The organism is Ferrovibrio sp. MS7 (genome assembly GCF_038404985.1).
Taxonomy (GTDB): domain Bacteria; phylum Pseudomonadota; class Alphaproteobacteria; order Ferrovibrionales; family Ferrovibrionaceae; genus Ferrovibrio; species Ferrovibrio plantarum.
Window position 1 is genome coordinate 1352442 of the sequence record NZ_JBBKBA010000001.1, and the last position, 54982, is coordinate 1407423.

A 54982-nucleotide genomic window follows, 5' to 3' on the forward strand; every position below is an offset into this window, starting at 1 on the left:
CCAATGACCCGGCGCTGAATTTCCATATGCGGCTGCGGCCCGGCGATGTGCAACTGGTGCATAACCACACCCTGCTTCATGACCGCACAGCCTTCGAGGATTGGGCTGAGCCTGAGAAGCGCCGGCATCTGCTGCGGCTGTGGCTGGCCCCGGCCAATGCCCGCCCGCTGCCGGCTTTCTTCGCCCAACGCTATGGCAGCGTCGAGCCTGGGGCGCGCGGCGGCATCATCGTGCCGGGCACGCAGCTCACCGTGCCCTATGAGGCGGTCTAGGGATTAATCGCCACTAGGTATTGATAGGCAGCGCCGTGGTGTATTTCACCTGCTTCAGCGCGAAGCTGGATTTGATGCTGGCGACGCCGGGGATGCGGGTGAGGTGGTCGAGCAGGAAACGCTCATAGGCCCCGAGGTCGCTCACCACCACGCGCAGCAGATAATCGAAATCGCCGGTCATCAGGTAGCATTCCATCACCTCCGGCCGCTTGCGCACGGCTTTCTGGAAAGCTTCCAGCGCCGGCTCGATCTGCTTGTCCAGGGTCACATTGGTGAAGATGCTGATCGACAGGCCGAGTGCCTCCGGGTTCAGCAGCGTGACATAGCGCGCGATCACGCCGGCTTCCTCCATGGCCCGTACCCGCCGCCAGCAGGGTGAGGCGGAAATGCCGACCTCTGCCGCCAGCTCGCTGCTGGAGAGGCGGGCATTGTCCTGCAGCTGCTTCAAGATGCGCCGGTCGATCTGATCCAGGGAAAATTGGGGTAAATTCATGCTAAATTCCATAATATTTTAGAAGGATCATGCATAAAGATAAGCTCCGGTGCAGCTCTTTGCAAAGCAATGCTGCATTCGCGGCACTAAATTGGTTGGATCATTCTTCCGCCCGAGGTCCGTGCCATGCCGATATCGCCCCAGGATCCTGCCCTGATTGCCATGCTGGCGCAGCTTGAGCGCAAGGTGCTGTGGCTGGCCACCTGGATGGTACACAACGCCAATCATCTGCGCGAAAAGGCAGACGGCCTCAAGGTCGGCGGCCATCAGGCTTCCAGCGCCTCGCTCGCCACCATCATGACGGCGCTGTATTTCCATGTGCTGCGGCCACAGGACCGGGTGGCGGTGAAGCCCCATGCCAGCCCGATCTTCCATGCCATCCAGTATCTGTTCGGCCGCCAGAACCTGGAGCGGTTGCAGAATTTCCGAGGCTACAAGGGAGCGCAATCCTACCCCTCGCGCACCAAGGATATTCCCGAGGTCGATTTTTCCACCGGATCAGTGGGCATGGGTGTGGCGCAGACGCTGTTTTCCAGCCTGGCGCAGGATTACGTGAAGGCGCATGGCTGGGCGCAGGATTGGCCGGAAGGCCGCATGATCGCCCTGCTCGGCGACGCCGAAATGGATGAAGGCAATATCCACGAGGCTTTGCTTGAGGGCTGGAAACATGGCCTGCGCAACACCTGGTGGATCATCGACTATAACCGCCAGAGCCTGGATGCGGTGATCCGCGAAGGCCTCTATGCCCGTTTCGAGGCGTTATTCGGCGCCTTCGGTTGGGATGTGGTAGTGCTGAAATACGGTTCGCTGCTGGAAGCGGCTTTCAAGGAGCCGGGCGGCGAAAGCCTGCGCGCCTGGATCGACCAATGCCCGAACCAGCTTTATTCCGCGCTCACCTTCCAGGGCGGTGCCGCCTGGCGCAAGCGGCTGCTGGATGATATCGGCGACCAGGGAGCGGTGACCGTGTTGATCGAGCGTCGCAGCGACGCCGAACTGGCGCGGCTGATGACCAATCTTGCCGGCCACGATCTGCCCAGTCTGCTGGATGCCTTCGGGCGTATCGACCATGACCGGCCAGTGGTGTTCATCGCCTACACGATCAAAGGCTTCGGGCTGCCTTTGGCGGGGCATAAGGATAACCATGCCGGCCTGTTGACGCCGCCTCAGGTGGAGGGCTTCCGCGAGGCGATGCAGGTGCCTCCCGGTGAGGAATGGAGCAAATATGCCGGCATGGATGCGGCGCCTGCCGATATTGAAGCATTTCTACAGGCGGTGCCCTTCCGCCAGGGCATAGAGCAGCGCCGCCGTCAGGCCGCGCGGATACCGGTGCCGGCGGTGTTGCCCCTGCCGCGCCAGCCTGAGATGTCGACGCAGCAGGCCTTCGGCCTGATCCTCAATGAACTGGGGCGCAGCGATGCGGCCTTGGCCGAGCGTATCGTCACCACGTCGCCCGATGTCACGGTCTCGACCAATCTCGGCGCCTGGGTCAATCGCCGCGGCTTATTCGCCAAGCAAGCCATGGCCGATCTGTTCAAGAAGGAGCGCATCCCTTCCACCTTCACTTGGGATTTCTCGCCGCGCGGCCAGCATATGGAACTGGGCATCGCCGAGATGAATCTGTTCACCATGCTCTCAGCTTTGGGTTTGTCGCATTCCACTTTCGGCGAGCGCCTGCTGCCGATCGGCACACTCTATGATCCGTTCATCTGCCGCGGCCTGGATGCGCTGAATTATGCCTGCTACCAGGATGCGCGCTTCATCGTCGTGGCCACGCCGTCGGGTCTGGCGCTGGCGCCGGAAGGCGGCGCGCATCAGTCCATCGCCACGCCGCTGATTGGCATGGCGCAGGATGGCCTTGCCACTTTCGAGCCGGCTTATGCCGATGAACTGGCGGTGATCCTGCGCTTTGCCTTCGACTATCTGCAACGCGATGGTGATGGCGAACCGGATGAGCAGAGCTGGTTGCGCGATGAGACCGGCGGCTCGGTCTATCTGCGGCTCAGCACCCGTAGCATCGAGCAGCCATCGCGCGCCATGGATGAAGAGCTGGCACGCAGCATCATCGATGGCGCCTATTGGCTGCGCCCGCCAGGCCCGAATACCGAGATCGTGGTGGCCTATAGCGGCGTGATGGCGCCGGAGGCCATCGAGGCCGTCGGCATGATGGCGGAAGACCGCCGCGATGTTGCCTTGCTCGCCGTCACCTCGGCGGACCGGCTCAATGCCGGCTGGAGCGCGGCACAGCGGGCACGCGAACGCGGCCTGCTGCATGCCCGCTCGCATATCGAGCGCCTGTTCGCCACATTGCCGCATCATTGCGGTATCGTTTCGGTGCAGGACGGTCATCCGGCCGGCCTCGGCTGGCTTGGCGCCGTCGCCGGGCATCGCCAGCGCGCCCTCGGAGTCGAGCATTTCGGCCAGACCGGTACCATCCAGGACCTGTTCCGGCATTATGGCCTCGATGCCCAGGCGATCATTGCCGCCGCTGCGGCGCTCAATCCCGGGCGGCCCATGCGCTATCTGAAGGCGGTGGTTTGAAGGCACCGCCGGAAGCGTCTAGACTCCGGGCCGATGACCCAACGCGTCGGCCTGATCGGCTTTGGCGGTATCGGCCAAAGCATCCTGCAAGCCTGGGCGGCAGAGCCGCCGCTGGGCTATAGCCTCGCGGCCTTGCTGGTGCGGCCACAGCAGCGCGAAGCGGCGCGCTGGGCTGCCGGGCCGCATGTCCTGATCGCCGACACGGTGGAGGCCTTCCTCGGTGGCCAGCTCGATATCGTCATCGAGGCGGCGGGGCAGGGGGCGGTGCGGGACTATGCCGAAGCGGTTCTGCGTGCCGGCGCCGAATTGCATGTCATTTCCACCGGTGCTCTGGCTGATGCCGGCTGCCGCGAGCGGATTTTCGACTTGGCGCAGCAGGGCAATGGCCGCCTGGTAATCCCGGTGGGAGCGACTGCCGGCCTGGACGGCTTGCTGGCGATGCGGCAGGACGGCTTGCTGCGCGTCACCTATACCTCGATCAAGCCGCCGCAGGCCTGGAAGGGTACGCCGGCGGAAGCCGATTTCGATCTCGACAATCTGCTGGAGCGCCGCGTGATCTTTTCCGGCCCGGCGGATCAGGCGGCTTTGCTCTATCCGAAGAACGCCAATCTCGCCGCCACGGTGGCGTTGGCCGGCCTTGGCTTCGCCGAGACCCGGGTGGAACTGGTGGCCGATCCGGCAGCCAGCGGCAATACCGGACGCATCGATGCCGAAAGCCGGCACTCACAGCTCACAGTGATCGTTTCCGGCCGTGCTTCGCAGGCCAACCCGAAAACTTCGGCCATCACCGGCATGAGCGTGCTGTCGGCACTGAAGAACCGTGCCGGCTGGCTCAGTTTCGGCTAGAAATCTCCAGGATCAGCTTGCGCCGCACGGCATCGCCAAAGGAAGCATAGTCGCGCGCCGGAATCATGAAGCTGCCGGGACCGCCGATCACATTCTTTTCGTAATACTCGTCGATATCGGCTTCCATATGCAGGATCGGCAGGCCGTTGATGGTTACGCCCTTGGCCACTGCCGCGTCGCGCGCCATGGCTGGCGGCCGGCCGCGGTTGCTGCGGCCATCGCCGGAAATATCGATCACGCGGCGCAAGACCTTTGCCGGCATGCGCTCGAACAGCGCGGCGCCGAAATCGATGGCTTCTGCCGGCGCGGTGCCGCCGCCGAAAATGGTGCGCGGGGCATCGCCGAGCAACTGGGCGAAAGCCAGGATATCGGCGCGGCTGCGCAGCATGGTCCAGGGAATGGTGTGGTTATGGTAGGCGGGGCCGGACCATTGGAAATAGGTGCAGGCAATGCCGCCATGCAGCCCGCCCAGGATGGCATCGATCACCCGGCGGTGGCGGAAGGCATCGGCATAGCCGCGCTGCTGCAATTCGTAATGCTCGGCCTGCACGCTGCCGGAACAATCCACCGCCAGCACCAGTCCCAGATCCACCTGTGTTTCCTGGGCCAAGACCTGCGCCTGAGCCGGCCATGCAGCGAAAGCGGCGAGGGTGGTGAACAGGTGGCGGCGGTTCAATGTCATGCCGGGCCCGGTTGCTGGCTTAAGGTAGCGCCATCCTGCCGCGACAAGCGGGGCCCGCGCCAGCAATTTCCGAGGCAGGACAGGTCTCGGACCGGGCGCTGGCTTTATTGTATCCATTCTAATAATATATTGGGTGCATCGATCTGGGTTAAGCATGCCATCCGACGACCTCCGTGGGGTTTCAGAAGCCCCGATCCGACAGCGTATCCTGCAGGCTATTTTCGAGCGTCGGCTCCAGCCGGGCGAGAAACTGACCGAGGAACGGCTGGCCGAATTGTTCGGCGTCAGCCGCACTGTGGTGCGTCAGGCTTTGGCGCGTCTGGCGCAAGATGGCATCGTGGTGCAGCGGCCAAACAAGGGTGCCTCGGTAGCGGCACCAAGCCGGCTGGAAGCGCGCCAGGTGCTGGCGGTGCGTCAGATGGTGGAACCGGAGATTGCCGCCGAGGCCGCGCGTCTGGCCGATACCGCCGGTCTGCGCCGGCTGCGCAAGCATCTTGAAGCCGAGAATGCTGCCAGGCGCTCCAACGACCGCGCTACCCTGGTGCGCCTGACCGGCGAATTCCACATGGTTTTGGCGGACGTGGCCGGCAATCCGATCCTGGTGCGGCTGCTCACCGAATTGCAGGCGCTTACCTGCCTGGCCATCCTGCTCTATGCACGTGGCGATGATTCCGCCTGCCATCCCGATGAGCATGAGCAGATTGTCGCCGCCATCATCGCCAAGGATGGGGCGACCGCTGCCGCGATCATGCGCCGGCATCTCGAGCATGTCGAACATGACATGGACTTGAACGAGCCGGCGCAGCGCGGCAATGACCTTGCCAGCGCGCTTGGCATGCCAGCCAAGAAGCGGTCTAGAGGCTAAATAGTTTTCCGAAGCGGCGCCATGGCGTCTTGTCGGCGCCAAGCCGCTCCAGTGCGCCCCACAGCGTCACGGCAATCGAATCGAGCACCGGAATGCCAAGCCGCCGCTCCAGTGCCGCTGCCGTGAATGCCGCATCCATATTGGTGCAGACCACGGCGATGGCATCAGGTTGCCGCGCTGCTACCTGCTCGATCATTGCCGCGATGCGCTCGGGTGGCAGCGTGGCGAATGAGAAGTTGTCGCTTAAGCCCGCATGCGCCTCGGCCAGGCAGGCCCAGCCGGCGGCGGTATAATTGGCGATGATCTTTTGCTGCACGTCATCGGTATAAGGCGTCACCAGGCCGAAGCTCTTGGCGCTGAGGCGGCGATAGAGTTCGTTCAGCGCCAGGATGGCGGTGGTGGCTGGAATGCCGGTGCGCGCGGTGATCGCCTCGCAGAGCGCCTGGTCGCGCTCGAAGCCGAGCCAGCTTGCCGAGGTGCCGTTCCAGGCAATCACATCCACCTTGGCATGGGCCAGCAATTCCGCCGCGGCCAGGATGGGCGCGGCATCGAACTGCCCCAGTGCCTTGTCGCCCAGACCTATTTCCGTCACTGGGAAACGGGCGAAATGGGCGGTCACGTTCGGCGTTTCCGCCAGCAGCCTGTAGGTCGCCGGCTCCAGCGCGGTGTTGGAGGAAGGCGTGAGCATGCCGAGGCGCAGGCGCCGCATCAGAAATCTCCCATATAGAAGGCCGGGCAGCGGAAGCCGAAAGCAGGTCGCTGTTCCAGGCCGGCGGCGAAATCCAGCAGCGCATGATCCGCGCCTGGGGCGGCAACGATCTGCAGGCCGAAGGGCACGGCGCGGCCTTCCGGCCAATAGGGCAGCGACAGGGCCGGGCAGCCGCTCAGCGAGATGATGAAGGTGATGGCAAGATAGTCGATCACGCTGGGCAGGGGCATTCCATCAATTTCCAGCACTTCGCCGGCATCATGGTGGAAGGGTTCGATACTGGCCGCCGGCAGCAGCAGGAAATCATAGCGATCGAAGAAATCCAGGAAGCGGCGATGCAATGCGCCGCGCTGGCGCTCGGCGACAAGATATTCGGCGGCAGTAAGGTGGTCACCACGTGCGATGTTCCAGCGCACGGTTTCGGTAAGCTGATCGCCAAAGCGGTCGCGCAACGATGAGAGCGATTGATGGATATGGGCGGCACGCAGAATCTTGAAGGCATTAACGGCGCCACTGCAATCGGGATGGGCTGTTGCCACGCCGCCAAGGGTTGATGCTGCCGCGCGCAATGCCGCGCGTTCAGTCTCTGCCACTGGCGCCACACCGAGATCCTCGCTCGCGGCAATGCGAGGCGCGGTGATGTTGCCAGGCTGTGGCCAGGCGCGCAGCGAAAGCGGGTCGCGCATATCGGGCGCGGACAGCACATCCAGCAGCAGCCTTGCATCGCGCGTGCTGCGGGTCAGGAAGCCGGCAGTCGGCAGGGCATCCCAGGCCAGCGGACGTTCTGGTGCCGCCAGCCGGCCTGGCGTCGGGCGAAAGCCGACCACGCCGCAGAAGCCGGCAGGCGTGCGCACCGAGCCGCCGAAATCGGTGCCGATGGCAGCCGGCAGCAGGCCGGCGGCCACCGCTGCCGCCGAGCCGCCGCTGGAGCCGCCAGAAGAGCGCGTCAGGTCATGCGGGTTGCCTGTCGGACCGGCCAGACGATTGGTGCAATGGGCGCCGAAGCCGAATTCCGGCGTGTTGGTCTTGGCCAGAATCACCGCGCCAGCAGCACGCACCCGCGCGATCAGCGGATCGTCGCGCTCCGGCACCATATCCTTGAACAGGCTTGAGCCTTGCGTGGTGCGAAGGCCCTTGGTGGCCAGCAGGTCCTTCACGCCAAGCGGCAGGCCATGCAGCGGGCCGCCGGCTTTGGTGGCCTCCAAGGGCGCTGTATCATCGACCGCAAGGCAGCTTTTCAACGCAGTATCGCCGCGCGCGATGCGGTCCAGGCAATCGGTGGCGAGACTGGCGGCATCGCGCTTACCGTTTTTCAGGGCCGCAACGAGAGCGGTGGCATCAGTCATGCCGCTGCCTCGATTCCGCGCCGCTGACCACGTTTGCTGCTCAAAAATTCGCCACCGACATGGGCGGTGTTTTGCCGCCCATGCCACACCTTTGGCCTAACCCCTTGTAACAGCATGACTCGTCCTTTCGGCGTGCGAGTTGGTATGCCTCTTGCTAACTGGATTGTGAACAGAATAAACTGAAATTGGATACAAAGCGGACCGCCCACATGCACGCTACAGCGCCGGGGTCTCAGGTTCAAGGTCAACGCGAAGCGGGGCATGCGCTCACGCTGGACGCGATCACCCATCGTTTTGGCGCCGCCAAGGCGGTCGATGATGTCACCCTGGAAATCGGCGGCAGCGAGCTGGTGGCTTTGCTCGGGCCGTCCGGCTGCGGCAAGACCACGCTGCTGCGCATCATCGCCGGCTTCATCAATCAGAGCCAGGGCCGCGTCATCATTGGCGGCAGCGCCATCGATCACCTGCCGCCGAGCCGGCGCGAAGTCGGCATCGTGTTCCAGAATTACGCATTGTTTCCGCATCTCACCGTGGCGGAGAATATTGCCTATGGTCTGGCGGCACGTGGCGTGCCCAAGCCGGAGCAGGAGGCGCGCGTCGCCGAGATGCTGGCGCTGGTGCAGATGGGCCATCTCGCCGCGCGCTATCCGAAACAGATGTCCGGTGGCCAGCAGCAGCGCGTTGCCCTGGCCCGTGCTCTGGCGGTGCGGCCCCGCATCCTGCTGCTGGATGAGCCGTTCTCGGCACTGGACAAGAATCTGCGCCTCGACATGCAGATCGAGATCAAGCGCATCCAGCAGCGCGCTGGCATCACCGCCATCCTGGTTACCCATGATCAGGAAGAGGCCCTGAGCATGGCCGACCGCATCGCCGTGCTGGCGCAGGGCCGGCTGGAGCAGTTCGGCAGCCCCAGCGCCATCTACGACACGCCGCAAAGCCTGTTCGTGAACACTTTCGTCGGTACTGCCAACAAACTTGCGGGCAAGCTGGTTGGTTTGCAGGGCAATGAGGCCAAGGTGGCGCTGGCCGCCGGCGGCGAACTGATCCTGGCCGCGCCCAGCACCGAAATTGCGCCGGGCGCCGATGTGGTGGTGTGCATCCGGCCAGAGAATCTGCGTTTCGTCGAGGGGAGCGCACCGCTCGTGGGCAATGTCGAACTCGGCCTGCCGCTTGGCGCCACCATCGTGCATGAAATCCGCCTTGCCGATGGCAGTGGCCTGAAGATTTCCGAGCCGCGTTCCAGTGGCGCCGAGCCACGCCCCTCGGGTCAGCCGGTGGCGCTGGCGCCGATCAATACCGCAACCGTCACCCTGTTTCCCGCCATTTGACCCTCAAGGAGAGCCGACATCATGCTTAGCCGCCGCGAAACCCTGGCCACTGCCCTGTCAGTGGCCGCCATGTCGCTTTTCCCCGGCATGTCCCAGGCCCAGGCACGCCGCCTGGTATTCGCCACCTTCACCGGCAGCTGGGAGGAAGCGCATCGCGACGTGCTGGTGCCGCATTTCCGCAAGGCCAATGGCAATGCGGACATGGCGCTCGATCCGATGCTCTCGGTGGATCAGATTGCCAAAGTGACCGCCGCGCGCAGCAATCCGCCGATCGACGTGATGCTGCATGATCCGGGCCCGGCCCTGGTTGCCATTGCGCAGGATCTGGTCGAGCCCTTCCCGGTGGCCGGCAGCAAAAATTACGCCGACCTGATGCCCGATGCGCAGGATCCGCTTGGGCCGGCGATCTTCTTCCAGGCGGTGGGCATCACTTACAATCCCGAGAAGGTGAAGACGCCGCCGAAGAGCTGGTCGGATCTGTGGAAGCCGGAATTCAAGGGCCGCGTCGGCATCACCAATCTGAATTCCACGCTCGGCACCGGCTTCATGGTGGAAATCGCCAAGCTGCGCGGCGGCGGCGAAAGCAATATCGATCCGGCCTTTGCGGCGATGAAGGAATTGCAGCCCAACCTCGCCGCCGTGGCAGCGAATCCGGGTGCGCTGGCGACATTGTACCAGCAGGGCCAGATCGATATCGGTCCTGGCAACTTCAATGCCATCCAGTTGCTGCGCGCGCGCGGTGTGCCGGTAGAGTTCGTCAAGCCTGATACCGGCGCCATTGCCTTCAAGACCTCGATCCACATCGTCAAGAACTCGCCGAACGCCAAGCTGGCGGCCGCGTTGATCGAATCGGCGATGAGCCCCGAGGTGCAGACCACGCTGATGAAGAGCCCCTACCTGATCGTGCCGACCAACAAGAAGGTGAAGATGGAGGGTGAGATTTCCAAGGCGCTGGCCAAGGATCCGGATGATCTGCAGAAGAGCTTCGTGTTCCAGGACTGGAAGAAGATCAACGAGCAGCGCTCGGCCTGGATTGAACGCTTCAACCGCGAGATCAAGGTCTGATGTCTGCCGCGGCCCCTGTCTTGACGACTGGCCGCGCAACGCCGCGGGAGGGCCTGCTTGCCCTCCCGCTCGGCGGTTTCTATCTGCTGTTCTTCCTGGCGCCCTTGCTGGTGCTGTTCGCGGTCAGTCTGCATAACGACCAGGCGATGACCGAGTGGGGCTTCGCCAATTACCGCAAATTCCTCACCGATGGCTTCGCGCTTGGCGTGCTGTTCGAGACGCTGCGGCTTGGCCTCGAGACCACGGCGCTCTGCCTGCTGCTGGGTTTCCCGCTCGCCTGGTTGCACCGCCAGGTCGGTCCGCGCCTGCAATCGCTGATCATCCTGATCAGCATTCTGCCGCTGCTGACCAGCGTGATCGTGCGCACCTTTGCCTGGATCGTCATCCTGGGTCGCCAGGGCATCGTCAATTCCGCGTTGATCGAACTTGGCTTCGCCGAAACACCGCTGAAACTGCTCTATACCCATGGCGGCCTCGTGGTGGCGCTGGCCCAGGTGCAGTTGCCGCTGATGGTGCTGCCGCTGATCGATACCTTGCAGAAGCTGGACCCCAACCTGGAATCCGCGTCTTCCGCGCTTGGCGCCGGCAAGTGGCGCACCTTCTTTCGCGTCGTGCTACCGCTCTGCCTGCCCGGCATCATCGCCGGCAGCGTGCTTACCTTCTCGGCTGCTGTCACCGCCTTTATCACCCAGAGCCTGGTGGGCGGCGGCCAGCTTCTCTACATGCCGATGTATATCTACCAGCAGTCACTCACCCTGCAGAACTGGCCGTTCGCGGCGGTAATCTCGATTCTGTTCATGATCTCGGTGCTGCTCTGCATCGTCGCCTTCAACACGCTGGGCCGCTATTCGCGGCGGCATTTGCAGGGATAGAATCATGAAAGCCGGGCGTCGTCATGATTTCGATACCATCAGCTTCTATGCCGTGATGGGCCTGCTGGCTGTTATCGCCCTGCTACTGGTAATCGCGCCCACGGCGGTGGTGCTGATCGTGTCCTTCACCGACAGCTACTCGCTGAAATTCCCGCCGCAGGGCTTTTCGCTGCGCTGGTACATATCGCTGGTCGATGCCTGGCAGATTCAGGCCGCCGCCTGGAACAGCCTGCAGGTCGGCATTGCCACCACGCTGATCTCGATGCTGTTCGCGGTGCCGGCCGCCTATGCCGTGTCGCGCTCCAGGGCTGCCACGGCGCGAGCGCTTGAATCGCTGTTCATGTCGCCGCTGGTATTGCCGGCGCTGGCTTTCGGTCTGGCGGCACTGATGTTCTTCAGCGTGATGCAACTGCCGCTGTCATTCGCCACCGTTACCATCGGGCATGTCGTGGTCTGCGTGCCTTATGTCTTCCGCACCACGCTGGCTTCCTTGAGCCAGCTTGATGCCTCGCTGCTCGAATGTTCCGCCAGCCTGGGGGCGTCGCGGTTCTACACTTTCCGGCGTGTCACGCTGCCTTCAATCAAGGGCGGCATCGCGGCTGGTGCCTTCATCTGCTTCATGTCGTCCTTCGACAATGTGCCGGTATCGCTGTTCCTGTCGGATGCGCGCAACGAGATGCTGCCGATCCGCATGTGGCAGACCATGGAAAACACGCTGGATGTGCGCGTTGCCGCCGTTTCCGGCGTGCTGGTGTTCTTCAGCCTGTTCCTGATGGTGCTGATGGAACGCTTCACCGGCCTGTCGCGCCGGATGAGCTGATCTCACGACCCGCGAAACAGCGAAAAGCCCCAGGGCGTGAATTTGAACGGGAGGTGGTAGTGTTGTTCGGGCGCCGCGACAGTGAAGCGGAAAGGCACGACATCCAGGATGCCGATTGTGGCGCCCTGCGCCTTGAGCCAGGCGCCGACATGGAAGCGCACTTCATATTCACCAGCGATAATGCCATCGCCGCGCACCGTGGCATGATCCAGCGCGCCATTGCCCGCCAATGTGCCATCGGCCACCAGCGCGGCATCGGGGCTGAGACGATGCAGTTCGACGCGCAGGCCCTTGGCCGGCATGCCGCGCGCCACATCCACGCCATGGATCGAAATACCGCCGGCCTTGCTCATTTCCGCACTCCTGATTGCTGCATGGAAAGTCTGCCATGAATGCCCTGGCGGCGCCACTGGGTGCGATGACTGCCCTGCAGGGCCTGGTGGCAATGGGTGTCTTCGCCGTGCCGGTGCTGGCGCCGGGCCTGCCTGGTTTCTCGGCCCATTGGCTCGGGCCGTATAATGCCGCCGTATTCGGCCTTGGCGCACTGGCCTCGCTTTATGGCGGCTTGCTCTGTGGCCGCATCGGCCCGGTGCGGGTGGCGCAGATCTGCCTGTTGCTGGTCGCCATTGCCATGCTCTGCGTTGCCAGCGGTTCGCCGCTTGGCCTGATTGGCGCCGCGCTCTTGCTCGGCTGTGCCTTCGGGCCGGAAACCCCGGCCAGTTCATCGGTGCTCGCCCTGGTGGCGAAACCGCAGCAGCGCACGCTGGTCTTTTCGGTGCGCCAGACCGGCAACCAGATCGGTGCCATGCTCGGCTCGGTATTGCTGCCGTTGGCCGTGCTGGTCGACTGGCGGCTCGGCTGCCTCGGCATCGCCTTGCTTGCGGTGATTGCCGCCGGCCTGTTCCAGCCGCTGCGCGTGCGGCTCGACGAAGCGGCGCGGCGTCATGCCACGCGGCTCGACATGCGCGGCGCGTTGGCCTTGCTGAAAAGTGTGCCGGGCTTAGGCCTGCTCGCCGGTGCATCGCTGGCCTTCTCGGCGATGCAGCTCACGCTCAATGCCTATCTGGTCTCCTACGGTGTCGGTGCCTTGGGCTTCACCTTGATGGAAGCTGGCTTGTGGCTGGCCTTGGCACAGGGCGGCGGACTGGTGGGGCGGCTTGGCTGGGGACTTGTCGCCGGGCGTTTTCTGACCACCGCGCGGTTGATCGCGCTGCTGGGCTTAAGCATGGCGGCCTGTGCCCTGCTGCTGGCTGCCGCGGGGCCATCGCTCAGCCGTGCCGCTTTGCACGTACTGGCTTTCCTGTTCGGCCTCTCGGCCAGCGGCTGGAACGGCATTTTCCTGGCCGAAGTGGCGCGGCTGGCGCCTGAGGGCCAGGTAGGCGCCGCCACGGGTGCGGCTTTGCTCGCCAGCTATAGCGGCCTGCTGCTGGGGCCGCTCTGCTTCGCCGGCCTCGGCCCGGTTTTCGGTCTCGGCAGTGGCTATGCCGCGCTGGCCCTGCTCTGTATTGCTGCCAGCGTGCCGCTACTTCTGGGGAGGAGAGCATGATTGCAGTAGAAGAACAGCTTCAGCATATCGCCAAGGTCAATCCGGCGATCAATGCCGTGGTCGATCTCGATGCTGGCCAGGTGCGCCGCGATGCCGCTGCGCTTGATGCATCAGGCCGGCATCTGCCGCTCTATGGCCTGTCCTACACAGTGAAGGACAATATCTGGGTCGAGGGCCGGCGCATCACGCAAGGCTCGCCGCTATTCAGCGATTTCATCGCGCCGCGCGATGCGTCCAGTGTTGCGCTGTTGCGCGCTGCCGGTGCGCTGCTGCTCGGCATCAGCAATTGTGCCGAATTCGCCTGCATGGGCGTCACGCGCAACAAAGTCTATGGTCCGACGCGGCACCCGCTGGATCATGCCTTGACGCCGGGGGGCTCGTCCGGTGGTGCTGCCGCCGCGCTCGCAGCCGGCATCGGCGATTTCGCGCTTTGCACCGATGCAGGCGGCTCGACACGGCGGCCGGCGGCGCATTGCGGCCTGATCGGCTTCAAGCCTTCCGGTGGCCGCATTCCCCATGCCCATGGTTTCGCTGAACCGATTTTCGCCAATGGCGTGATCGGCATTCTCACCCGAGGCATGGCCGTGATGCGTCGGGTTTTCGCTGTGCTCGGCGTGCAGGATGGCGCGGACGCCTACAGCGTGCCCGGCCTCTCGCGTCCCGCTAAAGGCCGCCGCATCGCCTTCAGCCCCACACTCGGCATGAACTGGCCGGTGGAACCGGTGGTTGCCGCCGGCCTGGAGCAGGCGGTGGCAAAATTGCAGGCGGCGGGTTTCGAGATTGTGCGCCGCGATCCCACCTGGCCGGAGGATAGCGGCGAGGCCGGCCTGATGCCGTTGCAGCATGTTGGCCTGGCGGCACTTTATGGCGAAGCCTATGCGCGCGAGCCGGATCGCTTCGATCCGAATATCGCGGCACAGATCGAGGCCGGCCTGAAATACGATGGCCCAGCTTTGGGCCGCGCCTTGCTGCTGCGCGAGCAATTGATGCTCAAATTGGCGGCCTTTTTCCAGGAAGTCGATTGGCTGATCTGCCCCACGGTGCCCTGTGCGCCCTGGGGCTTCGACCAGATCGGACCGGAGAAGATTGCCGGCCAGCCGGTCGGCCCGCGAGGCCATGCGGTATTCACGCCGCTGTTCAATCATGCACTGGTGCCGGCTATCTCATTGCCTTGCGGCAAGGATGCGGCCGGTCTGCCTTTCGGCCTGCAACTGGTCGGCCCGCGCCTGCAGGACGAAGCCTTGCTCGATCTCGCCGCTGAGATTGTTGCCGTGTTGGCTAAGGAATAGGGCGATGGCGAAGCTGCTGTTTGTCAATCCGAATACCTCGGTCAGTATCACCGACCGCATCGCCGCCGCCGCCCGCCAGGCAGCGGCACCGAGCACCGTGATAACCTTCGAAACCGCACCCCATGGTGTGCCCTATATCGCCACCCGCGCCGAAGCCGTGGTTGGCGCCCAGGTGGCATTGGAAATGCTGGCCGAGCATCAGGCCGGCCATGATGCCGCTGTGATCGCCGCTTTCGGCGATCCGGGCCTTGGCGGTGCGCGCGAATTGCTTTCGATCCCGGTGATCGGCATGGCGGAGGCGGCGATGCTCACCGCCTGCATGCTCGGGCGTCGCTTCGCTGTCGTCTCTTTCGCGTCGGCCCTCGGTCCCTGGTACCGCGAATGTGTCGAGTATCACGGGCTCAGCGGCCGGCTGGCTGGCATCCGCCTGCTGGAAGGCGGTTTCCGCAGCATTGGCGATGTGCAGGAAGAGAAGGAAGATCTGCTGGTGGAACTGGCGCGCCTGGCGGTGCAGCGCGACGAGGCCGATGTGATTGTGCTGGCTGGTGCGCCGCTGGCGGGGCTCGCCGGGCGGGTCGCCGACCGTATTCCGGTGCCGGTGGTGGATGGTGTGGCCGCAGCGGTGAAGCAGGCGGAGGCCCTGGCGGCGTTACGCCCGCGCAAGGCGACGGAGGGCACTTTCCGTAAGCCGGCACCGAAGCCGACCGATGGCGTGGCGCCGGCCTTGCGGCGATTGATGAGCGGGGAGAACTGAACGCGATGGACTTCGATCTGGTGCTGCGCAATGCCCATGCGGTGACGGCCGCCGATGCCATGACCTGCGATATCGGTATCCGTGATGGCGTGATCCAGGCGCTCGGCCGCAGCCTTGGCCCTGGGCATCGCGAGATCGATGCAGCGGGCCGTACCGTGATGCCCGGTGGCATCGACGCCCATTGCCACCTGGACCAGCCGATGAGCGACGGCTCAGTGATGGCCGATGATTTCATTTCCGGCACCCGTTCGGCGGCCTGCGGCGGCACAACGACAGTGATTCCCTTCGCGGCGCAGATGAAGGGCCATTCGCTTCGCGAGGCGGTGACTGATTATCATGCCCGCTCGGATGGCAAGGCGATGATCGACTATGCCTTCCATCTCATCGTCTCGGATCCCACCGCCACGGTGCTGGGCCAGGAACTGCCGGCGCTGATCGAGGAGGGCTACAGTTCGTTCAAGCTTTACATGACCTATGACGACATGAAGCTGAACGATCGCCAGATCCTGGAGGTGCTGGATGTGGCGCGGCGCGAGCGGGCGCTGGCCATGGTGCATGCCGAGAATACCGATGCCATCGCCTGGCTGACCGAGCGGCTGGAACTCGCTGGCCGCATCGCGCCGAAATACCATGCCGCCGCACGGCCCTTTTTAGTGGAGCGCGAAGCGACGCATCGCGCCATCAGCTTTGCCGAACTGGTGGATGTGCCGATCCTGATCGTGCATGTCTCGGGCAAGGAAGCGGCCGAGCAGATCCGCTGGGCCCAGACGCGCGGCCTGCGCATCCATGCCGAGACCTGCCCGCAGTATCTCTTCCTCTCGGAAGAAGATCTCGACAAGCCCGATTGCGAAGGCGCGAAATGCATCTGCTCGCCGCCGCCGCGCGATAAGGCCAACCAGGATGCAATCTGGCGCGGGCTGGCCAACGGTACCTTCGATATCGTCTCTTCCGACCATGCGCCTTTCCGCTTCGCAGGTCCGCAAGGCAAGTTCGTTGCTGGCACCAATCCGCCTTTCTCGAAGATTCCCAATGGCATTCCCGGTCTCGAGACCCGGCTGGCCTTGCTGTATTCCGAGGGCGTGCTGAAAGGCCGCATCAGCCCGCAACGTTTCGTCGCGCTCACCGCCACCAATGCGGCGCGGCTCTATGGCCTCTATCCGCGCAAGGGCACCATTGCGGTTGGTGCCGATGCTGACCTGGTGCTGTGGGACGAGGGCAGTCCGCGCCGGATCGAGAATGCGAAGCTGCATCACAATGTCGATTACACGCCGTATGAGGGGATCGAGGTCAGCGCCTGGCCGGGGCTGGTGCTGTCGCGCGGCGAAGTGGTGGCGGACGCCGGTGAGCCGGTAGGTCGCCAGGGGCGTGGGCAATTCCTGCGCTGCGCCCGCCCAGGCTGAGATTTACAGGAAATTTAGCACCGGAATTCCGGGAATTGCCGCGCCGCAGCATAGGCGGCTTGGCGCACAAGGCTGACGGGCGCAGCGCTGCATGCTATGTGCGGTGGGCCTCACCTCCTGTTGTAAAAAGTCCCGCGAGTCTCCCCCATGATTTTTGGTATTCCGCTTTCCGAACTTCTCATGCTGTCCGTTGCCCTGCTGGCGGCAGGCGCGATCACAGGCATTCTGGCTGGCGTGTTTGGCGTCGGTGGTGGCGCGGTGATCGTGCCGGTGCTCTACGAATTGTTCAACCTGATGGGTGTGCCGGAAGCGGCGCGCATGCCGCTCTGCGTCGGCACTTCGCTGGCCATCATCATTCCCACCTCGATCCGATCGTTCAACGCGCATCGCGCCAAGGGTGCTGTAGACATGGCCGTGGTGCGGCTCTGGGCCGTGCCGGTAGTGCTCGGTGTTGCCGGAGGCAGCCTGATCGCGCGCTATGCGCCGCCCGATCTGTTCAAGCTGGTTTTCGTGCTGGTGGCCGGCGTCTCGGCCTTCCGGCTGATCTTCGGCAAGGATAGCTGGCGCCTGGGCGACAAGCTGCCTGGTGCATGGCCGATGCGCATGTATGGCCTGGTGATCGGCGTGCTGTCGTCCCTGATGGGTATCGGTGGCGGCCAGCTTTCCAATCTTTTCCTCACCTTTCACGGCTACAGCATCCACCGAGCCATCGCCACCTCGGCGGGCCTTGGCATCCTGATCTCGATCCCCGGCGCTATCGGCTATATCTATGCCGGCTGGCCGAAGATGGCGGAGTATCCCGAAGTTGCAGCGCTGCAATTGCCGCTGGCGCTCGGCTATGTGTCGCTGATCGGCTTCATCCTGTTCGTGCCCACCAGCATCTGGACCGCGCCGATCGGTGCCCGCCTGGCACATGCCTTGCCCAAGCGCCGCCTGGAAGTCGCCTTTGGTATCTTCCTCACACTGGTCTCGCTGCGCTTCCTCACCAGCCTGATCGGCTATTAAGAAAGGCTCGTCCGCCATGACCCGTCCGCAAGCCCGTGTCATCCGCCTGCGCCAGCCCGGCGGGCCGGAAGCGATGCTGCTGGAAACCGAAATGCTGAACCCGCCTGGCAAGGGCGAGGTGCTGCTGCGCCAGACCGCCATCGGCTTCAACTTCATCGATATCTACCAGCGCAAGGGCTATTACCCGTTGCCGCTGCCCAGCGGCCTGGGTCATGAGGCAGCCGGTGTGGTGCTGGAAGTGGGGCCGGAGGTCAGTGGCCTCAAGGCTGGCGACCGCGTGGCCTATATGAATGCCGGCCTTGGCGCCTATGCCGACCACCGCGTGGTGGCGGCGGAAAAGCTGGTGAAGCTGCCCGATACGGTGAGCGACGAGCAGGCGGCGGCCCTGATCTTCAAGGGGCTGACGGCGCAATACCTGCTGCGCAAGACCCATCGTGTGCAGCCCGGTGATATCGTACTGGTGCATGCGGCAGCGGGCGGCGTCGGCCAGATTCTCTGCCGCTGGGCTAAGGCCCTGGGGGCGTTTGTTGTCGGCACGGCAGGCGGGCCGGAGAAATGTGCCATCGCGCGTGCCGCCGGCGCCGATGCGGCGGTCGATTATCGCCAAGAGAATTGGCCCGAGGCCTTCCTGGCCGCCACCGGCGGCAAAAAGGCACGCGTCGTCTATGACTCGGTGGCGCGCGATACCTTCATGAAATCGCTGGATTGCACGGCGCCCTTCGGTCTGGTGGCGCTTTATGGCGCGGCCTCAGGTCCGGCACCAGCCATCGAGCCGGAATTGCTGAACAAGAAGGGCTGCCTGTTCCTCACCCGGCCATCGGTATTTCCGCATAATGCCGATCCGGCGGTGTTCCGCGAGAATGCTGCCGAGGTTTTCGCCGCCATCGCCGCCGGCCATGTGCAGGTGAGCATCGGCGGTCGCTACAAGCTGGAAGAAGCAGCCAAGCTGCACCAGGATGCCGAGGCCCGTGCCACCACCGGCGCGCTGCTGATGATTCCATAAGGAAACTGCTGCAATGTTCTACGAAACCAGTAAGCGTAACCACGGCCTGCCGCGCGACCCGTTCAAGGCATTGGTGGCGCCGCGCCCGATCGGCTGGATTTCCACCATCGACGACCAGGGGCGCCCGAATCTGGGGCCGTATAGTTTCTTCAACGCCATGAGCAGCGATCCGCCGGTGGTGCTGTTTGGCGCCGGCCTCAATCCGCGTGGCGAAAACGTGAAGGACAGTCAGCGCAATGCCGAGACGACGGGCGAGTTCGTCTGCAATCTGGTCACCTATGACCTGCGCGACGCGATGAACAAGAGCTCGGCGCATCTCCCCCACGGGGTGAGCGAATTCGAGGCTGCCGGGCTCGAGATGGAGCCTTCGGTGTTGGTGAAGCCGCCGCGGGTGAAGGCGTCGCCGGTGCATCTGGAATGCCGCTACCTGCAGACGGTCGAGATTCCGTGCAATACGCCGGGTGGCCGTAATTTCGTGGTTTTCGGCCAAGTGGTTGGTGTTCATATCAATGAAAGTGTCCTGACGGGCGGTTTTGTCGATATCAAGAAGCTGCGGCCGCTGGCACGGCTGGGCTACATGGATTACTGCGTCGTCGACGAGGTCTTCGCCATGAACCGGCCTGACTAACGGTTGATGCAGCCAATTTTCCGGCTGGGGCGAAATCCGACTTAACCGGCTCCGCCTGCCGGGTTATAGTTGCATCGTCATGGATTTCGTCGCTTCCCTGCCATCGCCGCTTTCCTCCCGCAGCCGGGATTTCCTTGCCATCTGGAATGATTGGCGGCGGGGCCGCATGTTGCCGGAACATCGCGACATGGACCTGGAGGCACTCGGCTCTCTGGCCCAGACCAGCCTGCTGCTGAATGTGCGCGGCCATGACAATATTAGCATTGACTGGGTGGGAGAGGCGGTGACGCAGCAGCTCGGCGTCAATCTCGCCGGCCTCAATTATCTTGATCTCACCTCGCGCGAGAACCGTTCCTGGCGCGCCCACCTCACCATTGCCCAGGTGGCTCAGCCCTGCTGCGCCGTGATCTATTACTGGCTGCGGCTCGGCCAGGGGGGTGTGCTGCCGGTGGAGATCGTCAGTGCGCCGATCCGCCAGGACGGCGACCAGAATGCCAGCCTGATGCTGTGCAGCATCTCTTTCCTCACCCGGCGCAAGCGGGTTCCCGAGGGCGAAGCCATCGACCCGGATTCCTATGAGGAAGGCGAGGGCATGCGCTTCATCGATATCGGCGCCGGCATCCCCTCGATGGTGCCGAGCCAGCGCCAGGAAACCCGCCCGGTTCAGTAGCCCTATTTCAAGGCGGCGGTGGAGGCGCGCGGGATCAGTGTGGGCCGCAGCATAACCCGTTGCGCCGGGTCGCCGGGCTGACCCTCCAATGCCGACAGCAGCAATTTAGCCGCATCCTGGCCCATCTCGCGTGGGCCGATCCGCACTGTGGTCAGTGGCGGGTCGATCATGTCGACCAGCGGCATGTCGTTATGCCCGACCACGGAGAGGTCGCCAGGGCAGGTAAGGCCGCGCGCGCGCAAGGCCCGCAGCAGGCCCAGTGCCAGCAGGTCGTTGGCGGCAACGATGGCGCTCAGCCTGGGCTTGATGTCCAGCAAGGCCGCAGCGGCGCTCTCGCCGGCCTCGCGTTCATAGGCCTTGGCCGTACTGATGCCGCCGGCCGGAATTTTCAGGCCATGGGCTTTCATCGCCGCTTCGAAACCCTGGCGCCGCAGATGCCCGGTGGAAAGATGCGCCGGGCCGGCGATATGGCCAATGCGGCGATGGCCCAGTGCCACCAGATGGTCCACCGCCAGCTTCATGCCATACAGGTCGTCGCTCACCACCGCCGGCACGCGGCCTGACTCGTCGGCGCGGTTGACCAGCACCACCGGCAGGCGGGTTTCAAGGCAGTGACGCAGCACGGCATCGTCGCGTCGCACGGTGGCGAGGATCAGGCCATCAACACGGCGGGCGATCAGTTCATCCACCAGCGCCGCCTGACGTTTCGGGTCGGAGCCGACATCGGCGACGATGGTGGAGTAGCCCTGGGCGTTGAGCGACTCGGAAACGCCGGAAATGATCGGTGAAAATACCGGATTGGCGATATCGGGCACCAGCACGCCGACTAGGCGCGAGCGCTTGGTGCGCAGGCTGGCGGCGGCGGCATCGCGGCGATAGCCGAGCCGGCGCGCCTCGGCCTCGATGCGGGCGGCAACTTCGGCGGCAATCAGATGCCGCTTGGCCGGGTCCAGCGCGCGGGAGGCGGTGGAAAGATGCACGCCGGCTGCCGCCGCCACGGCTTTCAATGTGGCTGGCTTCACGGTGGTTGGCTGGCGGCTGGCGGTACGGGCAGGCGGACGATTCTGCATGACGCGATCTTAGCAATTCGCTTGACAACTGCAAACGATTGCAGTATGCAAACGATTGCATAATCATAAGAGTTAAGAGGAAACACCGTGGTCATCGAGACAGAGCAGGATGTCACGCCCGCCGTTCTGGCCGCCATGGCCAATACGCCGGATGCGCGGCTGCGCGAAGTCATGGCGTCGCTGGTCAAGCATCTGCACGCCTTCGCGCGCGAGGTGAACCTCACCGAGCCGGAATGGGAACGCGGCATCGAATTCCTGATTGGCCTCGGCAAGCTCACCAACGACAGCCATAACGAAGCCATCCTGGCCTCCGATGCCATCGGCTTTTCCACGCTGGTGTGCCTGCTGAACAACGGCACGGTCGGCGACAGCGAAACCGCGGCGGCCTTGCTTGGGCCGTTCTGGCGCCTGAATGCACCCAAAACCGAATCCGGCGCCTCCATTGTACGTTCGCCAACGCCGGGGCCGGCGTTGTTCGCCGATTGCCGGCTCCGCGACAATAGCGGCCGTCCGATTGCCGGCGCCTATGTCGATGTTTGGCATGCTTCGCCGGTCGGCATGTATGAAAACCAGGATGCCGGCCAGGCAGACATGAATCTGCGCGGCAATTTCATCACCGATGCAGAAGGGCGTTTTTCCTTCCGCAGCGTGAAGCCTGCGGGCTATCCGGTGCCGGTGAGCGGCCCGGTGGGGGCATTACTGGCGGCGCAGCAGCGCCACCCTTATCGCCCGGCGCATCTGCATTTCCTGTTCCACAAGCCGGGCTACAAGACGCTGATCACTCAAGTCTTCGTGCAGGGCGATCCGTATCTCGAAAGCGATGTGGTTTTTGGCGTCACCAAGCCGCTGGTTGGTGATTACCGCCTGCGCCGCGATACACCGCCTGCCGCTGATGTCAGTGGCGAGTGGTATTCGCTTGAGCATGAATTCGTCATGGAGCCCGGCGAAGCCGTGCTGCCCAACCCACCGATTAAGTAACGGCCGCCCATCAAGTGAAAGCATCCATGTCCTCGATTCACTCCCTGAAAGACAAAGTCGCACTGATCATCGGTGGCACCGGCGGCATTGGCGCCGCCTCGGCCAAGCTGTTTGCCGAAGCTGGCGCCACCGTGATCGTCACCCACCGCGCTGGCGCCAAGGGCGAAGCAGCGGCGGCTGAATTGCTGAAAGGCCTGCCTGGCCAGGGACATTTCGCGCAAGCCGCCGATGTTATCGATACCGCCAGCCTGGTAGCGCTCCGCGATGTCGTGCAGGCGCGCTTCGGCAAACTGCATGTACTGGTGAACACTGCCGGTTTCACCAAACCGGTGGCGCATGGTGACCTTGATGCGCTGGATGATGAACTGATCGACCGCATGTTCGCGGTCAACTGGCGTGGCCAGTTCGCTGCTATCCGCAGTTTTGTGCCGCTGCTCAAGGCCAGCGGTGACGGCGTGATCGTGTCTATTTCCTCGATTGCCGGCGCCACCGGCAATGGCTCCAGCATCGCCTATTGTGCGGTAAAAGCCGGTATCGACGTGATGACCAAGTCGCTGGCCCGCGTACTGGCGCCGGAAGTGCGGGTGCTCGGCGTTGCGCCGGGCGTCGTCGATACCGGTTTCGTGCCGGGGCGTGGCGCCGAATTCAATGCCAAGACGGCTGCCACCACGCCGCTGAAGCGCGTTGCCTCGGCCGAGGATGTCGCCGCTGCCGTGCTGGCTTGCTGCACCCATCTCACTTTCTCGACCGGCACCACCCTGGTGGTGGATGGCGGTCGCAGCCTATAGCCCGAGGGAAACCGCCATGCGTCCGACTCAGAACAAGGTCATCATCACCTGCGCGGTGACCGGCAACCAGACCAAGCCCGAACATACGCCGCATCTGCCGATCACACCGGAACAGATCGCCGATGCCTGCCTGGGTGCTGCGGAAGCTGGTGCGGCCATCGTGCATATCCATGTGCGCCATCCCGATAATGGCCGGCCCTCGATGGAATTGGCGCATTACCGCGAGACGGTGGAGCGTATCCGCGCCAAGAACACTCAGCTTATTCTCAACCTCACCACCGGTCCTGGCGGCCGCTTCGTGCCCTCGGAAGATGATCCCAAGGTGGCCGCGCCGGGCACCACGTTGTGCCATCCACTCAAGCGCGTCGAGCATATCGAGGTGCTGCGCCCCGATATCTGCACGCTGGACCTCAACACCATGAATTCCGGCAAGGAAGTGGTGATCAACACGCCCGGCAATGTGCGCAAGATGGCGGATGTGATGACCCGGGCCGGTGTAAAGCCGGAAATCGAACTGTTCGACTCCGGAGATATTGCGCTGATGAATGACATGCTTGCCGATGGTTCGCTGTCGGGCCCGATCCTGTGTTCCTTCGTGCTTGGCATCAAGTATGGCTTCCAGCCCAGCCCGGAAACCATCCTCTATGCCCGTGGCTTGCTGCCGCGCGATGCGCAGTTCACTGCCTTCGGTGTTGGCCGCCATGCCTTCCAGATGGCAGCGCAGAGCTACCTCGCCGGCGGCCATGTCCGTGTCGGCCTCGAGGATGCCATCATGCTCGACCGCACCACCCTGGCGCCGAGCAATGCCGCCATGGTGACCAAGGCGCGCCTGATCATCGAGAACATGGGCGGTCAGATCGCCACGCCGGAGGAAGCGCGCGAGATTGTCGGCCTGCCGACCCGTCTGAGTGGTTCCTCCTTCCGGGCGGCGGGCTGAGGCCATGAGTGCTGTGGCGGATACCAAGATGAAGGCGCGCGGGGATGTGCTGGCCCGTGCCTTGCGGCTGCATGAAAAAAGCGGCGAAGCGGCGAATATCCGCTTCACGCAAGAGGAAATTCCGCTGCGTATCGAGCGCGATGGCCAGGCCATCGTGCGGGTCACGGCGGCGGGTGTGAATCCTTCCGATGTGAAAGCAGCGATGGGCATGATGCCCTATGCCGTATTCCCGCGCACGCCAGGCCGCGATTTCGCCGGCGTGGTGGTGGCGGGGTCTGCCGACCTGATCGGCCAGGAAGTGTTCGGCACCGGTGGCGATGTTGGTATCCGGCGCGATGGCAGCCATGCTTCGCATCTGCTGCTGGATAACGGTGCGCTGGCGCCGAAGCCGGCCAATCTGAGCGCTGTCGAGGCCGCCGGTATCGGCGTGCCCTTCGTCACCGCCTGGGAAGGTTTCCGCCGCGCTGGCATGCCGAAGCCCGGTGAGACTGTGCTGATCATGGGTGCCAATGGCAAAGTCGGCCAGGCCGCGATCCAGATCGCCACCCTGTGCGGCGCGCGGGTCATCGGCGTGGTGCGCAAGCCTGAAGGTTATCGCGGCCATGCCAATGCGCCAGTTGAGGTGCTGGATCATTCCGCTTGCGACGTGGCGGCGCGGGTGCGCGAACTGACCAATGGCAAAGGCGCGGACATTGTCTACAACACCGTCGGCGATCCGTATTACGCCGCGGCCACGGCGGCGCTGGCGCTGAAGGGTCGGCAGATCTTCATCGCGGCGGTGAAGAAGATCGTCGAATTCGACATCTTCGCCTTTTACCGCGGCCGCCACACCTATGTCGGCATCGATACGCTGGCCTTCACGGCGGTGGAATCGGCGGAACTGCTGCGCGAGATGGCGCCGCATTTCGCCAGCGGCAAGCTGAAGCCATTCCCGATTCACGCTGATTTCACCTACCGCTTCAGCGCCGCCAAGGAAGCCTACATGACCGTGATTGGTTCCTCGCCCGAGCGCGTCGTGCTGGTGCCGGAGGAATAGCCATGCATGTCACCCGTTTTGATAAGGCCAAGCCCTACGAGGCGCCGGGCCATTTCGACATGAAGATGTTTCGTCTCCAGGGCCGCGATGCCGGCCCGGCGGAAATGCTGTGGCTCGGCGTGTCGCATCTGCTGCCGGGCGGCCACACCACCTTCAACGCTTCACCGGAAGAGAAATTCTATGTCGTGCTCGATGGTGCCGTGACCATCGAATCCGATACCGGCACGGAAACCCTGCTGCCCTGGGATTCCTGCCGCATCGCGCCGAACGAAAACCGCGCCTTGAAGAATAATACCAACAAGCCGGCAACCATCCTGCTGGCGATGCCCTTACCCAAACCCACACCTTGAAACCGAGCATAATAAAATAAGAGGAACGCCCAATGATCACGATTAATCGTCGCCACCTGCTGCAAGCCACCGCCGCCTCGGCCATGCTGGGTCTGCCGCATATCGCCCGCGCCCAGTCTTCCGAGGTGAAGATCGGCATCGGTTTCGGCATCGGCTTCCTGCCCACTTTCCTGCTGCGCGAATTGCAACTCGTCGAGAAGCACGCGAAGGCCCAGGGTATCGACCTGAAAGCCAGCTACCAGAGCTTTTCCGGCTCCGGCGCCATGCAGGATGCCGTGCTGTCCGGCTCGGTGGACTACGGCGTCTACGGCACTGCCGCGATGCTGATCGCCTGGGAGCGCGCCAAGGGCACGCCGCAGCAGATCTGGGGCGTCGCCGGTGTCACCACCCTGCCGCTGGTGCTGGTGACCAACAAGCCGAATGTGAAGAAGCTCGCTGATTTCGATGCAAAGGACCGCATCGCCATGCCGGCGCTGGTGTCGCCACAGATGTATGCCTTGCAGATCGCCGCCGAGAAGGAATTCGGCATCGGGCAGCATGACAAGCTGAAGCCGCAGGTGGTGGCGTTGCCGCATCCGGAAGCGCTGAACGCGGTGACTGGCGGTTCGACCGAAGTGACGGCCTATTTCTCTTCGGCGCCCTTCACTCAGGTGGCGCTGAAGAATCCGAAGATTTCCCGCGTCATGACGACGACGGACATCTATGGCGGTAAGTCCACCTTCCTCGCCATGGGTGCCACCAAGAAAACGCTGGATGCCAATCCGAAGATGGCCGGCGTGATGGTGGCGGCGTTGTCTGAAGCCTCGCAGATCATTACGGGCGATCCGAAGCGCGCGGCCGAAATCTATCTCAAGGTCGAGCCGCAGAAGACGATGAGCCTTGAGGATGTGCAGGCCCTGCTGGTCGAACTGAAGGACGAGTTCGATACCGGCGTCTACGGTATCAAGGCGGTGGCCGACTTCATGGGCCGCATCGGCCAGCTCAAGGCGCCGCCGGCCCGCTGGCAGGATGCCTATGCCCCGGCGCTGCATGGCCGCCAGGGTAGCTAGTCTTTAGGGGGAAGGAACGTGGAAATGTCGCGGCCCGCGCTCGAGCAGGGAAATCTCGCCGGCAAGCCTCTGGTCGAGGTGGACGGTGTGACGTTGCAGTACAAGACGCCGGATTCTCTTATCACCGCCACCTACCGGGTGTCGTTTGATATTCACCCCGGCGACCGCTTCGTCCTGCTCGGGCCTTCGGGCTGCGGCAAATCCACATTGCTCAAGACGCTCGCCGGCTTTCTCAAGCCGACCGAGGGCGAGATGCGGCTGAACGGCAAGGTGATCACCGAGCCGGGCCCAGACCGCATGATGGTGTTTCAGGAGTTCGACCAGTTGCTGCCTTGGAAGACCGTGCAGCAGAACATCACCTTCCCGATGCTCAAGAATGGCGTGGCGCGGCACGAAGCAATGCAGCGTGCCAGCGATATCCTGGCCAAGGTGAACCTGTCGAAATTTGCCGATAGTTTTCCGCATATGTTGTCTGGCGGCATGAAGCAGCGCGTGGCGATTGCGCGCGCCATGGCGATGCGGCCGAAGCTGCTGCTGATGGATGAGCCCTATGCGGCGCTCGATGCGCTCACCCGGCGCAAGATGCAGGATGAATTGCTGCAGCTCTGGGATGATGTGCGCTTCACGCTGGTATTCGTTACCCACTCGATCGAGGAAGCGGTGATCCTCGGCAACCGCATCTGCGTGCTGTCGCCGCATCCCGGCCAGGTGCGCGCCGAATTGAACAGCCACGCCTTCGGCCATGAGGATCGCGAGGGCGCCGGCTTCCACGAACTCTGTGGCAGCATCCGCCGCATGCTATTCGGCGACGGCGCCGTATCGCACTGAATATCCCCGGGGTTAATCATGTCTGCTAACATTGCCAAACTTGAGCCGCCGATCCGGCCGGAATACGAACATCAGGGCCTGCCCGCTGCCGTGATCGGCGATATCGCCCGCCCGCTGCCACTCGGCGAACGCCTCTGGGGCTCCAGCACCTTCCGCAAGGCGGTGATCCTGGTGCTGCTGGCGCTGGCCTGGGAACTTTATGCCCGCTGGCTGCAGAACCCGCTCACCGTGCCGCCTTTCACCGCCACGCTGGAAGCATTATGGGAGGGTATCCAGTCCGGTGTCATCCCGGCGCGTCTCGCCGTCACGCTGCAGGTGCTGTTGATCGGCTATGGCCTGGGCGTGGTGCTGGCTTGCCTGTTCACCACGCTGGCAGTCTCCACCCGCATCGGCACCGACCTGCTCGCCACGCTGACGGCGATGCTGAACCCGTTGCCGGCCATCGCGCTGCTGCCGCTGGCCTTGCTGTGGTTCGGCTTGGGCACACCGTCGCTGGTCTTCGTCATTGTCAATTCCGTGCTCTGGGCGGTGGCGCTGAATGCCCATACCGGCTTTCTCTCGGTATCCGAGACCCTGCGCATGGCCGGCCAGACCTTCGGCCTCAAGGGCCTGCGCTACATTCTGGAGATACTGATCCCGGCGGCCTTCCCTGCCATCCTCGCCGGGCTCAAGATCGGCTGGGCCTTCGCCTGGCGCACCCTGATCGCCGCCGAACTGGTTTTCGGCGTCTCCTCGGGCCGTGGCGGCCTTGGCTGGTTCATCTTCGAGAACCGTAATTTGCTCGACACGGCCTCGGTATTCGCCGGCCTGCTGACCGTGATGGCGGTGGGTCTGTTCGTCGATGGCGTGATCTTCCGCTTCATCGAGAACCGCACCGTGCGGCGCTGGGGCATGCAGCGCGGCTAGAGGCCTGATGCTGTAATGTTCCTATAGGCTGACCTCGGCCAGGGGTGGTATGGATGGTTTAGCCATGCCACTCCTGTTCCTGGGTTGCGCCGCGTGACAGATGCTTCTCCCCCCGGACCGCCAGCAGCAGCGCCCGGTGCCGCCGGGCAGGCCCGCACTGGTACCGATCCGGCCATTCTCAGCAACCAGCATGTGCTGGATTTCTATCATCTCTGGCTGAGCCGTTGCCCGCCTGGGGGGCTGCCGACCAAGGCGGCAATGGACCCGCTGCTGATGGGCCGTTTCCTCTCCACCCTCCTGCTGCTGAAGGTGCATCGCGACCCACCGGATTTCGAATACCGCATCATCGGCGAAGAGGTCATCGCGCTGCTCGGCAACATGACCGGCAAGCGGGTGGGTGGCTCGGCGATGATCAACCTGGCGGGCTCGGCCTATGCCAATTATTCCTGGGTGGTGGAACATCGGGTGCCGCAATTCCTGGAAGGTCCCGCCACCACCGCCTTCCGCAAGGAACGCATCTACGTTATGTCGCGGGTACATTGCCCGCTGGCCGAGGATGGCCAGACCGTAGATCACATCATTTCCTGCGTCGCCTTCCTCTAGGTCTTGTAGGCGTTGATTCGAGGGGCTGGCGGACCTATCTTCGCGCCGTTTTCGCGTCTTTAAGGATTTCCGCCATGACCGTCCGCACCCGTGTTGCCCCGTCGCCCACCGGCGACCCCCATGTCGGCACGGCCTATATCGCGCTGATCAACTACTGCTTCGCCAAGCAGCATGGCGGCCAGTTCTTGCTGCGCATCGAGGATACCGACCGGGTGCGTTCGACGCTGGAATCCGAGCGCGTCATCCTGGAGGCCCTGCGCTGGCTGGGCCTGAGCTGGGACGAAGGCCCGGATGTCGGTGGTCCGCATGGCCCCTATCGCCAGAGCGAGCGCGGCGCGATCTACCAGCAGCATTGCGATCATCTGCTGAAAGAAGGCCATGCCTTCCGCTGCTTCTGCACCACGCAGACCCTGGATGCCATGCGTGATGAACAGCGCAAGCGCGGCGAGCAGCCGCGCTATGACGGCCGCTGCCAGCATCTCAGCGATGCCGATGTGCGCGCCAAGATGGCGGCCGGCGAGCCGCATGTGGTGCGCATGAAGGTGCCGACCGAGGGCGTCAGTGTCATCAACGATATGCGCCGCGGTGCAATCGAGATCGAGTGGTCGAAGGTCGACATGCAGGTGCTGATGAAGTCGGATGGCATGCCGACCTATCATCTGGCCAATGTGGTGGACGACCACCTGATGGGCATCACCCATGTGATGCGCGGCGAGGAATGGATTTCCTCGGCGCCGAAGCATCAGTTGCTCTACAAGTATTTCGGCTGGCAGATGCCGGAAATCTGCCACCTGCCGCTATTGCGCAACCCGGATCGCAGCAAGCTGTCGAAGCGCAAGAATCCCACGGGTATTCTGTTCTATCAGCGCATGGGCTACCTGCCGGAAGCGCTGCTGAACTTCCTCGGCCTGCTCACCCTCTCGGTGGCGGAAGGCGAGGAGATGCGCAGCCTGGACCAGTTGGTTGCCGAATTCGCGCCAGACCACATCTCGCTCGGCGGCCCGGTTTTCGATACCGAGAAGCTGAACTGGCTGAACAGCCGCTACATCCGCGAACGCCTGACGCCGGAGCAGCTGATCGAACGCGTCGCCGCCTGGGCCTTCCAGCCGGAGCGTCAGCTCAGCATCGCCAAGCTGGCGCAGAGCCGCATCACCCGGCTCTCCGATCTTGGGCCCCTGGCCGGCTTCATGTTCGCCGGGGTGCTCGATACGCCGGAAGCAGCCTTGCGCGACAACAAGCTGAACGAGACGCAGCTTCGCCAGGTGTTCCAGTTCGGCCTGTGGGAATTCGACAAGCTGGTTTCCTGGGAAGCCGGCGCCATCGACAAGACGTTGCGCTTCATCGCCGACAAGGCCGGCGTGAAGTTCCGTGATCTGGTGCGCCCGTTCTACGTCGCCATCACCGGCAGCGCCCAGTCGCTGCCGCTGTTTGACAGTATGGAGCTGCTGGGTCGCGATGTGGTGCGGGAACGCCTGCGCCGCTCGCTCACCGTGGTCGGCGGCGTCTCGTCAAAGGAAGCCAAGGAATGGGCCAAGCTGCTGGCTGAGGAAGCCTCAGCCGAGGAATAGGCTTACTGCCCGCGCTGCTTCAGCCACTGGCGCATCTGGGCAATCTCGGTTTCCTGCGCCTTGATGATGCCTTCCGCCAGTTTGCGGATTTCCGGGTCCTTGCCGAATTGCAGCACCACGCGGGCCATGTCGATGGCGCCCTGGTGATGCGGGATCATGCCCTTCAGGAAATCGGTATCGGCATCGCCGCTGAAGGCGATATCCATGTCGCGGTGCATGCGGTCATTGGCAGCGCGGTAAGCCTTGGTTGCCGGCGATTCCATGCGCGGGGCAGCCGGAGCGGGGGCATGGGAACCATGGCCGGCATGCTGCGCCCAGGCTGGAAGGGCAAGAGTGATGACGAGCAGGGAGAGCAGCAGCTTCTTCATGGCTTTCAAGTCCAGATAGTGGCGATGCCGCAAAGCTTGCGGTTTGCCACAGTGGGAAGGTCAAGCCTTATTCAGGGCAATTCCGCAGCCAGGCGGCGGAGCGTCTCGCGCAGGCGGTTCAGTGCCGCGCGCGGCAGGGTGTCGAAACGCGTGGTGATGCCGACGGCACCGGTCGGCCGGTCGATGCTCACCGGCAGCAGGGCGAGCTGGCCTTCCTCCAGGTCGTCCAGCACCACGCCGCGCGAGATGATCCATACCGCATCCGACATGCGGGTGTAGCGCCGGCCGAAACTCGGCGACACGGTCTCGATCGTGTCGGGCAACGCTGTCAGGCCATGGCCCAGCATCAGGCGTTCGACATCGGGCCGGATGATCGAGCCCTGGATCGGGAACAGCACGGTATAGGCAGCAATGTCATGCAGGGTGACGGAACTCCGGTGTTGCAAAGGATGGCCCTGGCGCACCACGAACACGATTTCCTCGGAATAGAGCGGCTCGAAGGCCAGGCCCTGCATCATCGCCGGATCGGACAGCCGGCCGACCACGATATCCAGGCTGCCTTCCTTCAGCCGCCCGAGCAGATAGTCATTCGGACCGGTGAGGACGCGGATGGTGGCGCGCAGGCCCTCGGCCTTGGCAGCGATCACCGCCGCCGGCACCAGGCGGGTCGCCACTGTTGGCAGGGCGCCGATGGAAATAGTGGTGCCGCCATCGCGCTCGGCGCGGCCAACACTGTCCAGGCCTTCTTTCAGGGCGGCGAAGGCGGTGCCGGCATAGCGGCGGAATACCTCGCCACTGGCAGTGAGGAAAACGCCGCGCCGGCTGCGCTCGAGCAGTGGCGTGCCCAGGATGGCTTCCAGTTCGGCAATCGCCTTGGAAACCGCCGGCTGGGTCAGGCTGAGGCTGCGGGCGGCCTTGCCGAAACTCTTCTGTGCCGTCACTTCCAGGAAGCAGGCGAGATGGCGAAGCTTGATGCGTGGGTCGAGCATAGGCTCTTATATATCGTTTTAGGCATGATAAAATGCCAAAATATCATTTTACATGTGATTTTTCGGCATGATACTCCCAGACTGAAGTCGCATGAGGGAGAAAAACATGGCGGAGCAGAGCCGCTACGATGCCGGGATGGCGATCCGTCGCCGAGTATTGGGCAATGCCCATGTCGACCGTGCCGAAGCCAACAAGACCGAGTTCGATAACGACTTCCAGCGTTTCATCACCGAAGGCGCCTGGGGTTCGCTCTGGGCGCGCCAGCAATGGACGCCGCGCCAGCGTTCCATCGTCACCATCGCGCTGCTGGCGGCCATGGGCCATGATGAGGAAGTGGCGATGCATGTGCGCGCCACTGCCAATACCGGTGCCACGCCGGAGGATCTGCGCGAAGCCATGCTGCATGTGGCGGTCTATGCTGGGGTGCCGGCCGCCAACAGTGCGATCAAGATTGTGAAGAAGACGCTGGCCGAGATGGCGGCAGTGGAGGGGAAAGAGTAGGGACCATGGACAAGACTTTTGAACAGCGCGGGCCGTTCTACGAACGCGACAAGAGCATCCATCCGCCGGCCTTCACGCCGGGCTACAAGACCAGCTTCGCGCGCTCGCCGCGCCTGCCGCTGCTCTCGCTGCAGCCGACCATCTCGGAAATGACCGGGCCGCTGTTCGGCCAGGACGAGATCGGCCTGCTGGATAACGACCTGATCCGCAACTATGCCAAGACCGGCGAGCCGATCGGCGAGCGCATCATCGTGCATGGTCAGGTGCTGGACGAGAATGCCCGGCCGGTGCCGAATATCCTGGTGGAATTCTGGCAGGCCAATGCCGGCGGCCGTTACCGCCATGCCAACGACACCTACATCGCGGCCATCGATCCGAATTTCGGCGGCTGCGGTCGCGCGCTGACCGATGCCGAGGGACGTTATTACTTCCGCACCATCAAGCCCGGCCCCTATCCGTGGCGCAACGGCGTGAATGACTGGCGCCCGGCGCATATCCATTTCTCGGTCTATGGCCAGGGCTTCATCCAGCGCCTGATCACCCAGATGTATTTCGAGGGCGATCCACTGATCCCGCTTTGCGCCATGCTTGGCGGCATTCCCGACGCCGCGTCGCGCCAGCGCCTGGTGGCACCATTGGACCTCAATGCCTCGCTGCCGCTGGACAGCCTGGCCTATCGTTTCGACATCGTGCTGCGTGGCCGCCGCGCCACCTATTTCGAGAATAAGGGCGCCTGATCATGGTGAGCTACCTGAAGGAAACCGCGTCGCAGACCGGTGGTCCCTACGTGCATATCGGCCTGATCCCGCGCCAGGCCGGTTTCGATATCTTCCAGAACAATTTCACCAATGTGGTGGCGCCGCCGGGCGTGCCGGGCGAGCGCATCATCATCGAGGGCCAAGTGCTGGATGGCGTTGGCGCCCAGGTGAAGGATGCACTGCTGGAAATCTGGCAGGCCGATGCCAAGGGCCGCTACAGCCACCCCCATGATGGCGATGGCAAGGCCGATTTCCGTGGCTGGGCCCGCACCGGCACCGATTTCAAGACCGGGCTCTACCGTTTCGAGACGATCAAGCCCGGTACCATCGCCGATGCCGGCGGCTTCTGGCAGGGCCGCGCCATGGCGCCGCATGTGACGCTGTGGATCGCCGCGCGCGGCATCAATGTGGGGCTGCATACCCGGGCCTATTTCGCCGATGAGGCGGAAGCCAATGCCAAGGATCCGGTGCTGAACCTGGTGGAAAACCCCGAGCGGCGCAAAACCCTGGTGGCCGAGCGTTCGGTGCGCGATGGCGTGGCGGTCTACCGTTTCGACATCCGCCTGCAGGGGCCGGGCGAAACGGTGTTCTTCGACGCCTGAAGCAGGCATGATCGCAGCATCATGACCAGCGATCCGCTCGACAGCCTCTTCACCACGCCAGACATGGCGGCGGTGTTCGCGCCCTCCACCCGCCTGCAGGCCATGCTGGATGTGGAGGCGGCACTGGCACGCGCCGAAGCAGCGGCGGGCGTGATTCCGGCGGAAGCCGTGAAGCCGATAGCCACGGCCTGCGATGCTGCCCTGTTCGACCTCGCGGCGCTTGGCCGTGCCGGGCGCCAGGCCGGCAATCTCGCCATCCCCATGGTGGCGGCGCTCACCGCCCGCGTAGCCGATGCCGCGCCGAAGGCGGCGGCCTGGGTGCATTGGGGAGCCACCAGCCAGGACATCATCGACAGCGGCCTGATGCTGCAACTGCGCGTGGCGCTGGCGCTGCTGGAAGCCGACATGGCGCGGCTCGACCGTAGCTTAGCCAAACTGGCGCGGCGTCATGCGAAAAGCGTGATGGTGGGGCGCACCTGGCTACAGCAGGCAGTGCCGGTGAGTTTCGGCCTCAAGGCCGCCGGCTGGCTGTCGGCACTCCGCCGCGACCGTCAGCGGTTGCATGAATTCAAGCCCCGCCTGCTGGTGCTGCAATTCGGCGGTGCTGCCGGCACGCTCGCCTCACTTGGCACCAAGGGCCCTGCCGTGGCGGCGAAATTGGCGCGTGAACTGCATCTCGGCCTGCCGGAACTGCCCTGGCACAGCCAGCGCGACCGTGTCGTCGAACTCGCCGCCTGGGGCGGGCTGCTCAGCGGCAATCTCGGCAAGATGGCGCGCGATATCTCGCTGCTGATGCAAAGCGAAGTGGCGGAAGTATTCGAGCCGGCGGGTGCCGGCAAGGGTGGTTCCTCAGCGATGCCGCAGAAGCGCAACCCGGTGGCCTGCGCCGCCGTACTGGCCAATGCGGCGCGCGTGCCGGGCCTGCTTGCCACGCTTTTCGCGGCAATGCCGCAAGAGCATGAGCGCGGCCTGGGTGGCTGGCAGGCGGAATGGCAGGTGCTGCCCGAATTGCTTGGTCTGGTTGCCGGTTCGCTCAGCGCCATGGCCGAAACCATCGAAGGCCTGGAAGTCGATCCTAAGCGCATGCGGCGCAATCTCGATGCCTCGAACGGTCTGGTGCTGGCGGAGGCCGCTTCCATCGCGCTTGGCCAGGCGATTGGCAAGGCGGCGGCGCATAAGCTGGTGAGTGATGCCAGCCGCCGTGCCGTGGCGGAATCCAGGCCGTTGCCTGATATTCTTGCTGCCATGCCGGAAGCGGCAGTGCATCTCGACCGTGCCGCGCTCAAGCGCGTGTTCGATCCCCTGCGCTACCTTGGCGCCAGCGACAAGTTCATTGCCGCCGCCCTGCGGCAGAAGGTGAAAGGACGTTGACCATGGCCGTGGCGCAGCTTGCCGATGTCAGCCTGAATTATCGCCTGGATGGGCCGGAGGCGGCACCGGTGCTGCTGTTGTCGAATTCGCTTGGCACCGATCTGTCGCTGTGGGAGCCGCAGGTCAGCCCGTTGAGCCAGCGTTTCCGCCTGCTGCGCTACGATACGCGTGGCCATGGCGGTTCCGCCGCGACGCCGGGACCCTATACGCTGGATCAACTGGGCCGCGATGCCGTGGCTCTGCTCGATCATCTCGGCATCGCCAAGGCGCATGTTGCCGGTGTGTCGCTCGGTGGCATGACGGCGCAATGGCTGGCGATCAACGCGCCGGCGCGGGTGGAGAAGGTGGTGCCCTGCTTCACCTCGGCGCATATCGGCAATCCCGACATGTGGAACCAGCGCATCGCGGCGATCCAGGCCCAGGGCTTGGGCGCGGTGGTGGAGGGTGTGCTGGAGCGCTGGTTCACGCCGGCCTTTCACAAGAGCCGGCCGGATGAGATCGAGCGCTTTCGCAAGATGCTGCTGGGCATGCCGAAGGATGGCTATTGCGCGGCAGCCGCCGCCGTGCGCGACATGGACCTGCGGGGTCAGCTCGGCCGCATCGCCACGCCGACCTTGGTGATTGCCGGTCTGCATGACCTCTCAACGCCGCCGGCCCATGGCGAGGCGATTGCCGCTGGCATCAAGGGCGCGCGCTGCGAGAAGGTGGAGGCTGCGCATATCGGCAATGTCGAGGCGGCCGGCGCCGTCACCAAACTGCTGCTGGAATTCCTTAGCTCTTAGTGGCCGGTTACCACATGGAGGCTTTGGCACGTTCCGGCCAGGCCTTGTCGTATGGCTCGCCGCCGACACGGCCGGCGGTGATGCCGGCCAGGATCTGGCCCGCTGTCGGCAGGCTCTTGGGATCGACATGGCGCTCCGGATTCCACAGTTCCGAGCGCATGATGGCGCGGGCGCACTGGAAATAGACGCTCTCCACCTGCAGCACCAGCACCGAACGCGGTGCTTTCTCCTCCACTGCGAAGCTTTCCAGCAAGGCCGGATCGATACTGAGCGCGCCACGGCCATTCACCCGCAAGGTAGTGCCGGAGCCAGGGATCAGGAATAGCAGGCCGACGCGGGGATCGCGCACGATGTTGCGCAAGGAATCGACGCGGTTGTTGCCGCGCCGGTCAGGCAGCAGCAGGGTGCGATCATCCTGGATCCGCACGAATCCGGCCTTGTCGCCGCGCGGCGAGGCATCCAGGCCTTCCGGGCCGCTTGTCGCCAGCACCACGAAGGGCGAGGCTTCGATGAACCGCCGGTAATGTGGCGTGATGTAATCCACTTCCTTGGCGGTCGAAGTTTCCTGTGCCTCGCCGTAAAGCTTTTCCAGTTCAGCCACGCTGGTGATGATGCTCATGCGATCCTCCATGAGGCGTCAGCTTACGCCCTTAAGCCGTCTCGGCAAGCACGCGCTCCAGGATCGGTTTCAGGCCACCGATGAATGTCTCGATCTTTGCGTCCGTGGTCTGCATCTCGCCGGGTGGCACATCCAGGCCGTAGATGTACTTGCGGATGCCGTCATAGATGATGGCGCCATGCAGGCCCCAGTAGAGTTCCAATTCTGGCGCGCTCACCGGCACCTTGTCGGGGCCGGGAAGGCCGAATTCATGGCGCATCTCGGCACACAGGCTGATGAAGATATGCTCGCGCACCAAGGCCAGGTAGCGGCGGTTGAAGCCGACATTGCGCATGCCGGCCTGGAAGAAGATGCGCAGCCATTCGTAGTCGACGATCACCGGATAATAGTCGTGATAGAAGCGTTTCAGCCGCGCGATCACCGGCTGGCTGCGGTCCTTGATCCAATCCTCCCATTCCGGCTTCCAGCGGGTGAGATAGACTTCCTCATAAACCCGGTCGATCAGGTCCTGCTTGGTCGGGAAGTAGCGGTAGAGCAAAGGCTGAGTGACGCCGAGCCGCTTTGCCAGCTCCCGCGTCTGGCCGTCGAAGCCGACCTCAGCAAAAAAATGGATCGCCGCGCGCACGATCTGTTTTTCGCGTTCTTCCGGCGAAAGTCGTTGGCGCTTGGACGGTTTTGCGGCAGGCATACGCTCTCCCTCGGGATGGTATTGTAATTAGCACGCGATAAATTAGCTTGACACCTCCCCGGGCTGCCTGCCAACCTTCCTGCTAACGGGCAGGTAGCCCGGCAATGGTAACCCGTGACCTACATACACAACGGGGCCAGAGGAGGAAACCGGTGAAAGCCCCATCATTCGGTTACGTAAAGGCGCGTGACCTCGGCCAGGTCTTTGACCTGCTGGAACAGCATGGCGACGACGCGCGCCTGCTGGCCGGCGGCCAGAGCCTGATGCCGTCGCTCAATCTGCGGCTGTCCAGCCCCGGCATCCTGATCGACCTCAACGGCCTCACCGACCTGGGCGGCATCACCGAAACCGCCACCCATCTGGTGATCGGCGCCATGACCCGCCATGTGGCGGTGGAAACCTCCGCCCTGGTGGCACGCCATGCGCCGCTGGTTTCCGCTGCCATGCCGCATATCGCCCATTCGGCGATCCGCAACCGTGGCACCATCGGCGGCAGCCTCTGCTTCGCCGATCCGGCCGCAGAACTGCCGGCCTGCATGGTGGCGCTGCGCGCCACTTTCGTCGTGCAGGGCAGGGGCAGCGAACGCCGCGTCGCTGCGGCCGATTTCTTCCATGGCCTGTTCACGACCGCGCTGCAGCCCGGTGAAATCCTGCGCACCATCGAGATCCCGAAAGCCGCTGCCGATCACCGCTGCGCCTTCAACGAACTGGCACGGCGCCATGGCGATTATGCCGTGGTCGGTCTGGCCGCCGCCGCTGAAGCTGATTGGCTGAACCTGGTCTATTTCGCCGTGGGCGACCGTCCGATCAGCACGCCCAAGGCTGCTGCGGCGCTGCTGCGCGGCGATGTCGATGGCGCGGTGGCTGCCCTGCAAGGCGAACTTGAGCCCGATGGCGACCTCAATGCCCGCCCTGAAACCAAGCGGCATCTGGCCGGCGTGCTGTTGCGCCGCGCCGCCGCAGCCTTAAGCAAGGCATGAGCATGGATCAGCACGACATCACCTTGACCGTGAATGGCCAGCGCGTGCAGCGTCGCGTGGCAGCGCGCATGCATCTGGTGGATTTCCTGCGCATCGAACTCGGTCTTACCGGTTCGCATCTCGGCTGCGAACATGGCGTCTGCGGCGCCTGCACCATTCGCGTCGATGGCGTCGCGCTGCGCGGCTGCCTGCTGCTGGCGGCGCAGGCCGATGGCTGCAGCATCGAGACCATCGAGGGCCTGAGCGACAGCGGCGCCATTGCCGACCTGCAGGATTCGTTTCACCGCCACAATGCCTTGCAATGTGGCTTCTGCACGCCCGGCATGCTGGCCTCGGCGGCCGAACTGCTGGAACGCTGCCCTGATCCAAGCCGCGAACAGGTGCGCGAGCATATGTCAGGCAATTACTGCCGCTGCACCGGTTATCACGCCATTGTCGATGCTATTGTTGATGTCGCCGAGCAGCGGCGCAAGGGAGGCGCCGCATGAGCAGCGAACCGCTTTCCATCTTCGACCGGCCGAACAGCTATATAGGCCGCACCGTGCCGCGTCCGAATGCCAAGAAGCTGCTGCAGGGCCGTGGCACCTTCATCGACGATATCGTGCTGCCGCGCATGCTGCATGTGGTGTTCGTACGCAGCCCGCATGCCCATGCCCGGATCAAGGAGATCGACCGCGCCGCTGCCCAGGCCATGCCGGGCGTGGTGGCGGTGGTCACCGGCGCCGAGTTGGCTAAGGTCATCACGCCCTGGGTCGGCGTGTTGACGCATCTGAAGGGCCTGAAATCGGCGCCGCAGCATGCCATCGCGATTGACCGCGCCTGCTGGCAGGGCGAGGCGGTGGCCGCCGTGGTAGCGGAAACCCGCGCCCAGGCCGAGGATGCCGCCGAGCATGTCTTCGTCGACTGGGAGGAACTGCCCGCTGCCGTCGATATGGAAAAGGCGTTGGATGCCGATGGCGTGGTGATCCACCCTGAACTCGGCGACAACCTGGCTTTCCGCCGCGAACTGACCGTTGGCGACCCCGATGCCGCCTTTGCTGCCGCGCATCTGGTGGTGGAGGAAACCTTCCATACCGGCCGTCATACCGGTGTTTGCCTTGAGCCGCGCGCCATCCTGGCGGATTTCCAGCCCGGCGAGGGCAAGCTGGTTGCCTACCACGCGACGCAAGCGCCGCACATGATCCAGAATCTGCTCGCCAAGCACCTCAGCCTGGACGAAGCGGATGTGCGAGTGATCTGCAAGGATATCGGCGGTTCTTTCGGCATCAAGGTGCATGTCTATGCCGACGAGATGGCGACCGCTGCGCTGGCGGTGCTGCTGAAGCGGCCGGTGAAGTTCATCGCCGACCGGCTGGAATCCTTCGTCACCGACATTCATGCCCGGGATCACCGCATCAAGGGCCGCATCGCGGTATCCAAGGAGGGCGACATCCTGGCCTTCGAGATCGATGACCGCACCGGCATCGGTCCTTATTCGGTTTATCCGCGCACTAGCGCCATCGAGGCCAATCAGGTGGTGAACCTGATCGGCGGGCCCTACAAGCACAAGAATTACCGCGCCAAGGCGGAAGTGGTGTTCCAGAACAAGAATGTGATGTGCCAGTACCGCGCGGTCGGCCATCCCATCGCTTGCGCGGTCACCGAAGGCCTGGTTGATCTAGCTGCGCAGAAACTGGGCATGGACCCGGTGGAACTCCGCCGCCGCAATCTGATCCCGGACGACGCTTATCCCTATACCGGCCTTGCCGGCCTGCCTTACGAGGACCTCTCGCATCATGCGGCTTTGGATAAGCTGCTAGCGATGATGGATTACAAGGCGCTGCGGGCCGAGCAGGCGGAACTGCGCAAGCGCGGCATTCATCGCGGCATCGGCTTTGCCAGCTTCATCGAGGTGACCAATCCTTCCGCTGCCTTCTACGGTGTCGGCGGCGCGCGAATCTCCTCGCAGGATGGCTGCACGATCCGCCTCGATCCCACCGGCACGATTACGTGCGCCACTGGCGTCACCGAACAGGGCCAGGGCACCGAAGCGATCATTGCTCAGGTGGCGGCGACCGCTGTCGGCGTCGATATCGCCAAGGTGCGGGTGATCACCGGCGATACCGAGATCACGCCCTATGGTGGCGGCACCTGGGCCTCACGCGGCGCCGGCATCGGCGGCGAAGCGGCGCTCCAGGCCGGCAAGGCACTGAAGCAGAATATCCTTGTTGTTGCCGGCGCCATGCTGCAGGCGGCGCCAGAAACCCTGGACCTGCGCATGGGCAAGATCGTCGATGCCGATACCGGCGCTGAACGCCTGGCGCTGGATGAACTGGGCCGTGTTGCTTATTTCCGCCCGGATACGCTGCCCAAGGGGTTGCAGCCAGAATTCGTGGTGACGCGCCATTATGTGCAGAAGGATTTCCCCTTCGTTTTCACCAATGGCATCCAGGCCAGCTATCTCGAAGTGGACACCGATACCGGCTTCGTGAAGCTGCTGAAGCATTGGTGCGTCGAGGATTGTGGCACCATCATCAACCCGCAGCTGGTCGACGAACAGGTGCGCGGCGGTGTGGTGCAGGGTCTTGGCGCGGCGCTTTTCGAGGAATGTATCTACGATGATCGCGGCCAGCTCGTGAATGGCTCGATGATCGACTATCTGGTGCCGATGGCTGGTGAGATGCCGGATATCGAAGTCGGCCATGTGGTCTCGCCGACCCGTTCATCTGAACTTGGCGCCAAGGGCGCGGGCGAGGCCGGCACCGCCGGTGCGCCAGCCGTGGTGATGAATGCCATCAATGATGCCCTGCATCCCTTCAATGCCCGCGTGCTGGCGCAGCCCTTCACGCCGGAGCGGATTCTTCAAGCCTTGGGCCGGGTGCAAGCGGCCGCCGAATAGTTAACGCAAAATAAGAACAACCAGGAGGAAACAATGAGCAACAGCAAGATCAAGACTGGCATCAGCCGCCGCCGCGTCCTCTCTGCCACGGCAGGCGGTGCGGCGCTCGCCGCTTTCACCCCCAGCCTGTTCAACATCGCCCGCGCCCAGGCCGGCAGCATCAAGATCGGCTTCCCCACCCCGCTCACCGGCGCCTTCGGTGCCGAGGCGCAGGACCAGGTGCGCGCCGCCGAAATCGCCATCAAGGAATTCAACGATGCCGGCGGCTTCCAGGGCCGCATGGCAGAACTGCTGGTGCGCGACGACAAGCTCAACCCGGGCGAGGCGGCCACCCGCACGCTCGAACTGATCGAGAAGGACAAGGTGAACTACATCGTCGGCTCGCTCTCGGCCGCCGTGCAGCTCTCGATCAATAATGTCACCAAGGAACGTGGCGTCATCTTCAACTCGATCAGCCAGTCGGATGCGATCAACGAGGCGAAGGACTGGAGCAAGTTCACCTTCCATGAGGCGTTGAACCCGCATATGACTGCCGGCGCTGTCGGCCGCTATGCCTTCAACAAGTTCGGTAAGAAGGTGGTCTATCTCACCGCCGATTATGCCTATGGCCATGAAATGGTGCGTGGCTTCGAAACCGTCGGCAAGGCGGTCGGCGCCCAGACGCTGGCCGATATCCGCCATCCGATCGGCGCTGCCGATTACTCGGCCTTCCTGCCGCGTATCCAGTCGCTGCGCCCGGATATCCTCTGTATCTGCAATTTCGGCCGCGATCAGGTCAATGCCGTGAAGCAGGCGACCGAGTTCGGTATCAAGGAGAAGATCAAGATCATCGCTCCGGTGCTGCTCTACACCGCCCGCGTTGCTGGCGGTTCGGAGAGCTTCGAGGGCGTGGTCGGCGGCACCTCCTATTACTGGCGCCTGGAAGACACCGTGCCGACCGCCAAGGCGTTCAATGACAAGTTCCGTGCGGCCCATGGCGGCGCGGTGCCGTCCGATTACGGCGCGCTCGGCTATGCCGGCGTGCGCACGGTGCTGACGGCGGTGAAGAATGCCGGCACCACCGATACCGACAAGGTGATCGAGGCGATGCGCGCCCTGAAGTATGACTTCTACAAGGGCCCGCAGTATTATCGCGGCTGCGACCATCAGTCGGTGCAGTCGGTTCTGGTCATCGAGTCCAAGAGCAAGGACATGAAGGACAAGAACGACGTGTTCAACATCGTGTCTATCGAGCAGCCGGCCGAAGCCAATCTGCGTTCCTGCGCCGATCTCGGCCACAAGGCTTAAAAAAGCAAGGCCGCGCGCCACGCTGGTGTAATGGGGTGACAATGGGTGGTTTAACCCTCGATCTTTTGCTGTTGCAAATCGTCACCGGCGTGGCGCTCGGTTCCATTTTCGTCTTGCTGGCGATCGGCCTGTCGCTGATCTTCGGCATGCTCACGGTAGTGAATTTCGCCCATGGCGCCTTCTTCATGGGCGGCGCCTATCTCGGCGTCTTCCTCTATGGCCTGACCAAGAATTTCTGGGTCTGCCTGGTGCTGGTGCCGCTCGGTATCGGCCTGCTCGGCCTGGTAGTCGAGCGTTTCCTGGTGCGGCCGCTTTATGGCCGCAATATCGACGACCCGCTGCTGCTCACCTTCGGCCTCGGCTATATCTTCGTCGAGACCGTGCGCATTCTTTTCGGTCTGAATGGCATTCCGTTCAGCACACCAGCGGGCCTGCGCGGTGCGGTCGATCTCGGCATCGGCTATTTCCCGCTCTACCGCCTGTTCCTGATCATCGCGACGGCGGTGATCGTGCTGGGTCTGTGGCTGTTCATCGAAAAGACCAAATACGGCCTGATCATCCGTGCCGGTGCGCGCGATCCCGAAATCGTGCGCGTGCTTGGCATCGATGTGTCGAAAATCTGGTTGCTGGTCTTCGGCCTCGGCACCGGCATCGCCGGCCTGTCCGGCATCCTGGCGGCGCCCCTGCAGGCGGTGACGCCGGAAATGGGCATCCCGGTGCTGGCCGAAGCCTTCGTTGTCACCGTGGTCGGCGGCATGGGGTCGCTGGTCGGTGCCGTGGTGGCCGGTCTGCTGGTCGGCATTGTCGTTGCCATGACCTCGCTGTTCGCCCCGGAAATGGCGAAGGTCTCGATCTTCGCGCTGATGGCTTTGGTGCTGCTGGTGCGGCCCCAGGGCCTGTTCGGCCGCCCTGGCCTGATGAGCTGATCCGATGGCCTCGTTCGCTCCGCTCATGCAATTCGGCAGTCGCCACCGTGTCGCTCTGGTGGCTGCTTTCCTGCTGCTGTTCCCCTGGCTGATGCCCTATGAGGCATTGGCGGTGAACATCCTGATCCTCGGGCTCTATGCGCTCGGCTTCAACCTGCTGTTCGGCTATACCGGGCTGCTTTCCTTCGGCCATGCCGCCTTCCTCGGTTCCGGTGCCTATGGCTGCGGCATTGCCCTGGTGCATTTCGGCGTGCCGTGGTTCGGCGCCATTCTGATCGGCGTGCTGCTCTCGGTATTCTTCGCCGTGCTGATGGGCTTCCTCGCCATCCGCACCCGCGGCATCTACTTTGCCATGGTCACATTGGCACTGTCGCAATGCGTCTACTACATCTTCTATCAGGCCGTGGGCCTTACCGGCGGCGAGAATGGCCTGCGTGGCATCAATCTGGCCAAGATCGGTATTCTTGGTTTCGAGGTGAATTTCCTCAACCCGACGGTTAAGTATTACGTCGTGGTGGTTTTCGTGCTGGCGGCGGTGTGGGTGTTCTCGCGCATCCTGGCCTCGCCCTTTGGCGCCGTGCTGGAGGCGATCCGCGAGAACGAGAACCGGGCGCGCGCCTGTGGCTATGACGTGGCGCGCACCAAGTTCGTTGCCTTCGTGCTCTCGGGTGCCTTCTGCGGCCTCGCCGGGGCGCTGAAGGCGCTGCACCTCTCCATCGTGCCGATCGAGACGCTGCATTATCTCACCTCGGGCCAGGTGGTGATGATGGCCCTGCTCGGCGGCATGGGCACTTTCTTCGGGCCGTTCGTGGGGGCGGCCGCGTTTCTGCTTTTGGAAGATGTGCTCACCACGCTGACCTCGCATTGGCAGCTTGTGCTCGGCGCGGTGTTCGTGGTCTTCGTGCTGTTCCTGCCCAAGGGCATCTGGGGTACTTTCCTGGCGCTGGGGAGGCCGCGATGAGCGACATCATCCTCGCCACCCAGGGTGTCTCGAAATATTTCGGCAAATTCCTGGCGCTGAATGACGTGTCGGTATCCTTCGAGCGCGGCAAGCTTTCCGCCATCATCGGACCGAACGGCGCCGGCAAGAGCACATACTTCAATGTGCTCTCAGGCGCCTTCCCGCCGAGCCAGGGCACACTGACCTATGATGGCCGCGACATCACCGGGCTGCCGCAGCATGAATTCGCCCGCATCGGCATCGCCAAGTCATTCCAGATCACCAATGTCTTCCCCAAGCTCACGGCCTTCGAGAATGTGCGCGTGGCGGTGCAGGCAAGCCATGTTCGCTTTGGCTTGTGGCGTCCGCGTCAGGCTTACGAGGAAGTGAACCAGCGCGCGCATGAATTGCTGTCCCTTGTCGGCCTGGCACAGCATGCCGACCGCCCGGCGCAGGACATGGCCCATGGCGAACAGCGCGCGCTGGAAATGGGCATGGCCTTGGCCGCCGAGCCGAAGCTGCTGCTGCTGGACGAGCCGACCGCCGGCATGTCGCCGGAAGAAACCCGCACCATGATGGACCTGATCCAGCGCCTGGCCGGCGACCGCACGGTGATCCTGGTGGAACACAAGATGAAGCTGGTGATGGGCATCTGCGAGCGTATCGTGGTACTGCATCATGGCGAGCTGCTGGCCGATGGCACGCCGGCGGAAGTGCAGAACAATGCCGATGTGAAGCGCGTCTATCTCGGCCAGGGCAGGAGCGGTGGCCATGCTGCGGCTTGAGAATCTCTCGGCCTGGTATGGCCCCAGCCATATCCTGCAGGGTGTCAGCCTGGAAGTTGGCAAGGGCGAAATCGTCACCTTGATTGGCCGCAACGGCGCCGGCAAGACCACCACCCTGCGCACCATCATGGGGCTGGTCGCCAAGCGCCAGGGCAGCGTGCAGTTCGATGGCGCGGAGATATTGGCGGATCCGGCGCATCGCCGCTTCCATCGTGGCCTTGCCTATGTGCCGGAAGAGCGGCGTATCGTGCCGGGCCTGACGGTGGAGGAGAATCTGCGGCTTGGCATCATCGTTGCCGCCAACCGTGCGGAAGAGCGGCGCATGATCGATTTCATCGCCGAAACCTTTCCGCGTCTGAAGCAGCGGCTGCAGCAGGAAGCCATCACCATGTCGGGCGGCGAGCAGCAGATGCTGGCCATTGCCCGCGCCATGATGGCAAAGCCGAAGATGATCCTGCTGGATGAGCCGTCCGAAGGCATCATGCCGATCCTGGTGGACGAGATGTTCGATCTTTTCCGCCGCATGAAGGCGGAAGGCACCACCATTCTGCTGGTGGAGCAGAATGTGGAACTGGCGCTCGGCCTGTCCGACCGCGCCTATATCATGGATCAAGGGGTGATCGTGCATCAGGACAGTGCCGCCAACCTGCTGGCCGACAAGGCGATGCAGGAGCGCTACTGCGCCGTATAGAAGGAGCCTGCCATGGCGATCGACAAACTGGCCCATTACTCCATCCGCACCACGGACCTCGAGGCTTCGCGGGTGTTCTACACCGAGATTCTCGGCTTCCGTGTCGGCTATCGTCCGCCCTTCGATTTCCCAGGTATCTGGCTCTATATGGGAGAGGACGAGCGCGAATACGGCACGGTGCATATCATCGGCATCGATCCGAATAATCCGGAAGGGCTGATCAAGTATCTCGGCGACAAGTCGCTGGACAGCCTCAAGGGCACCGGCAGCGTCGATCATATCGCCTTCAATGCCACCGGCTTGGCCGAAATGCGCCAGAAACTGACCTCGCGCGGCATGGCGATCCGCGAGCGCACCGTGCCGTCGCTGAACCTGCATCAGGTGTTTCTGGAAGACCCCTCCGGCGTCACCATCGAACTGAATTATCCGGCAGCGGAAGCGGCCTAAGGCGATGCGCCGCGCCCTGATCGTCGGCGGCTCGCTTGGCGGGCTGTTCGCCGCCAATCTGCTGCATCGCGCCGGCTGGGATGTGCTGGTGCTTGAACGCGCCGGCGAAGCGCTCTCGGGCCGTGGCGCCGGCATCGTCACTCATCCGGAATTGTTCGATTGCCTGCGCGCCGGCGGCGTCACCGTGGATGCCACCATCGGCGTTTCCGTTCCTGGCCGCGTGACGCTCGCGCGCGACGGCAGCGTGGCCCAGACCAGCGACCTGCCGCAGGTGCTCACCGCCTGGGGCCGGCTGTATCATCTGCTGAAGGCGGCGTTGCCGCCCACGCTCTACCGCTTCGGTGCCAATCTGCGTCAGATTACTCAGGATGAGAGCAGTGTCACCGCCCACCTTGCCGATGGCAGCACTGAGCGCGCCGATCTGCTGGTGGGAGCCGATGGCATCCGTTCGACAGTTCGCTCTCAGTACATGCCTGAGGCGAAACCGGTCTATGCCGGCTATATCGCCTGGCGCGGCCTCACCGACGAGGCCGCCTTGTCTCCGGCCACCCATGCAGCCCTGTTCGAGCGCTTCGCCTTCTGCCTGCCGCCCAGCGAACAGATGCTGGGCTATCCGGTGGCCGGCCTGAAGGATGCCGTATTACCTGGCCAGCGGCGGTTCAATTTCGTCTGGTATCGCCCGGCGGATGAAGCAACGACCTTGCCGCGCATGCTTACCGACGAGACCGGACGCTGCCACATGGAAGGCATTCCACCGGGTCTAATCCGCGCCGGTCTGCTGGCCGAGATGCATCAGGCCGCTGATGATGTGCTGGCGCCGCAATTCGCCGAGGTGGTGCACAAGGCGACGCAGCCTTTCTTCCAGCCGATCTTCGATCTGGAAGTACCGAGCATGGCAGCTGGCCGTGTCGCCATTCTGGGCGATGCTGCCTTCGTTGTCCGGCCACATCCCGGCATGGGCGTCACCAAGGCTGGCGGCGATGCCTATGCGCTGATGCGGGCCTTGCAGCGCCATGACGATGTGGCCACGGCGCTCAAAAGTTTCGATGCCGAGCGGCGCCGTATCGGCGCCTTCCTGGTCGAACATGCCCGCCGGCTCGGCGCCTATATGCAGGCGCAGCAGAAGACGCCAGAGGAGCGCGCCATGGCCGAACGCTACCGCAGCGTGGCGGCGGTGATGCGGGAAACCGCCGTGGCCCCGCCTTATCCGGCTTCCGCTTAGCGCCAGCCGTATACTATCCTGGCACTGATAAAAAAGTTCCGGGAGAAAACGCCATGAATATCGCCACGATTCTGTCCAATGCTGCCGGGCCCTTCGCTGCGCGGCCGGCCCTGTTCCATGGCGAGCAGGCAGTGTGCAGCTATGCCGAGCTGCATCGCCGTGCCGGTGCCATTGGCGGCTGGCTGCGCCGGCAGGGGATCGGGCCGGGCCAGTTCGTCGGTCTCTACATGAAGAATGTGCCGGCCTATTTCGAGGTGCTGTTCGGGGTCTGGTATGCCGGCGCCTGCGCGGTGCCGATCAATGCCAAGCTGCATGCCAAGGAAGTGGCTTTCATCCTGGAGAATTGCCGTGCCCCGCTGGCTTTCGCCACCGACGACCTGATCGAGAACCTGCCCGGCAATCTGCGGGTGATCGATCCGGACACGACAGATTATGCCCGCATCATTGCCGGTGAGCCGGCGCCGATGGCGGACGTGAAGCCGACCGACATGGCCTGGTTGTTCTACACCTCGGGCACCACCGGCCGGCCTAAGGGTGCGATGCTCAGCCACCGCAACCTGTTCAATATGACGGTGTCCTTCCTCGCGGATATCGATCCGGTGGATTGCTTCGATGCCTCGCTTTATCCGGCGCCGATCTCCCATGGCGCGGGTTTGCTCTCGCTGGCGCATTTCGTGCGCGGCGCGGCGCATATCGTGCCGGAGAGCGGTGGCTTCGAGCCACCGGAACTGATAACCCTGATCAACCGCTTCCCCGGTTCATCGCTGTTCGCCGCGCCCACCATGCTGAAGCGTCTGGTCGACTCGCCGGCTGTAGGTGAGCTGAAGGCGCAGCATATCGACCAGATCTTCTATGGCGGCGGCCCGATGTATGTGGAGGATCTGAAGCGCGCGCTCGATCGCCTCGGTCCCTGCCTGTGGCAGCTCTACGGCCAGGGCGAGGCACCCTGCACCATCTCCTATCTGCCGAAGCACCTGCATCTCGATACCGGCGATGGCCGGCTGGAGCAGCGGCTGGCCTCGGCCGGCATCGCGCGCAGCGGTGTGCAGATGCGCGTGGTGGATGCCGAAGACCGCGAATTGCCGCCGGGCGAGACCGGCGAAGTGATCGCGCGCGGCGATGTGGTGATGGAAGGCTACTGGGCCAATCCGGAAGCCAGCGCCACCACCTTGCGCAATGGCTGGTTGCATACCGGCGATGTCGGCTTCATGGATGGGCACGGTTTCCTGACGCTGAAGGATCGCGTCAAGGACATGATCATCTCCGGTGGCTCGAACATCTATCCGCGCGAAGTGGAGGAAGTGCTGCTGCTGCACCCGGCGGTGCTGGAAGTCAGCGTCATCGGCAAGCCGCATGAAGACTGGGGCGAGGAAGTGGTGGCGATCGTGGTGCCGCGCCCGGGGCAGAACATTGGCGCTGCCGAACTCGACCAGCTCTGCCTGGATAATATCGCCCGCTTCAAGCGGCCCAAGGCCTACCATATCGTGGATGCGCTGCCGAAGAACAATTACGGCAAGATCCTCAAGACCGAGTTGCGCAAGCTCTATGGTTAGCGGTTAACTCGGGCGATGATCACGCTCAAGCCCCAGCCGCTTACCGCTGAAGCCTTCGCTCCCTATGGCCATGTCGTCGTCATGCCGGCCGATCCGCGGCGAATCTATTTCGGCGAGTTGATCGAGAATCGCCGCCCCGGCGTGCCGCTCGGCCTGTCCTATTCCGTGATGCAGGGCGTGGAACTGCCCTGCCGGCTGACCTTGTTCGAACGCCACGAATTCTCCGCTCAGGCTTTCCTGCCGATGAACGGTACGCGCTATCTCGTCACCGTCTGCCCCGATACCGGCACCGGCCGGCCAGACCCCAGCCGCGCCATCGCCTTCCTGGCTGCGCCTGACCAGGGCATCGTCTATGGCGCTAATGTTTGGCACCACCCGATGACGGCTTTGACCCCGCGCGGCGAATTCACCGTGGTGATGTGGGCCAACAACGATCCCCAGGACGAAGAACTGGTGCCGCTGGAATTCGACATGCAGGTCGGCGCTGCCTGATTAAATATTGGGCGAGAAATTCGGCAAGAGATCGCCGGGTCGAGCCCGGCGATGACGACATTACTGAAATTAGATCGTCATACGCGGGCTTGACCCGCGTATCTCATCATCGCCGGGCCAATTGTATGTTGGCAAACAAATTGCTTAACCTTCCGGCATGATTGCCTGGTTCGAGAATCCCCGCCGGCTTGCCGAGGCCTATCCGCTTGGCCTGCAGGCCATCCAGTCGCATGCGGCGCTCGCCGAGGCACGCCGGGTCATCGCCGGCTGGCCGGGCTATGCCCCGACGCCCCTGCATTCCCTGGACATCATGGCGCGGACGGAAGGCTTAGCCGCGATCCGCTACAAGGATGAGGCCGGGCGGTTCGGCCTTGGCAGCTTCAAGGCGCTCGGCGGTGCCTATGCCGTCTGGCGGCTGTTGCAGAAACAGGGGCCTGGCGGCAAGCGCATCACCGTCACCTGCGCCACCGATGGCAACCATGGCCGCTCGGTAGCCTGGGGGGCGCAGAATTTTGGCTGCGCCTGCGTCATTTATGTCCATGCCGCGGTAAGTCAGGGCCGCGTCGATGCCATCGCCCGCTATGGCGCCGAGGTGCGCCGTGTTGCCGGCAATTATGACGATGCGGTGCGTCAGGCGCAGCGCGATGCCGATGCCAATGGCTGGTTCGTGGTCTCGGATACCTCCTATCCCGGCTATCGCGATGTGCCGCGCGATGTGATGCAGGGCTATGGCGTGATGGCCGCCGAGGCTTATGAGCAGATGATGCCCGCCGAGTATCCGACGCATGTTTTCGTGCAGGGCGGCGTCGGCGGCCTGGCGGCAGCGGTGCTGGCTTATCTGTGGCAGCGTTTCGGTGCGGAGCGGCCGCGTTTCGTGGTGGTGGAGCCGGAACGTGCCGCCTGCCTTTATGAGAGCGCGCGGGCCGGCCAGCCGGTGGTGGTGCCGGGCGATCTCGATACGGTGATGGCGGGTCTGGCCTGCGGCGAAGTCTCGGAACTGGCCTGGGAGATTCTCGATCCCGGCGCCGATGGTTTCATGACCGTGCCGGACGAGGCGGCGCTTGGGCTGATGCGCCGGCTGGCGGATTGGGGCGTCGTGGCGGGCGAGTCGGCGGTGGCCGGGCTTGCCGGGGCGCTGGCGGCACGACAGGCCGGCCTGTTCGGTGTCGATGCAGCCTCGCGGCTGCTGGTTTTCGGTAGTGAGGGCGCCACTGATCCGGCATTGTATCGCCAGATCGTCGGGCGTGGGCATGAAGAGGTGACGACATGAGCACAGATCTACGCATCAATGGCGCGCGATTGTCGCAAAGGCTGGAAGAGCTGGGCCAGATCGGCGGTCTGCCCGGTGGTGGCAATGCCCGGCTTGCCTTCACCGATGAGGACAAGCAGGGCCGCGATCTGGTGTCCGGCTGGATGCGCCAACTTGGCCTGGAGGTGACGGTCGACAAGATCGGCAACACCATCGGGGTGCGGAAGGGCCGGGAAGAGGGGCCGCCGGTGATGACTGGCTCGCATATCGACACTGTCCGCACCGGCGGCCGCTACGACGGCAATCTCGGCGTCATCGCCGGCCTGGAAGTGATCGAACGGCTGAACGAAGCCGGCATTACCACGCGGCGCCCGCTGGCGGTGGCATTCTTTTCCAATGAGGAAGGCGCCCGCTTCCATCCCGATATCATGGGCAGCATGGTCTATACCGGCCAGCTCGATCTCGACCACGCCTATGAGGTGGTGGGTATCGATGGCAAGGTCTGTGGCGACGAACTCAAGCGTATCGGTTATTGCGGCCCGGCCGAGCCCGGCTGGCTGAAGCCCCATGCCTTCGTGGAATTGCATATCGAGCAGGGGCCGATTCTGGAGGCGGAAGGACTGACCATCGGCGCTGTCGATGGGGTGCAGGGTATCTCGTGGACCGAGGTGACCGTGGAGGGTGTTTCTGCCCATGCCGGCACCACGCCGATGCGGTTGAGGAAGGATGCCGGCTATGCCGCCGCTGAGATCGCCGTGTTTGTACGTCAGCTTACGCGTGAACTGGGCGGCGGCCAGGTCGGCACGGTCGGCCGCATGGAATTCCGCCCCGGCATCACCAATGTGGTGCCGAACCGCGCGGTGATGACGGTGGATATCCGCAATCCCGACGAGGCTGTGCTGCAGCAGGCGGAAGCCAAGCTGTTTGCCTTCCTGGACCAGATCGCCATTGCCGAGGGCGTGAAGATTTCCACCCGGCCGCTGGCCCGCACCAGGCCCGTGGTATTCGCGCCGCATATGATCGACATGGTGAGCGAGATTGCCGGCGATTTCGGCTACAAGGCGCGGCGCATGACGTCGGGTGCCGGCCACGACGCCCAGATGATGGCAACGATCTGCCCCACCGGCATGATCTTCGTGCCGAGCGTCAATGGCTTGAGCCATAACGTGAAAGAGCATACAGAGCCGGCCGATCTCGAAGCTGGCGCCAATATCCTGCTGCGCATGATGCAACGCCTGGCTGCCTGATGCCTCGCCCGCTCACCGTTGGTGCGGCGCAGCTTGGGCCAATCCAGCGTGCCCATGGCCGCGCCGAGGTGGTGGAGCGCCTGATCGCGCTGCTGCGTGAAGGGCATCGCATGGGCTGCGAATTGGTGGTGTTTCCGGAACTGGCGCTTACCACCTTCTTTCCGCGCTGGTTCATGGCCGAGCAGGCCGAGATCGACCTTTTCTTCGAGGCCAGTATGCCCGGGCCGGAAACGCAGAAACTGTTCGATGAAGCCAAGCGGCTGAAAATCGGCTTCTATCTGGGCTATGCCGAGATTGCTGGCGAAAAGCGTTACAACACCGCCATCCTGGTCGAACGCGACGGCAGCATTGTCGGCAAGTACCGCAAGGTGCATCTGCCCGGCCATGCCGAGCATGAACCCTGGCGCAAATTCCAGCATCTGGAAAAGCGCTATTTCGACGAGAGCGATACCGGCTTCCAGGTCTGGCGCGCCTTCGGCGGCATCATCGGCATGGCGATCTGCAACGACCGCCGCTGGCCGGAGACCTACCGCGTCATGGGCCTGCAGGGCGTCGAGATGATCCTGCTGGGCTATAACACGCCGGTGCATAACCCGCCGGCGCCGGATCATGATGCCCTGTCGCTGTTCCATAATGGCCTGGTGATGCAGGCCGGCGCCTACCAGAATGGCTGCTGGGTGGTTGGTGTTGCCAAGGCCGGCGAGGAGGAGGGCGTGCCGATGATCGCCGGCAGCCAGATCGTCGCGCCTTCGGGTCAGCCGGTGGCGATGGCGCGCACCGAAGGCGATGAACTGATCGTTGCCTGCTGCGATCTCGATGCCGGCTTGAGCTACAAGTCGACCACGTTTAATTTTGCCCGGCACCGGATGCCGCAGCATTACGGACTGATCACCAGCCGCAAGGGAGCGGAGCCACCACAATGAAGAAGAGCGCCACGAAGAAGCCGGACAAGAATCCGCTGCCGCCGACCCTGGTCGCCGCCATGTTCAATGAAGCCGGTGTGCTGCTGCGCCCGGGCCGCGCCAAAGCTATTGCTGGGGCGTTGACGCCAGCCCTGACCCGTTTCCGCCCGCTTGCTGCCAAGCTGCCGATGGAGGCCGAGCCCGGCCTGTTCCCAGCAAAGAAGCCGGGAGGCAAGTGATGAGCCAGGATATTGCCCTGCTATCGCTGACCGATGCTGTTGCCGCGCTCAAATCCGGCAAGGTCACATCGCAAGCCCTGGTCGAGGCGGCTCTGGTGCGCACCGCCGAGTGGCAGCCGAAAGTGAATGCCTTCATCAAGTTGGAATCCGAGACTGCGCTAAAAGCGGCCAAGGCCGCCGACCGCGCCCGCAAGCGCGGCGCCAAGCTCGGGCCACTCGCCGGCATCCCGCTGGCGCACAAGGACATGTTCTATCGCCAGAACAAGGAAAGCTCCTGCGGTTCGGCGATCCGCCGCCACTGGAAGGCGGACAAGACCGCCACGGTACTTGAGCGCCTGGATGCGGCTGGCGCGCTGGATCTTGGCCGCCTCAACATGGCGGAATTCGCTTTCAATCCCACCGGGCATAATTATCACTACGGCCATGCCGGCAATCCGTGGAATCCGGCCCGCATCACCGGCGGTTCCTCCAGCGGTTCGGCAGCGGCGGTGGGGGCGCGGCTGATCTATGGCGCGCTCGGTTCCGATACCGGCGGTTCGATCCGCGAGCCGGCGCATCTTTGCGGCATTGTCGGCATGAAGCCGACCTGGGGCCGTGTCAGCCGCTATGGCTGCATGCCGCTGAGCTGGTCTCTGGATACCATCGGCCCGATGACCCGCCGTGTCGCCGACAACGCGCTGCTGCTGAAAATCCTCGCTGGTGCCGATCCGAATGATCCGACGGCGGCGCTGGAAGCGGTGCCGGATTATGTCGCGGCGGCCAAGCCAGGTTCTTTGCGGGGTCTGAAGCTGGCGGTGCCGCGTGCCTTCTTCTGGGACAAGATGAGCAAGCCGACCGGCCAAGTGCTGGAGCAGGCGATTGCTACCTTCTCCAAGCTCGGTGCCAAGATCATCGAGATGACGCCGCCGGACATGGACATGATCACGGCGGCGGCGAATATCGTGATCTCCACGGAAGCCGCCTCGATCCATGGTCCCTGGCTCAAGACCCGGCCGCATCTCTATTCCGATGCCATGCGCGCTCGCGTCGAGAATGGCCTGGCATTGAGTGCGGTGGATTACGCCGATGCACTGCGCTGGCGCTCGATTGCGATTGCCGGCTGGCTGCGTGCCATGAATGGCGCCGATGCGGTGTTTGCGCCGGTGGTGGCCGCCGCCACGCCCAGCATCGCCGAAACCGATCTCGCTGGCCGCCCGGAAGCCGCCAAGCTGATCGCCTCGCTTACCCGCCTGGTGCGGCCGATCAATTATCTCGGGCTGCCGGGCCTCACGGTGCCGGCCGGCTTCGTGCGCGGCCGCATGCCGGTGGGCTTCCAGCTTGTCGGCCAGCCTTTCGGTGAAGCGACGCTCTACCGTTTCGCCGGTGCCTTCGAGGCCAAGGTGCCGACCTACGAGGAAGTGCCGGGCTGAAAATAGGATCGCCGGGTCAAGCCCGGGCAGCTTCTTATCCCTTGAGTAAGGACGTGAGTTCGGGACTCAAGCCTGTCGTCGCAATCGGCCCACGCCAGGCCGGCGATTTCTGGCCGGCTGCCGCCTCGGCCATACGGATCGCCGGGGTCAGGCCATCAATCACCGGCACGCTGACCCGTGCCGCCAGCGGTTCGATCTGCGCCACCATGCCTGCGCCGCCCAGTACGATCAGCTCGGCGCCATCCTCGGTGATGGCTTTCACGGCGGCTTGATAAATCGCTTCACGCGCCGCTTCCGGGTTGGCGCCGATCTGGCCGCCATCGGCTTCCAGCACGCGCACACTGGCCAACTGATCCGCCAGCCCCAGCGATGCGGCATATTCGGTCAGCATCGGGCCCCAGGCAGCGCCGCCGGTGATAATGGAAAAGCGTTGCGCCTGCGCCGCTGCCGCGTGGCAGCCGGCTTCCGCCATGCCGAAGCAGGGGACACCGGCCACGTCTTTCAGCGCTGCCAGGCCGGGATCGCCGAAACAGGCCAGCACCACGGCATCTATGCCATTGCCATACGCCGCCCAGGCCTGGGCATAGGCATCCAGCACCGCATACCCGGCAATGGCATAGGCGGCGCGGCTGGCGATCACCTCGGCGCCGAAACGGCCGGTAATTGGGATGATCTCCGTATCCGGACGAACGATGGCACGGGACGCCACCGCCAAGCGGTCGGTCATGACTTGGCTGGTATTGCCGTTCAGCAGCAGGAGACGCATGGCGCAATCATCCCGGATGCCGCTTCGCTATTCAACTAACGGCTAA

At 63.8% G+C, this 54982-nt stretch carries 59 protein-coding genes (1 of these 59 running past the window's edge); 48 read left to right on the top strand and 11 right to left on the bottom strand.

The genetic code is table 11. The features are described 5' to 3' along the window. Nucleotides 1–272, top strand: partial view of a TauD/TfdA family dioxygenase gene (locus V6B08_RS06420; protein WP_341978928.1) — the final stretch only. It extends 715 nt beyond the left edge of the window; the window shows 272 of its 987 coding nt (coding positions 716–987); the start codon falls outside the window, past its left edge; it ends in the stop codon at nucleotides 270–272. 13 nt (nucleotides 273–285) lie between these two features. On the opposite strand, the gene V6B08_RS06425 is transcribed toward V6B08_RS06420, so the two are convergent. Beyond that, nucleotides 286–765, bottom strand: a complete 480-nt coding sequence (locus tag V6B08_RS06425) for an Lrp/AsnC family transcriptional regulator (protein ID WP_341978929.1) — start codon at nucleotides 763–765, stop codon at nucleotides 286–288. 126 nt (nucleotides 766–891) lie between these two features. On the opposite strand from V6B08_RS06425, the gene V6B08_RS06430 reads away from it, so the two are divergent. Together V6B08_RS06430 and V6B08_RS06435 are read left to right on the top strand one after the other, a co-directional pair. Then, on the top strand, nucleotides 892–3303 hold the full coding sequence (locus V6B08_RS06430) for a thiamine pyrophosphate-binding protein (protein ID WP_341978930.1): 2412 nt from the start codon (nucleotides 892–894) through the stop codon (nucleotides 3301–3303). Nucleotides 3304–3336: 33 nt separating this feature from the next. Beyond that, nucleotides 3337–4149, top strand: a complete 813-nt coding sequence (locus V6B08_RS06435; protein ID WP_341978931.1) for an aspartate dehydrogenase — start codon at nucleotides 3337–3339, stop codon at nucleotides 4147–4149. Here the strand turns inward: V6B08_RS06435 and V6B08_RS06440 are convergent. After that, nucleotides 4136–4831 carry a DUF1194 domain-containing protein gene (locus V6B08_RS06440; RefSeq protein WP_341978932.1) on the bottom strand — a complete coding sequence of 232 codons (696 nt, stop codon included), beginning with the start codon at nucleotides 4829–4831 and terminating at the stop codon, nucleotides 4136–4138. The genes V6B08_RS06435 and V6B08_RS06440 overlap by 14 nt on opposite strands. Nucleotides 4832–4985: 154 nt before the next feature. Here V6B08_RS06440 and V6B08_RS06445 point away from each other — a divergent pair, with 154 nt between their 5' ends. After that, nucleotides 4986–5696, top strand: a complete 711-nt coding sequence (locus V6B08_RS06445) for a GntR family transcriptional regulator (RefSeq protein ID WP_341978933.1) — start codon at nucleotides 4986–4988, stop codon at nucleotides 5694–5696. On the opposite strand, the gene V6B08_RS06450 is transcribed toward V6B08_RS06445, so the two are convergent. Further along, a complete protein-coding gene (locus V6B08_RS06450; RefSeq protein ID WP_341978934.1) occupies nucleotides 5686–6405 on the bottom strand; it encodes a maleate cis-trans isomerase family protein in 720 nt (239 codons plus the stop codon). The genes V6B08_RS06445 and V6B08_RS06450 overlap by 11 nt on opposite strands. Next, nucleotides 6405–7751, bottom strand: coding sequence for an amidase (locus V6B08_RS06455; protein ID WP_341978935.1), 1347 nt, complete (start codon nucleotides 7749–7751; stop codon nucleotides 6405–6407). Before V6B08_RS06455 ends, V6B08_RS06450 begins: the two co-directional genes overlap by 1 nt. A gap of 209 nt (nucleotides 7752–7960) precedes the next feature. On the opposite strand from V6B08_RS06455, the gene V6B08_RS06460 reads away from it, so the two are divergent. The 4 genes from V6B08_RS06460 to V6B08_RS06475 are packed head-to-tail and all read left to right on the top strand — an operon-like array spanning nucleotide 7961 to nucleotide 11836. Beyond that, nucleotides 7961–9079, top strand: a complete 1119-nt coding sequence (locus V6B08_RS06460; protein ID WP_341978936.1) for an ABC transporter ATP-binding protein — start codon at nucleotides 7961–7963, stop codon at nucleotides 9077–9079. 21 nt (nucleotides 9080–9100) lie between these two features. Beyond that, complete coding sequence (locus V6B08_RS06465; protein WP_341978937.1) at nucleotides 9101–10144, top strand: ABC transporter substrate-binding protein; 1044 nt, start codon at nucleotides 9101–9103, stop codon at nucleotides 10142–10144. Continuing rightward, a complete protein-coding gene (locus V6B08_RS06470; protein WP_341978939.1) occupies nucleotides 10144–11016 on the top strand; it encodes an ABC transporter permease in 873 nt (290 codons plus the stop codon). The genes V6B08_RS06465 and V6B08_RS06470 overlap by 1 nt, the downstream gene beginning before the upstream one ends. Before the next feature lie 4 nt (nucleotides 11017–11020). After that, entirely contained in the window at nucleotides 11021–11836 is an 816-nt protein-coding gene (locus V6B08_RS06475; RefSeq protein WP_341978940.1) for an ABC transporter permease, read from the top strand. A gap of 2 nt (nucleotides 11837–11838) precedes the next feature. Here the strand turns inward: V6B08_RS06475 and V6B08_RS06480 are convergent, their stop codons facing one another. Next, on the bottom strand, nucleotides 11839–12189 hold the full coding sequence (locus V6B08_RS06480) for a hydroxyisourate hydrolase (RefSeq protein ID WP_341978941.1): 351 nt from the start codon (nucleotides 12187–12189) through the stop codon (nucleotides 11839–11841). A 35-nt stretch (nucleotides 12190–12224) separates the two neighbouring features. Between V6B08_RS06480 and V6B08_RS06485 the strand changes: the two genes are divergently transcribed. From V6B08_RS06485 to V6B08_RS06520, 8 genes are all read left to right on the top strand, one after another. Then, a complete protein-coding gene (locus V6B08_RS06485) occupies nucleotides 12225–13382 on the top strand; it encodes an MFS transporter (protein WP_341978942.1) in 1158 nt (385 codons plus the stop codon). Further along, nucleotides 13379–14671, top strand: a complete 1293-nt coding sequence (locus V6B08_RS06490; protein ID WP_341978943.1) for an amidase — start codon at nucleotides 13379–13381, stop codon at nucleotides 14669–14671. The genes V6B08_RS06485 and V6B08_RS06490 overlap by 4 nt, the downstream gene beginning before the upstream one ends. 4 nt (nucleotides 14672–14675) lie before the next feature. Continuing rightward, nucleotides 14676–15425: an aspartate/glutamate racemase family protein gene (locus V6B08_RS06495; RefSeq protein ID WP_341978944.1), complete on the top strand. Its 750-nt coding sequence runs from the start codon at nucleotides 14676–14678 to the stop codon at nucleotides 15423–15425. A 5-nt stretch (nucleotides 15426–15430) separates the two neighbouring features. Further along, nucleotides 15431–16825, top strand: coding sequence for a dihydropyrimidinase (gene hydA, locus V6B08_RS06500; protein WP_341978946.1), 1395 nt, complete (start codon nucleotides 15431–15433; stop codon nucleotides 16823–16825). A gap of 180 nt (nucleotides 16826–17005) precedes the next feature. After that, the gene (locus V6B08_RS06505; protein ID WP_341978947.1) at nucleotides 17006–17830 is read left to right on the top strand and encodes a sulfite exporter TauE/SafE family protein; all 825 of its coding nucleotides are present in this window, start codon (nucleotides 17006–17008) and stop codon (nucleotides 17828–17830) included. 16 nt (nucleotides 17831–17846) lie between these two features. Then, nucleotides 17847–18833, top strand: a complete 987-nt coding sequence (locus V6B08_RS06510; protein WP_341978948.1) for a quinone oxidoreductase family protein — start codon at nucleotides 17847–17849, stop codon at nucleotides 18831–18833. A 13-nt stretch (nucleotides 18834–18846) separates the two neighbouring features. Beyond that, a complete protein-coding gene (locus V6B08_RS06515; protein WP_341978950.1) occupies nucleotides 18847–19461 on the top strand; it encodes a flavin reductase family protein in 615 nt (204 codons plus the stop codon). Nucleotides 19462–19540: 79 nt separating this feature from the next. Further along, on the top strand, nucleotides 19541–20131 hold the full coding sequence (locus V6B08_RS06520; protein ID WP_341978952.1) for a PAS domain-containing protein: 591 nt from the start codon (nucleotides 19541–19543) through the stop codon (nucleotides 20129–20131). Nucleotides 20132–20133: 2 nt separating this feature from the next. Here the strand turns inward: V6B08_RS06520 and V6B08_RS06525 are convergent, their stop codons facing one another. Next, entirely contained in the window at nucleotides 20134–21201 is a 1068-nt protein-coding gene (locus V6B08_RS06525) for a LacI family DNA-binding transcriptional regulator (RefSeq protein WP_341978954.1), read from the bottom strand. 87 nt (nucleotides 21202–21288) lie between these two features. On the opposite strand from V6B08_RS06525, the gene V6B08_RS06530 reads away from it, so the two are divergent. The 10 genes from V6B08_RS06530 to gltX all read left to right on the top strand — a co-directional run bounded on the left by V6B08_RS06530 (nucleotide 21289) and on the right by gltX (nucleotide 30244). After that, entirely contained in the window at nucleotides 21289–22179 is an 891-nt protein-coding gene (locus V6B08_RS06530) for a dioxygenase family protein (protein WP_341978955.1), read from the top strand. Between the two features lie 26 nt (nucleotides 22180–22205). Further along, a complete protein-coding gene (locus V6B08_RS06535; protein ID WP_341978956.1) occupies nucleotides 22206–22967 on the top strand; it encodes an SDR family NAD(P)-dependent oxidoreductase in 762 nt (253 codons plus the stop codon). 16 nt (nucleotides 22968–22983) lie between these two features. Then, nucleotides 22984–23904: a beta-keto acid cleavage family enzyme gene (locus V6B08_RS06540; protein WP_341978958.1), complete on the top strand. Its 921-nt coding sequence runs from the start codon at nucleotides 22984–22986 to the stop codon at nucleotides 23902–23904. Between the two features lie 4 nt (nucleotides 23905–23908). Beyond that, nucleotides 23909–24940 (top strand): quinone oxidoreductase family protein, encoded by a 1032-nt coding sequence (locus tag V6B08_RS06545; RefSeq protein WP_341978959.1) that lies wholly within the window; start codon nucleotides 23909–23911, stop codon nucleotides 24938–24940. Nucleotides 24941–24942: 2 nt separating this feature from the next. Next, nucleotides 24943–25290 carry a cupin domain-containing protein gene (locus V6B08_RS06550; protein WP_341978960.1) on the top strand — a complete coding sequence of 116 codons (348 nt, stop codon included), beginning with the start codon at nucleotides 24943–24945 and terminating at the stop codon, nucleotides 25288–25290. A gap of 32 nt (nucleotides 25291–25322) precedes the next feature. Continuing rightward, nucleotides 25323–26339 (top strand): ABC transporter substrate-binding protein, encoded by a 1017-nt coding sequence (locus V6B08_RS06555; protein WP_341978961.1) that lies wholly within the window; start codon nucleotides 25323–25325, stop codon nucleotides 26337–26339. Nucleotides 26340–26363: 24 nt separating this feature from the next. After that, nucleotides 26364–27167 (top strand): ABC transporter ATP-binding protein, encoded by an 804-nt coding sequence (locus V6B08_RS06560; protein WP_341978962.1) that lies wholly within the window; start codon nucleotides 26364–26366, stop codon nucleotides 27165–27167. An 18-nt stretch (nucleotides 27168–27185) separates the two neighbouring features. Next, complete coding sequence (locus V6B08_RS06565; RefSeq protein WP_341978963.1) at nucleotides 27186–28073, top strand: ABC transporter permease; 888 nt, start codon at nucleotides 27186–27188, stop codon at nucleotides 28071–28073. 93 nt (nucleotides 28074–28166) lie between these two features. Further along, on the top strand, nucleotides 28167–28676 hold the full coding sequence (locus tag V6B08_RS06570) for a PAS domain-containing protein (protein WP_341978965.1): 510 nt from the start codon (nucleotides 28167–28169) through the stop codon (nucleotides 28674–28676). 74 nt (nucleotides 28677–28750) lie between these two features. Next, entirely contained in the window at nucleotides 28751–30244 is a 1494-nt protein-coding gene (gene gltX / locus V6B08_RS06575) for a glutamate--tRNA ligase (protein ID WP_341978967.1), read from the top strand. 2 nt (nucleotides 30245–30246) lie between these two features. Here the strand turns inward: gltX and copM are convergent, their stop codons facing one another. Beyond that, nucleotides 30247–30612: a CopM family metallochaperone gene (gene copM / locus V6B08_RS06580; RefSeq protein WP_341978968.1), complete on the bottom strand. Its 366-nt coding sequence runs from the start codon at nucleotides 30610–30612 to the stop codon at nucleotides 30247–30249. A gap of 71 nt (nucleotides 30613–30683) precedes the next feature. Beyond that, nucleotides 30684–31601: a pca operon transcription factor PcaQ gene (pcaQ, locus tag V6B08_RS06585; RefSeq protein WP_341978969.1), complete on the bottom strand. Its 918-nt coding sequence runs from the start codon at nucleotides 31599–31601 to the stop codon at nucleotides 30684–30686. A gap of 106 nt (nucleotides 31602–31707) precedes the next feature. On the opposite strand from pcaQ, the gene pcaC reads away from it, so the two are divergent. The 5 genes from pcaC to pcaD are packed head-to-tail and all read left to right on the top strand — an operon-like array spanning nucleotide 31708 to nucleotide 35616. Further along, entirely contained in the window at nucleotides 31708–32103 is a 396-nt protein-coding gene (pcaC, locus tag V6B08_RS06590) for a 4-carboxymuconolactone decarboxylase (RefSeq protein WP_341978970.1), read from the top strand. Nucleotides 32104–32108: 5 nt separating this feature from the next. Beyond that, nucleotides 32109–32840 (top strand): protocatechuate 3,4-dioxygenase subunit beta, encoded by a 732-nt coding sequence (pcaH, locus tag V6B08_RS06595; RefSeq protein WP_341978971.1) that lies wholly within the window; start codon nucleotides 32109–32111, stop codon nucleotides 32838–32840. A gap of 2 nt (nucleotides 32841–32842) precedes the next feature. Beyond that, the gene (gene pcaG, locus V6B08_RS06600; RefSeq protein ID WP_341978972.1) at nucleotides 32843–33463 is read left to right on the top strand and encodes a protocatechuate 3,4-dioxygenase subunit alpha; all 621 of its coding nucleotides are present in this window, start codon (nucleotides 32843–32845) and stop codon (nucleotides 33461–33463) included. Between the two features lie 21 nt (nucleotides 33464–33484). Then, on the top strand, nucleotides 33485–34834 hold the full coding sequence (locus tag V6B08_RS06605; protein ID WP_341978973.1) for a 3-carboxy-cis,cis-muconate cycloisomerase: 1350 nt from the start codon (nucleotides 33485–33487) through the stop codon (nucleotides 34832–34834). 2 nt (nucleotides 34835–34836) lie between these two features. Beyond that, a complete protein-coding gene (gene pcaD / locus V6B08_RS06610; protein WP_341978975.1) occupies nucleotides 34837–35616 on the top strand; it encodes a 3-oxoadipate enol-lactonase in 780 nt (259 codons plus the stop codon). A 7-nt stretch (nucleotides 35617–35623) separates the two neighbouring features. On the opposite strand, the gene V6B08_RS06615 is transcribed toward pcaD, so the two are convergent. Then, the gene (locus V6B08_RS06615; RefSeq protein ID WP_341978976.1) at nucleotides 35624–36235 is read right to left on the bottom strand and encodes a pyridoxamine 5'-phosphate oxidase family protein; all 612 of its coding nucleotides are present in this window, start codon (nucleotides 36233–36235) and stop codon (nucleotides 35624–35626) included. Between the two features lie 31 nt (nucleotides 36236–36266). Further along, on the bottom strand, nucleotides 36267–36923 hold the full coding sequence (locus V6B08_RS06620) for a TetR/AcrR family transcriptional regulator (RefSeq protein ID WP_341978977.1): 657 nt from the start codon (nucleotides 36921–36923) through the stop codon (nucleotides 36267–36269). 152 nt (nucleotides 36924–37075) lie between these two features. Here V6B08_RS06620 and V6B08_RS06625 point away from each other — a divergent pair, with 152 nt between their 5' ends. The 17 genes from V6B08_RS06625 to V6B08_RS06705 all read left to right on the top strand — a co-directional run bounded on the left by V6B08_RS06625 (nucleotide 37076) and on the right by V6B08_RS06705 (nucleotide 54170). After that, a complete protein-coding gene (locus V6B08_RS06625; RefSeq protein ID WP_341978978.1) occupies nucleotides 37076–37903 on the top strand; it encodes an FAD binding domain-containing protein in 828 nt (275 codons plus the stop codon). Further along, the gene (locus V6B08_RS06630) at nucleotides 37900–38391 is read left to right on the top strand and encodes a (2Fe-2S)-binding protein (RefSeq protein ID WP_341978979.1); all 492 of its coding nucleotides are present in this window, start codon (nucleotides 37900–37902) and stop codon (nucleotides 38389–38391) included. Before V6B08_RS06625 ends, V6B08_RS06630 begins: the two co-directional genes overlap by 4 nt. Then, on the top strand, nucleotides 38388–40781 hold the full coding sequence (locus V6B08_RS06635; RefSeq protein WP_341978980.1) for a xanthine dehydrogenase family protein molybdopterin-binding subunit: 2394 nt from the start codon (nucleotides 38388–38390) through the stop codon (nucleotides 40779–40781). Before V6B08_RS06630 ends, V6B08_RS06635 begins: the two co-directional genes overlap by 4 nt. Nucleotides 40782–40814: 33 nt before the next feature. After that, a complete protein-coding gene (locus tag V6B08_RS06640; RefSeq protein WP_341978981.1) occupies nucleotides 40815–42068 on the top strand; it encodes an ABC transporter substrate-binding protein in 1254 nt (417 codons plus the stop codon). Between the two features lie 41 nt (nucleotides 42069–42109). Then, nucleotides 42110–42994, top strand: coding sequence for a branched-chain amino acid ABC transporter permease (locus tag V6B08_RS06645; RefSeq protein WP_341978982.1), 885 nt, complete (start codon nucleotides 42110–42112; stop codon nucleotides 42992–42994). Nucleotides 42995–42998: 4 nt separating this feature from the next. Beyond that, entirely contained in the window at nucleotides 42999–43955 is a 957-nt protein-coding gene (locus V6B08_RS06650) for a branched-chain amino acid ABC transporter permease (protein ID WP_341978983.1), read from the top strand. Next, complete coding sequence (locus V6B08_RS06655; protein WP_341978984.1) at nucleotides 43952–44719, top strand: ABC transporter ATP-binding protein; 768 nt, start codon at nucleotides 43952–43954, stop codon at nucleotides 44717–44719. The genes V6B08_RS06650 and V6B08_RS06655 overlap by 4 nt, the downstream gene beginning before the upstream one ends. Next, nucleotides 44706–45410, top strand: a complete 705-nt coding sequence (locus tag V6B08_RS06660) for an ABC transporter ATP-binding protein (protein WP_341978985.1) — start codon at nucleotides 44706–44708, stop codon at nucleotides 45408–45410. Before V6B08_RS06655 ends, V6B08_RS06660 begins: the two co-directional genes overlap by 14 nt. Nucleotides 45411–45422: 12 nt before the next feature. After that, nucleotides 45423–45857 carry a VOC family protein gene (locus V6B08_RS06665; RefSeq protein WP_341978986.1) on the top strand — a complete coding sequence of 145 codons (435 nt, stop codon included), beginning with the start codon at nucleotides 45423–45425 and terminating at the stop codon, nucleotides 45855–45857. Nucleotides 45858–45861: 4 nt separating this feature from the next. Further along, the gene (locus V6B08_RS06670; RefSeq protein ID WP_341978987.1) at nucleotides 45862–47079 is read left to right on the top strand and encodes an FAD binding domain-containing protein; all 1218 of its coding nucleotides are present in this window, start codon (nucleotides 45862–45864) and stop codon (nucleotides 47077–47079) included. A 53-nt stretch (nucleotides 47080–47132) separates the two neighbouring features. Continuing rightward, complete coding sequence (locus V6B08_RS06675; protein ID WP_341978988.1) at nucleotides 47133–48632, top strand: AMP-binding protein; 1500 nt, start codon at nucleotides 47133–47135, stop codon at nucleotides 48630–48632. Nucleotides 48633–48647: 15 nt separating this feature from the next. Further along, nucleotides 48648–49124: an ureidoglycolate lyase gene (locus V6B08_RS06680; RefSeq protein ID WP_341978989.1), complete on the top strand. Its 477-nt coding sequence runs from the start codon at nucleotides 48648–48650 to the stop codon at nucleotides 49122–49124. Nucleotides 49125–49281: 157 nt separating this feature from the next. Next, nucleotides 49282–50394 (top strand): diaminopropionate ammonia-lyase, encoded by a 1113-nt coding sequence (locus tag V6B08_RS06685; RefSeq protein WP_341978990.1) that lies wholly within the window; start codon nucleotides 49282–49284, stop codon nucleotides 50392–50394. After that, complete coding sequence (locus tag V6B08_RS06690) at nucleotides 50391–51620, top strand: M20 family metallo-hydrolase (protein WP_341978991.1); 1230 nt, start codon at nucleotides 50391–50393, stop codon at nucleotides 51618–51620. The genes V6B08_RS06685 and V6B08_RS06690 overlap by 4 nt, the downstream gene beginning before the upstream one ends. Next, nucleotides 51620–52543 (top strand): N-carbamoyl-D-amino-acid hydrolase, encoded by a 924-nt coding sequence (locus tag V6B08_RS06695; protein WP_341978992.1) that lies wholly within the window; start codon nucleotides 51620–51622, stop codon nucleotides 52541–52543. Before V6B08_RS06690 ends, V6B08_RS06695 begins: the two co-directional genes overlap by 1 nt. Beyond that, nucleotides 52540–52761 carry a hypothetical protein gene (locus V6B08_RS06700; protein WP_341978993.1) on the top strand — a complete coding sequence of 74 codons (222 nt, stop codon included), beginning with the start codon at nucleotides 52540–52542 and terminating at the stop codon, nucleotides 52759–52761. Before V6B08_RS06695 ends, V6B08_RS06700 begins: the two co-directional genes overlap by 4 nt. After that, on the top strand, nucleotides 52761–54170 hold the full coding sequence (locus tag V6B08_RS06705) for an amidase (RefSeq protein ID WP_341978994.1): 1410 nt from the start codon (nucleotides 52761–52763) through the stop codon (nucleotides 54168–54170). The genes V6B08_RS06700 and V6B08_RS06705 overlap by 1 nt, the downstream gene beginning before the upstream one ends. A gap of 34 nt (nucleotides 54171–54204) precedes the next feature. Here V6B08_RS06705 and V6B08_RS06710 read toward each other — a convergent pair whose 3' ends face one another. Beyond that, nucleotides 54205–54936 carry an aspartate/glutamate racemase family protein gene (locus V6B08_RS06710; RefSeq protein WP_341978995.1) on the bottom strand — a complete coding sequence of 244 codons (732 nt, stop codon included), beginning with the start codon at nucleotides 54934–54936 and terminating at the stop codon, nucleotides 54205–54207. Nucleotides 54937–54982 lie beyond the last annotated feature (46 nt).

Coding starts and splice junctions, on each gene's coding strand:
- V6B08_RS06425 (WP_341978929.1), bottom strand. CDS start 765: ATGAATTTACCCCAATTTTCCCTGGATCAGATCGACCGGCGCATCTTG.
- V6B08_RS06430 (WP_341978930.1), top strand. CDS start 892: ATGCCGATATCGCCCCAGGATCCTGCCCTGATTGCCATGCTGGCGCAG.
- V6B08_RS06435 (WP_341978931.1), top strand. CDS start 3,337: ATGACCCAACGCGTCGGCCTGATCGGCTTTGGCGGTATCGGCCAAAGC.
- V6B08_RS06440 (WP_341978932.1), bottom strand. CDS start 4,831: ATGACATTGAACCGCCGCCACCTGTTCACCACCCTCGCCGCTTTCGCT.
- V6B08_RS06445 (WP_341978933.1), top strand. CDS start 4,986: ATGCCATCCGACGACCTCCGTGGGGTTTCAGAAGCCCCGATCCGACAG.
- V6B08_RS06450 (WP_341978934.1), bottom strand. CDS start 6,405: ATGCGGCGCCTGCGCCTCGGCATGCTCACGCCTTCCTCCAACACCGCG.
- V6B08_RS06455 (WP_341978935.1), bottom strand. CDS start 7,751: ATGACTGATGCCACCGCTCTCGTTGCGGCCCTGAAAAACGGTAAGCGC.
- V6B08_RS06460 (WP_341978936.1), top strand. CDS start 7,961: ATGCACGCTACAGCGCCGGGGTCTCAGGTTCAAGGTCAACGCGAAGCG.
- V6B08_RS06465 (WP_341978937.1), top strand. CDS start 9,101: ATGCTTAGCCGCCGCGAAACCCTGGCCACTGCCCTGTCAGTGGCCGCC.
- V6B08_RS06470 (WP_341978939.1), top strand. CDS start 10,144: ATGTCTGCCGCGGCCCCTGTCTTGACGACTGGCCGCGCAACGCCGCGG.
- V6B08_RS06475 (WP_341978940.1), top strand. CDS start 11,021: ATGAAAGCCGGGCGTCGTCATGATTTCGATACCATCAGCTTCTATGCC.
- V6B08_RS06480 (WP_341978941.1), bottom strand. CDS start 12,189: ATGAGCAAGGCCGGCGGTATTTCGATCCATGGCGTGGATGTGGCGCGC.
- V6B08_RS06485 (WP_341978942.1), top strand. CDS start 12,225: ATGAATGCCCTGGCGGCGCCACTGGGTGCGATGACTGCCCTGCAGGGC.
- V6B08_RS06490 (WP_341978943.1), top strand. CDS start 13,379: ATGATTGCAGTAGAAGAACAGCTTCAGCATATCGCCAAGGTCAATCCG.
- V6B08_RS06495 (WP_341978944.1), top strand. CDS start 14,676: ATGGCGAAGCTGCTGTTTGTCAATCCGAATACCTCGGTCAGTATCACC.
- hydA (WP_341978946.1), top strand. CDS start 15,431: ATGGACTTCGATCTGGTGCTGCGCAATGCCCATGCGGTGACGGCCGCC.
- V6B08_RS06505 (WP_341978947.1), top strand. CDS start 17,006: ATGCTGTCCGTTGCCCTGCTGGCGGCAGGCGCGATCACAGGCATTCTG.
- V6B08_RS06510 (WP_341978948.1), top strand. CDS start 17,847: ATGACCCGTCCGCAAGCCCGTGTCATCCGCCTGCGCCAGCCCGGCGGG.
- V6B08_RS06515 (WP_341978950.1), top strand. CDS start 18,847: ATGTTCTACGAAACCAGTAAGCGTAACCACGGCCTGCCGCGCGACCCG.
- V6B08_RS06520 (WP_341978952.1), top strand. CDS start 19,541: ATGGATTTCGTCGCTTCCCTGCCATCGCCGCTTTCCTCCCGCAGCCGG.
- V6B08_RS06525 (WP_341978954.1), bottom strand. CDS start 21,201: ATGCAGAATCGTCCGCCTGCCCGTACCGCCAGCCGCCAGCCAACCACC.
- V6B08_RS06535 (WP_341978956.1), top strand. CDS start 22,206: ATGTCCTCGATTCACTCCCTGAAAGACAAAGTCGCACTGATCATCGGT.
- V6B08_RS06540 (WP_341978958.1), top strand. CDS start 22,984: ATGCGTCCGACTCAGAACAAGGTCATCATCACCTGCGCGGTGACCGGC.
- V6B08_RS06545 (WP_341978959.1), top strand. CDS start 23,909: ATGAGTGCTGTGGCGGATACCAAGATGAAGGCGCGCGGGGATGTGCTG.
- V6B08_RS06550 (WP_341978960.1), top strand. CDS start 24,943: ATGCATGTCACCCGTTTTGATAAGGCCAAGCCCTACGAGGCGCCGGGC.
- V6B08_RS06555 (WP_341978961.1), top strand. CDS start 25,323: ATGATCACGATTAATCGTCGCCACCTGCTGCAAGCCACCGCCGCCTCG.
- V6B08_RS06560 (WP_341978962.1), top strand. CDS start 26,364: ATGTCGCGGCCCGCGCTCGAGCAGGGAAATCTCGCCGGCAAGCCTCTG.
- V6B08_RS06565 (WP_341978963.1), top strand. CDS start 27,186: ATGTCTGCTAACATTGCCAAACTTGAGCCGCCGATCCGGCCGGAATAC.
- gltX (WP_341978967.1), top strand. CDS start 28,751: ATGACCGTCCGCACCCGTGTTGCCCCGTCGCCCACCGGCGACCCCCAT.
- copM (WP_341978968.1), bottom strand. CDS start 30,612: ATGAAGAAGCTGCTGCTCTCCCTGCTCGTCATCACTCTTGCCCTTCCA.
- pcaQ (WP_341978969.1), bottom strand. CDS start 31,601: ATGCTCGACCCACGCATCAAGCTTCGCCATCTCGCCTGCTTCCTGGAA.
- pcaC (WP_341978970.1), top strand. CDS start 31,708: ATGGCGGAGCAGAGCCGCTACGATGCCGGGATGGCGATCCGTCGCCGA.
- pcaH (WP_341978971.1), top strand. CDS start 32,109: ATGGACAAGACTTTTGAACAGCGCGGGCCGTTCTACGAACGCGACAAG.
- pcaG (WP_341978972.1), top strand. CDS start 32,843: ATGGTGAGCTACCTGAAGGAAACCGCGTCGCAGACCGGTGGTCCCTAC.
- V6B08_RS06605 (WP_341978973.1), top strand. CDS start 33,485: ATGACCAGCGATCCGCTCGACAGCCTCTTCACCACGCCAGACATGGCG.
- pcaD (WP_341978975.1), top strand. CDS start 34,837: ATGGCCGTGGCGCAGCTTGCCGATGTCAGCCTGAATTATCGCCTGGAT.
- V6B08_RS06615 (WP_341978976.1), bottom strand. CDS start 36,235: ATGAGCATCATCACCAGCGTGGCTGAACTGGAAAAGCTTTACGGCGAG.
- V6B08_RS06620 (WP_341978977.1), bottom strand. CDS start 36,923: ATGCCTGCCGCAAAACCGTCCAAGCGCCAACGACTTTCGCCGGAAGAA.
- V6B08_RS06630 (WP_341978979.1), top strand. CDS start 37,900: ATGAGCATGGATCAGCACGACATCACCTTGACCGTGAATGGCCAGCGC.
- V6B08_RS06635 (WP_341978980.1), top strand. CDS start 38,388: ATGAGCAGCGAACCGCTTTCCATCTTCGACCGGCCGAACAGCTATATA.
- V6B08_RS06640 (WP_341978981.1), top strand. CDS start 40,815: ATGAGCAACAGCAAGATCAAGACTGGCATCAGCCGCCGCCGCGTCCTC.
- V6B08_RS06645 (WP_341978982.1), top strand. CDS start 42,110: ATGGGTGGTTTAACCCTCGATCTTTTGCTGTTGCAAATCGTCACCGGC.
- V6B08_RS06650 (WP_341978983.1), top strand. CDS start 42,999: ATGGCCTCGTTCGCTCCGCTCATGCAATTCGGCAGTCGCCACCGTGTC.
- V6B08_RS06655 (WP_341978984.1), top strand. CDS start 43,952: ATGAGCGACATCATCCTCGCCACCCAGGGTGTCTCGAAATATTTCGGC.
- V6B08_RS06660 (WP_341978985.1), top strand. CDS start 44,706: ATGCTGCGGCTTGAGAATCTCTCGGCCTGGTATGGCCCCAGCCATATC.
- V6B08_RS06665 (WP_341978986.1), top strand. CDS start 45,423: ATGGCGATCGACAAACTGGCCCATTACTCCATCCGCACCACGGACCTC.
- V6B08_RS06670 (WP_341978987.1), top strand. CDS start 45,862: ATGCGCCGCGCCCTGATCGTCGGCGGCTCGCTTGGCGGGCTGTTCGCC.
- V6B08_RS06675 (WP_341978988.1), top strand. CDS start 47,133: ATGAATATCGCCACGATTCTGTCCAATGCTGCCGGGCCCTTCGCTGCG.
- V6B08_RS06680 (WP_341978989.1), top strand. CDS start 48,648: ATGATCACGCTCAAGCCCCAGCCGCTTACCGCTGAAGCCTTCGCTCCC.
- V6B08_RS06685 (WP_341978990.1), top strand. CDS start 49,282: ATGATTGCCTGGTTCGAGAATCCCCGCCGGCTTGCCGAGGCCTATCCG.
- V6B08_RS06690 (WP_341978991.1), top strand. CDS start 50,391: ATGAGCACAGATCTACGCATCAATGGCGCGCGATTGTCGCAAAGGCTG.
- V6B08_RS06695 (WP_341978992.1), top strand. CDS start 51,620: ATGCCTCGCCCGCTCACCGTTGGTGCGGCGCAGCTTGGGCCAATCCAG.
- V6B08_RS06700 (WP_341978993.1), top strand. CDS start 52,540: ATGAAGAAGAGCGCCACGAAGAAGCCGGACAAGAATCCGCTGCCGCCG.
- V6B08_RS06705 (WP_341978994.1), top strand. CDS start 52,761: ATGAGCCAGGATATTGCCCTGCTATCGCTGACCGATGCTGTTGCCGCG.
- V6B08_RS06710 (WP_341978995.1), bottom strand. CDS start 54,936: ATGCGTCTCCTGCTGCTGAACGGCAATACCAGCCAAGTCATGACCGAC.